Origin of the sequence: Legionella londiniensis (assembly GCF_001467825.1) — a bacterium.
Taxonomy (GTDB): Bacteria; Pseudomonadota; Gammaproteobacteria; order Legionellales; family Legionellaceae; genus Legionella_A; species Legionella_A londiniensis.
In genome coordinates, this window is the sequence record NZ_LNYK01000016.1 from 32,315 (window position 1) to 74,883 (window position 42,569).

The following is a 42,569-nucleotide window of genomic DNA, read 5'->3' on the forward strand; positions in this document are numbered from 1 at the left end:
GGCTTGATTTGAGCATTGGATTATTTTGATGGATGGTTGCCCGCCTGCGCGGGCATGACTGGTTTTTTGTCATGCACAGAGAGTGTTTTTGCGAAAAATGCCCATCATTTCTTATCTTAACTGGAAAAATAAATCAGCAGGCCACATTAAATCCTGGATGACATCTTTGTCTAATCCAGGCTACGGCTGAGACAGGCTTTTAACGTCTATGCGGAGGCAAAGCTTTGCTGTTTGGATCGCGAGAATACGTTTCCAGAATATCTCTAATCAGTTCACTGATAACACTTTCTTTTCCTTCTTCCTCTATTAACACACCCTCGGATTTCAAGCTCTCAAGCCTTGATGCTATTTCTTTAGTGACAGTGCCGCCAGGAAATAAACTTGCCAAAAAACGTCTGGCTTCTTTGGGGCCTATGGTTCGATACAACTGGTTACGCACAACCGCATCTTCAGCAGTTGTACTGAATGCCCACAGTTCAATAGGGCCCAATGTCAAAGTCAAAAGCTGCACGTTAACACCACTTTTAGTTGCAAATTGGGCAAGGAAAGTAGCGCCTCCTTCTCTTGGGCCATGTACGCGGGTACGCAGAGCTGTTTTTGCCGTATCAGATAATCCAAAAATTTTAGTTGTTTTTTCAATGGCCTGTGAAGGGCCTGCGTCCATGATATAAATTGAGGTTGCAAATTCAATCATAACCGGATCAAAGTCATCTACTGATTGCGAAAGCAGAGAAATCTGGACTTTCCATTTTCGACCTTCACGCATATCAATGATGACTTGATCGCGAACGGCAGAAGATTTTGCAGTACGGTGAAACTCGTCATACACAATGCGTTTCGGATCTTCACGAATCTCTGAGATTCGCTCTTTGTGATAATTCTGGTACTGCTCAGGAACATTGTTTAAGCTTTCTTCAGTGAGATAATAGTGGCGGGCAAGCACATAACGAGCGAGCATATACATGACTGACGTTTGCCTGTCTGCGGCATCTCCGCCGCTTTTTGCCACTTCATCCAAATCCAGTGAAACAATGCGCGCATCACCGATATCAAATGCAGTAACCCTGGATAATATAGGATACTCGCGCACAGCCCCTGATATCATCCGGGAAAATGCGCTGATGAGTGTTTCGCCCGTAGGTGCGGTCACTTTTCCATACAAGTCTTCTATTGAAGGAGTTCGGCAGATGGATGCAGCATCCGCCAGTAGCGGCATGGCATAGCGTTGAGCAAGCATGGCTTCGTGGACAAAACCTGCAGAATATAAAGCATCCGTCACTTCCCACCAGGTAGATTTGGAGTCGCGTACAAAGTTGATCTCTTCCAGTATGCTGTCAATAAGCTCTTCAACCCCGGGAGCATAGGGGGTAGGATTATATTCGTCAGAAAAACTTTTATAAAGCTCGTCCACCACCATCCCGTTTAAATCAGCCATGCCGTCATAAGTTTTAGTCGCGCCAAGGGGTGTGGTTAATAAAGTTAAAAAATTGACTAAAAAGGAGCGCTCTAATGCTGTGGGAAAACGACAACCGAGTTGAGTATCAAAAGGATTGATAGAATACTCGGGGGTCATGCGCAGGCGGTGATAGGCCACAAAATGCCGCCGATCTGCAGGCAAGGCTTCTTTTAATAATGAAATTAAACCGCTGCTTGATGGGCCGATATCAATGATTGCAATTCTTGGCAGCCTATTGATGCCTCCAGAGAGGCAAAGGGCTAAATTCTGAGCGTTGGAAAGCACTGACTTACCAGAGCCGGGGCGCGCATAGACCAGATCAATCCAGGTTGTTTGGGCACTTGAGCCAGGCTGAAACGGCCAAGGCTTGCCGTCAGGTGAACGGTATAACAAGGCGCCGGTTCTCCATGGGGATGCAGGACGTGTAATCGGCAGCATGGATACGACATCGGAAAGGGGTGCAACCGCTGGTACTGCAGCACTTTGCGTGGTTGCCGCAAGCACAGTTGATACAAATCCCGCAAAAGGATCGCCGCAAATTTCGGAAACGTCTGTTGATCCCCACCCTTCTATTGCCTTTACAAGCTCTGAACTTCTTCTACGCAATAGCGGCGTGTTGTTTTCCGGCGCCCAGGTTGTTGCTACCACGCGTAAACGGACAATTGCTTCATCCGTATTAATTTGCAAATATTTTAACAAATTCACTGAATCGCTAATCAAACGGTTTTGTGCCGATGAAAAACTCAAAATTGATGCCAGCATGCCTTTAAGTTTTATTGTTTCCAGGCCTTCGCTTTCAATAAAAAAAGCAATCCGCCAAGGCACATGCGTTGGTAAAATGCGGGAAAACAAAACCTGAAAGGCCCTTAAATCCTTGGGAAACAAATCGATATATACCGAAGAATAGATTTTATTGCCAACAAGAACGGTTCGGCGGTCAATTATTTCTGCGTCCCTGGGAATCACCTGTTTAGCCAGAGGCGGCCAAAGCAAATCAGATGGGTCTCCTTCAAAACTATTAATTTCCCGCACTGGAATCTTATCTCCGGGTAAACTTGCGCGCCAATCGTCAGCAGTAAAATCCGGATCGGCAGTCATGCGTATGGCATGCACAGCTTCATGCACATCCATTAATTTGGACATCACATTCAGTGATTCAAGATCATTTTGTATCGAACGTACATATGCGCTATGGGTATCGCGCAATTCAGGGATTGCAGCGTATATGGTCTGGGTATTTTTGAAAGGCGGCGCTTTTGTTTCCTGGATCATTTTCATTTTTGCCTTATTGGCCACTTTCAGCTGATCCTTCGGCAAGTTAAAAGGCCTTGTCATTAAGACAAAATACACATTTTCTTCAGAGCAGTATTGCGAAAGGAATTTGACGCGCTCATTGAATAGATCACTTAAATCCAAATCAAGCCGCTTGGCAGTTGCTTCTGCTGGAGCATAAATATCGCGAATCAGTTTCTGGATGTTTTGCTTATCATGGCTGAAATAAACCTGCAAGGCATGGCCTGGCCTGCCCATGGCCGCTTGGAAGCTGTTGGTTAATCCCTCTACCAATCTTAGATATTCTTCAGCGCCTGCAAGCGCTGTGATACCTTCAACTCTCAATATGGAAACCAATGTGCCATCGTGATTAACCAAAACAGTTGGGCTATCTGCCGTTTCTAATTCAATGTAAGACTCAGTAGTCTGCTTTAATGATGTGCTTAACCAGGCAAAAAAGGTATCGACGCTTTCAAAAAATGACTCTGCCCAATTACCCATTCCGAATTCCTCTTATTGTTGTTAGTCCATCATTTCGACTGTGAAAAGATCCAATTTTTAAATTTTATTTATGTTAACATTCAGGAATAGATTACGCTTTTATTTTTCTATTTCTTCCAGTGCACTGGCAGCCCAATGTTCTATTTGCTGGCGGAATTTGGCTCTGGAAGGCAACAAACGAACATTTTTAAGAATATTTGCCGATATTTCATCATCAATATGACCAGAATCAATGAGTAAATGACCAAAGATTGCCGGGTCACTGGTTCCTTCGCCAAATTTATTTTCGATTGCCTGGGAACGAAATTTGAAACTGCGGTAGATTGATTGCGCAGTATTTTTATACCCTGTGTCATTAGTAATGGCACAAAAAAGTACATGGCATAGGCTGTTGAGCTCAGCTTGTGATAATTCGGGAAGATAGATCAGCGTTCCACCACCATAGCCCCCTACGCCTACTGATTCAATAAAAAAACATTGAGCACAAAAACAACAGGATGTAGCCAAATTGCTTAGCTGATTATTATTGTAATTACCATCAAGATTAATGACTTCCTGGTAAAGTCGAGCTTGGAAGCCACAAAACTGACAGGTATATCGATCACGTTGAAATACTTTCTGTTCAAATGTCTTAAAACGAGGGTCAGCTTTTCTTGCAGAATATAAACGCCAAGAACCAGGGCTGGCAATTAGCCTTAATTCCTTGTGTCCAGATTTGCTGACCATCAACGATCTCTTTAAAAAAATTTATTAAACAAAAATCCAGAGAACAAAACTGTCCTCTGGATTTTGTATGGCTCTAAAAATCAAGATGATTTACCGGTAAATATTACTCCAGTAGGCCCAGCCACTTCACCGCCGCCAAATATAGTTCCGCCTGCAACACCAAGAACAGTTGGCAGGAACAACAATGCTGCGGCTATGAAAAGTAAGGCAATAGGGGTACCAATTGGAATCTGGGTTGGGTTATCTTTATGCTGCTTGAATTTCATAATGGCGCCAATGGAAAAACCAAGGCCTGCCAAATAGGAACCAGCAGTAATGAGTTTTGCCAAATTTGTGAAGGACTTGACAATCGTTGAAGCCATCCCACCCACTGTTTTTACTGCGGCTGCTGCATCTCCAGCCAGTAGAAACAGAACAATAAAAGCAAGGCAGGTTATGCTCCACCCTAGACTATTTTTGATGCCTGAACTATTCACGTTTATCTCCCCCATCTATAAAAAAATTTTAAGAAGTACCATAAAGCGTATTATTGATTATTTCCAATGTACCGACAATATTCATGGCAAGTATGCCGCCAAAAACATGCATCAATCCCTTCCCTGTCCCTCCTGGAGGCTGTCCTTGTGCTGCAGAGCGGGCAATTAAAACCCATCCTCTGATAAATGCGATTAAACCAATAACCTGGATAATTAAGGCCAGTGACCGGCCAACCATACTGTTGGGACCAAACAACGCATTCAAAGTACTGTTGCCGCTGCTAATGGGCGCGTATGCCAACACGCTGGTATAACCAAAAGTAGAATTTAATAAAATTTGAAATGCTGTTGGGAAATAAATAAATATCGCTGCAACAAGCATATAAGTCAACGGCTCTTTAATACTGGCATTTGACGACATCATCGTGCGCGCCTCGCCGTATACTTTAAGACTGTATAGAGCCTTAAAAGCAAAAGAAAGACCAATCAAATAAGCAGCTCCTGTCAGTAATTTTTCAACAGGCTCCAATGATTTTGCGATATTGTTTAAAATATCCGCTTGCTTTGTTACCCAATCTATAATATCAGCCATAAAACTGCCTCAACTGTCGTCTTGACTGAACCTTATTATCTGGCCTGAGCTGGTCGTTATTCTTCCTTGCAGCGGGTCAATCACCTTGACTGTTCCATATCCCGGGATTACAGTACCTTCTCTTACAGTAAGTGTAGTCCCATTTTGCGAAATTAACCAAGCTCTTCCTGGAATTACTGCTTGAATGTAATATTTTTTTACCGGTACAGGTTTTTTAATGACAACTGGAGTTTTTTTGGGTTTTGTTCTGATCATTAATCGCTCAATTTCTCGGCTCTGTTCTTCGAGCCTATCATTTAGCGCCATGAGGGCATTGTTTAATTTTGCTATTTGTGCCGTTAATTCATTCACATTAGAGCTGATGCCACCCAGTTGATTACCGACAGATAAGACTTCAGATCGTAAACTTTGTTGGCTAAGCTCGAGTGCAGACAATTTTTGCTCGACATTTGCTGGAATCGTTGGCTGTACGACAGGTGCCGGTACGACAGGAGTAACAGCCTTAACCTGCGGCGGTGGGGATGGTTGAGCAACTGTTGTCTTCTCAGGCAAAGCTTTCTGTGCAGGAATTTTTGGGGCAGCAAAAAAAGAGCCTAAAAATTTATAAATAATCATGGCAAGAATGACTAAAACCACCACTATCAACGCGTTACGTTTAATATTGGTTGAACTTTCAGCCGTTCTCCGCTGGCTGGCCTCATATCCCCTTTCTGCCTGATCGATTGTATCTGTACCAATCGCATCCAAATCGGAAAATTGATATTCTTCATTCAATTGATCATTATCAGCCATAGTTACCTGCCACAGTTTAAAGTGATGTCACATCTTGAGTGAACAAGATTCCCATCCCGGTTCCAGAACAAACTTCTACGGTTGTGGGTCGATTAAATTGCTGTTGAGCAACTTGAGCCCAACTTTTACCTAAAGTTGCCAAACCAATCACAGCATTTTCCAGTATTGAACGGCCAATCCCACTCTGCACAGTTGTGGTCTGAACACCGCCTGTACCTCCAATGGTTATCGTTGTGCCGGCTGACTGGAAGGCGTTACCGAATCCTTGCAGGAAAGTTGATGCAAACAAAGACCCGTAACGCATCAGATAATGATGGTTGGTTCTGCTCGATAAGGCAGTTCGTGCGGTATTGGGGTCAATGGCATAGGCGTTAATAGATGTCGTTTTGGCGGCTCCTGGTACAGACATGGTATTAAAACTAATCACCATCTTATCAGCGTTAGGGGGCAGTGTGAAACTGCCGATTAGCTTACTTCCTTTTAGTTTGCCGGAAACGATTGTTGCCAGTATAGGTCCAGGTTCATCACTGTTCACTGAGGTATCCAGTACTGCGAACAAGACATCGCCGGTTTTAATAATTGCTTCCTGAGCGGCTCCTCCACCATCGCCTGCTGCACCGCCGCTGCCGCCGGGCTGATACAGCTTGCCGCCCACCAATTGCGGACCAGCAGCCCCAGCTTCAGCTTCCTCTTTCGCAGACCCTTCAACATATACCTGCGTTGAAACTGTTTTCCATTCTTGCAAGGACTCGCTGGCAGCAGCCTGCATGACGCTGATGCGTTGTTGTAATTCTTGTTGATGCTCTTGCGCTGCCATTTGTTTTTGTTGGCGCTCTAAAATTTCCTGTAACTGTGCGGCATTATCCGCAGGTTGGGCGGCAGGGGCTGCGCCTGGTCCTGCAAAGCCAGGTGGCACAGCTACAGCGGATGGTCGAGGCGCTGCTGGCGGCCGCTCGGGAAGCCCTGCAACCACTGTCTCGTCCGGTGCAAAACCTGCATTTTTCAACTCTTCATCAGAATAACCCGCATTTTTAAGCTGATTGGCATTAAAACCTGCGTCTTTTAGTTCTTTGGCTGAAAATCCCGCGTTACGGAGCGCGCTGGCACTAAAACCCGCATCTTTTAATTCTTTTGCTGAAAATCCTGCAGCTTTAAGCTCAGAAACTGTAAAACCAGCATTTTTTAACTCAGAAGCGCTAAACCCTGCTTCTTTTAATTGTGCCGCAGTAAAGCCGGCATTTTTTAATTCCTGAGCACTAAATCCTGCTGCACGAAGTTCCTGGGCGCTAAATCCTGCTTGTTTGAGTTGCTCTGGCGTAAATCCGGCATCTCTAAGTTCTGCGGCTGTAAATCCAGCGCGTCTAAGTTCAGCAGCAGTATATCCTGCTTGCTTTAATGCCTCCGCACTGCATCCCAGCGTTTCTTTAATTGTCTCGGCAGATACGCCCATAGCCCTTGCCGCTCTTAGTGATTCGACGCTGCAATCTGCAGTTCGGCCCGCTGCTATCACGCCTTCCGGATTCAAGCCTGCCTGGTTCAATTGTTGCGGCGTAAACCCTGCTGCAAGCAACTCCTGGGGGGTAAAGCCAGCATCAGCCAATGACTTGGCGTCAAACCCTGCAGCCTTTAAAGCTGCAGCATCGCAACCGTTCAAATCACGGATCCTCTTTGCAGATACTCCCTGCTGATACAGTGTTCTTAACTTTGCCGGATCACAGCCTGCCGCCTTGATATCCGCTTCACTCATAGGGAATGCATTCTGAACCTCTTGTGGCGTGAAGCCCGCATTTCTTAATTGATTTGGAGTGAATCCAGCCTCGGCTAAGGATTTGGCATCAAACCCTGCTGCTTTTAAAGCTGCGGCATCACACCCATTCAATTCACGGATGCGTTTTGCAGTGACGCCTTGCTGGCGTAATGAATTTAATTTTTGTGGATCACAGCCCGCAGCACGCACTCCTTCATCGCTGACGGCTTGAGCATCCTGAATTTCACGCTCGGTAAAGCCGGCATTACGCAGTTCATCCGGGGTGAAACCGGCTTCGGCCAACGATTTAGCATCAAATCCTGCTGCTTTTAAGGTTGCGGCATCACACCCATTCAAATCCCTGATTCTCTTGGCTGATACCCCTTGTTGAAGCAAGGCTCCAAGTCTTTGAGGGTCACAGCCTGCGCTTCTTATCGCATCGTCGCCAACTCGATCCGCTGCACGAATTTCAGCAGGAGAAAACCCGGCATTTGCCAAGTCATTGTCAGTAAACCCAGCCGCCTTTAAGGCACTTGCGCTACATCCTGCCTGCTGGCGAATGATTTTTGCACTCACGCCTGCCAAGCGCTCCCTTCGCAGTGTTTCAGGATCACAACCCGCTTCTTTTACCTTTTGCAGAGTCACGCCGGGCGGCAAATTGGCTTCAGCCGCCTTGATTTCATCAGAGGTAAAACCTGCTTGGGCCAGTTCTTCAGGACTGTATCCGGCATTCAGGAGATCTCTGCCGCTAAATCCGCCGGCTCGAAGTTCTGCAGGAGTGAATCCTGCATTCTTGAGATCGGCAGCACTGAACCCGGCATTTCTAAGCTCCTCAGCAGTAAAACCCGCCGCTTTTAATTGTGCGGGGCTACAACCATTAATGCGCCGTATAGCTGCGGCAGATACCCCCGCAGTTCTTAATCTTCTTAAGGAAGCTGCATCGCAGCCGGCATTACGTACATCCTGCTCTGTAATTCCTTCCGGCAGCCCACCTGCCCTTGCTATTTCTTCTGGCGAATATCCTGCGCCTTTTAATTCCCCGTCCGTAAAGCCACCATCTTTCATTTCCTGTGCCGTAAAGCCTGCGGCATGCAGTTCACAGGCATTAAAGCCACAAAGGCGCAAGCGGCGCGCAGTGTAGCCGATATTTTTCAATTGCCTGGCATTAAAACCTGCAGCCTTCAATTCCTTACAAGAACAAACTTGCTGCAGCTCTGATAAACCATACCCGTTATCCTTAAGCTGGGCGCAGCTGCACTCTGTCTTTAAATCAGTTAAGGCCGCTCCTTGTGAAACGACCTTTTCTACTGCGGCCTTGCTGCAATTTTCCTCTTTTAAGGTTTGCAGCCATAAACTTTTTTGAGTTCCAGCAACATCTTCAAGCGCCAGTGTGGTAAAACCAACCGCACCCTTACCCTGCTGAGGCCCAATTGCCTGGACGCCCTTGCCAAAGGCCTGAGTACGTATAATGGTAGGAATGGCGCTGCCGCCTGTCTTGGCCGCTTCTTCAGCCTGTTGAATATTTCTCGTTTCTACGAGAGCTGCATATTCTGCTGTCGGGTCAGCTGAACCTGGAATAGAGGCAATACCGCCAGGCGCTTCAGCAATCCGGGCTTTTGTTACTACAGGAGCCGTAGAAGCTGTAAAGCGGATTGCTCCAATGATAACGGCAATAACCAGGACAACCCCGGTAAAAATAATAATTACCCTGGATCGGGTATTGGTGAATAATGCCTTGAGATTTTCTCTTCTTCCTGCCATTTATTATAACCCTTCTACCTTGAGTTGCATGACTTTACCGTGCCAGGATACCAGTAACACAGGAGATTTTTGCATTTCATAAGCATGCATCCCATCTGCACTGGTCATACTTGCAATCCAGCCTGGAGATAATATGGTCAGGTTGGTTCTGACATACATTTTCTCGTTTAGCAACCAGGCTCTCGCATCTCCCCCGCTTACGGTGAGCCGTTTACTGGCTGGCGGGGGGACACCATCCAAAACATTCAGCAACACATCATTCGCAGAAGGCGGTAAGCCTACTTCCATAGGCAAACTTTTAGCGTTTGGCCCAAACCCTTGAATACGCAAATCCACCCGATAATCAACTGCCTTTTGACCGGGTATTAAAGTTAGCATGACAGGCGTATTTAACCCCTGTAGCCGTACAGCAAGGTTGCCGTATGTATAGAGCTTAAGCGCCTGGATCATGAGCGTATTGCTGGTTTTATCCCACTGGATACTGAATGCGGATGGATTGCCCAAGTCATATGCACTGATTGGCCAGGGAGAACCCGTGGAGTCAAGGAAAACAAGCGAAGATACAAACCCTTGGGCCAAGCGTATAACTGGCGGCGTGGAACCTGGGGAAAGATTGACTATTTGCGAAGTAGCCGTAGGCTTTGGCGGAGTTCCAGCCGGAGAAGCTTCCGCATATTCTTTAGTCTGGTACATTTGCTTGAGTTTGATGATTTGCTCTGGGGATAAAGGAAATAATTGCCCAGTCACTTCTTCAAATGCCAATTCGTCGATCGTTTCTTTTTCTACAGCCGGCGGCACCATGGCTTCCGGAGGCTGCTGAGCAGGTTGTGCCGGAGGCCTCGTCTGTGCAGCAGTTGGCTGAGGTGGAGCCTGGGGAGGAAGGGGGCGAACCTGTGCTGGTGCGGCTTGGGCTGGCGCCGCGGCGGCTGGAGCCTGCTGGGTATCTCTTTCCGCTGCCAGACGCTGCTGCAACATCCTGAGTTGTTCCAAGGCTTGTTGAGCCGGATCAACCTGCTGGGCCACTGCAATTTTTGTAAAAAAAACAATCAAAAGAGTAACATAAAAAAATTTAAAGATGGAGAAACCAGCTTTTTGTAATAATTTTATCGCCCTGCTTATTGATTGTAATTTACTCATATCATTACTCCTCACCAGTTGCAGGGCCAACTACAAACTGAGCTATGCCTATGCCTCTTGGCGAGTTAAGTGTAGACACACGTGTTATTAACATGGTTACAACATTATTTTGCTGTGAAAACTCACTGGCACTTTGATATGTAACAAGAATTGGCATTTGCACACGCCAGGAATAACGATTGTTTAATATTCCTTTTTGTAAAATGATAGGCGCTCTTGTTGCGACCGCTGAAACAACCAGTTTTTTTGCCCTGACAGCATCAAGGTTGTTTGATTCCTCGAGCGCAGCTAGAAATTGCGACCAGCCTTCTGCGGTAAAAAATCCTGATGCAGCCTGCAGCTCGCTTCGGTAATTGACAAAATTATAAGTAAATGCCGCTATCGCAGCCTGATTTGCCCACTGCAAGACTGCAGAATCCGACTGGTTTGGTTCGTTCAGCGGGAAAAGAGGGGTAATCCGTCCATTGATACTGGTTGCAAAATACTTGGGCGCAGGCGGGTGAGTAACAATATAACCCAAAATGAACGCCAGCACTAAATTGGCAATCAATGAAACCAAAAGCACTAAAACGATTTTCCGTTGTCCATCACGATAAAATTTATTTCGCAATGTAACTGCTGTCAAAGCATCTTCAGCCATAATATCCTCTGTTATTGGGGTATGACTTTGTTGTCAGTTTCAGTTTCTACTTCATCTGGAAGCAAGGGCTCTGAAGTATAATTCGGTTGATCAAGCGGTGTAAGCTGCACTGGTGGAGTAACACCATTAGTCGCATAAAAATCCGGCTCAGGTCTTGAAAAATAAGTATAATAAATTAAAACACCCAAAATTAAATTTAAAAAAATTGAAATCACAAGAACACGGATAGAACTACGATAAGTCCGAACATAAAACCCTTTTGAATTTTTAATGATTTGCCAAGCTCTCCGGCTCATAGCAATATCCCGTCACGCAACTGCATTTCGAAAAGTGATTTCAATTCTCGCATTTGCTGAAGAATCCCCACCTTCCCTCAAACATAATATAGGTTTATCACTGCCATGCCCATGTGTAAAGATAAATCGGCTGTCTATATTTTGAGTGCGCAAATAGTTTCCAACAGCCCGGGCCCTGGCTAAAGTCAATGCCCGCTCACGCTGAGGAGATACACATTTGCTGCTATAGGCAGACACAGTGACGCTTATTTTTCGAAACTGCCGCAAATAACAGGCAACGTTGTTTAACAACCCATAAGAGTCCCATCTGAGCCGAGGAGATTGTGTAGCAAAAAGCCTATCAGCAGGTATACTGATTAAATAGTCCTGCCCCAGGGTAATCACACGTATGCCCTGCTTGTTGAATTGGTCCTGCATTTCCATAATAGCCTCATCATAAGCACCGGCTACTTTATAAGGCAATGCAGCCTTATCGTTTGCGGCAGGCAACGAGGCTGACCGACACCCTGAAAGCACGACAAATATCATCAGCATCATTATTTTTCTTATCAAGCTGATGCAGAATTCCTTCAATCTAGATCCCCAATCAGAAAGAGTCAGGCTATTCAGCAGATAGAGACAATATCTCTTATATCTGCTTCCATCGGAATATAATGAAATAAAAACATACTAATCATTGGCTTGCAAGCAGTATATCAAATTTTCATCATTCCTGACTGAAAAGAAATGAGTCAAAGCCTGGAGCCGGCAATAAGCCGCATAGTGTTATGACAATAAAATATCCTCATCCTAACCTCTATCAGGGAAATAGATCTTCATCATATTGGGACACCGAAAATGTTGGCAATGCAGGAGGATAAAGAAAGAAAACAGTTTAAAAAAGCGTGTAGCCAGCGCAAATAGCCTTGCTAATAACATGGATATCCAATAAAAGCATATGAATCGAATGCTGGAAACTTTATGGTTTGTTACAGATCAGCGTTTTTCTCTTTTGCCTTTTCCCGTTCTCGGCTTATCTTGTCTGACAAGCCCTCAACCAGCTGGGCTAACTCATCTGCACTAATCTCATCGCGCTCCTCTGGCGGATAGGTGGTTGCTGATTGAAAATCCCTGATTAACTCGTTGGCAATACTGCCCGCCAGTTTATCTTTTTCTCCGCTTAAGCGTTCTATTGCCATTAAATAATCGCGAGATTCATTAATAGCCAAAAGCGGTTCAGAAAACTTATCTTTATTCTCAACCAATAAGGGCGGTGCGTCCTCTGGATGGCGCAGAGACGTAAAAATGGTTATCGTGCCTTCTGGTTCTTCCACCAAAAGCTCTTCTACTTTTTCAGGCTCATTGTGGCTGTGAAATGCAAGCAGGGCAGCAACACCTCTTTCGATAGGATCTTTTGCGTCTGATTCCCTTAATACCTTTGTGATTAAAGTAATTTCTTCATTGGCATCAGGAGCAATTGTGATATCGCCACTTTTTAATACCTGCTGGAAGCCCGAGAGCTGATTTTGCAATTTTGCCAAATAATCATCCGGCGGTGATTCTACTTTTAAAAATTGATTTAATTTCAATTTCTTAACAGGTTTTGGATTGGCATAAAACATTCTTGCGCGAACAATTTTTGAACGGAAGAAAATGTGCGCTTCACCTTCCGTCTGCTCTTTTAAATCCAATAAATCAATGCGTGCCCTTTTCTCAAATGAAGAGCTTTTGGTATCCATATAGCTGCTGACCACAGCACTGTCCTTGCTTTGAAATGAGTCAACTTTTGTAACATAGGCTTCACCAGCTGTTTTGGTGAAAAAATCCCAAGTTTCGGTTGGATCTTCCAGTTTCATACAAATTTTAATGTTCGTATTTGCACCAATAGATGCGGCTTCTTCCTTGGAGGCTTTTTGAAACGCCGGTAAATCCTGGCCGGCGAAAATTGCTGAGAAACCAAGTGATCGCGCCTGCGCAGGTACAACAGCAAACCCTTGAACGGCGTAATAACCATATTCATCAAGCACGCAAATGTAGGGAGTCGGCGAATTGGTTGGCTTTCTTTCAATCACGTCCCGATAATCCCCTTCAACCTCTTCTCCAAGACCTGCGGCCATCATTGCTTTTAAAGATGAAACAATAATTTTGCCAAGGTTTGAAAGCTCATCGGGAGATTTTTCCAGTGCCGGCAAGAGCACGACCAAAATGCGGCGATTTAATACAACATCTTTAAAATCAACTTCAGCTAAATTGGTCCGGACAATATGGCCATAGGTATCAGCCAAAGATGAAAAAGCGCGCACCAGCTGCATGGTGATGAATCCATGCTGCTCAAACACTTGCGATACTTGCTTGCCTTTCTTTTCCTTGTTATAGCCCGGCAAGGTGCTGAGATAGTTTCTTAAAGGATCAGTGACGACTTTGGGGACTGATTCTATATTAATGCTTTCCTGATCATCGCGAGGGAATATTTTATCAATCACGATGGTTTCCAGACGCTGCAAATCAAAGTAGTTACGGATGGTATCTGCGTCCAGCAAGATAGCCCCTTCATCGCGCATATATACCAATAACCTCATTAAGGCTTCAACGAAAGCAATAGCCCTGCCCTTCCACATGTCGCCGTCTGAAGACTGGCTTGCCCCTCCCATCAGGCTTACGACAAGCTGGGTTAGCATGCTTGAAGAACCCTGGCAGAAAGGATTTAATGTATTTGATAAGCGTCTTTCCTGCGGCCCAATAATATCACGCGCGCCTGTCATGAAGTTAATAAGCAATAAATCATCTTCACGCCCCATGCTGCGTACCATGGAAAAAACTTTGGCATATAACGAGTTATCGCCTTTGCCATCCACATAAATAAATCCGCTTCCCTGAACCAGGGCATTAAAAGCGATGGACACCAAAGTTTCCGTTTTACCGCTACCGGTGGAACCAAAAATAAGCGCATGTGTACGCATATCGTCATTGGCAAACCACAGTTCCTCATTGGTTTTGCGATCGTTGCCAAAAAAAGCGATACCCCGTGCCATATTAGGCGTTTTTATGCCCGGTTTTAAATCGTTATAATCTTTAACACCTGCAATTTTTGGCAGGCGAAAAGGCAAGGTTTGTTTTCGGGTGAACGCATAAAGGAAAGATATCGTACCGATTATGAGCGTAAATAATCCAATTTCTGATACATAGTAGGCAATCGCTGCCAAAGAAACCAAAACGATAGATACATTGGTGGGATCAGAAAAGAAATCCCGCATACGCTGGCCAATCGTTCGCGTATCCCTTAAAAGCTGGGTCGGATCGATTTCATGACGTGAATCTATACCTCGCATCATGGTTGTAACTCCTGAAGCTCCTGCGAAGATAACTTCACTTCTTTAACCGCTATCTCCAAAGCTTTAATCGCCTCATCTATCATCGGCACCAGTGAACGCCGCCCCATGGCTATTTCTGCTTTCCAGTGGGCAAAAGGGCCTGCAACCTCCGCAAAGGGCGTTTGTCGGCCAACACAATTCAGCATGTACCATAAACGCCGGTCAACCGGCTTTAACCATAAAAATTCGGCACTGGGTACAACGCCGTCATCCCGAGCTGCCTGCAATAATGAAGCCAAAACAGTCAATTGATAAGCATGTCTTGCAATGATGTTTTGCACATTCGCCTCGTTTTGGTATTTCTTAAGAGTTGCCGTGGCTATGTTATAATCAGGTTTTCCCTGTGCATAGCTTTTGTCGATCGATTCCAATATCATGGTGGCGGCATTGCGGTCTCGGTTTAAACGAGCAATAAATACAGCAGCCAAGGCACGGGCATGCGGCGGGCAGCGCTCAAACCCATCCCAATAAGGTCCTAATTGCAAGGTAAATACTCGCTTGGCATCTCCTCGGCGGATGGAAGCAGTCATCTCCATGCCCGGCAAGGGCTTCTCAAGGAGAGAGTCATTTTTTTTCAACAGTTGATATTTGCGGGCGAATTCCATAGGTGTTAGCGCCATTGCCCAGGGGCCTTGATTGATATCCTGAGAAACCAAATCTTCCTTAACCACGGGCATAATGGCCGGCCAGTTGTATTGCTCCTGAGCACGCAGGCTTTTCATATCATAGGTTTTGCGGAATTTTAATGTGATGTTTGATTTATATAGTATCACCGCAAAAACAATTAAGACCCCAACAAAGGGATAACGCATATAATTGCCTACAATGCGAGTGTGCTCAATTAATTGATTCCAGGTTACGCTTGCTGGATCAATTGTTTGCATTAAATAAATTTCTTGATTGAGCTGCGTACCGCCTGTAAAAAAACTAACGAGTTTGGCTTGCAGAATATTTAGATAAAAAATGAAACTTACAACATAGGCATGGGCAACATACCATATCACATAAGCGGTTAACAAAAGCAGGATTGTAATCCAAACCGGTGCCAGTGAATTATCGCCTGAATGTTGCTGTGCTTGTTGAGCCATTGGAAAATAATTGGTAAAGATAATCTAAATTAAAGTATATACTTATTATAGACTGTTTTTCTATTTTGACCGACAAAAGTCAGCGAGGCTAACTGATTCAAGAATAAAATTCAGTTGTTGCAGATAGAACATCAAGCCGGCCGTCTTACTCATTCTCTTGAGGATTTTTCTTGGTAAGCCGTCCCCCTTCATATTTATAAGTGCCTGATTGGTGTACAAATCGATTAATATTTTTTATATTAATCGCCTTATCTTTCAATGTCATAAGCGGTTTGCCTAATTTATCCAAAGGCATTTTATCAGCAGGAAGTGAGAGGATGTCGTTTTGGCTGACATAAATGGATACATATGCTTCATTTACTTTTTTCTCTTTTGTGCGAATTATTTCCTTCACATCTTGCTCATTGGCATAAATTGGCCGAGCAATGATCTGCGTGGGTAAATTGGCAATAATTCGCTCCCAGGAAGCAAGATTTGACCCATCAGTTGAATAAAGCCCAATAAATATCTCCTGCTGGCCGCTGCGAAGCGCGACACGATTGGCAAGATTGGATGCATGCATGGCATTATCACTGTTGGCATCATTTAAGTAATTGGCTAATTTATCGCGAATTGACTGTAAATTTTTGCCTATGACCCGCAAAAAATTGGATTCATCCCAGGGGCCCTCTTCAATTGCCTCATCCAGAGCCTTTAAAATTTCTCGAGATTGTTGTTCGGTTAATTTATCTTTCATAGAAAACAGCACTAAATTGTACAACCAGTCAAAAAAATGTTTATAAAATTTCCAGTGACCATTTTACGAATTGGAAATTGCCAATTGTTCGTTAAATCTCGGATAATCATTTATATGGACAATTATAACACCTAAGCAGGATATCTGCCGGTGCTATAATTTATTATTTATTAAAGGAGGGAACAGTTGGGCTTTTTGGCTCTGGCGCAGAGTCTTCTCTCTGTACGGGTTCTGCAACAGGTGCTTTTTTTCCATAAATTACATTATTCACCCGGGTTTGCAAACGATGCAAGACATCCCGGGCATTAAGGTTGACTTCGGTTGAGCGTACTGCAGCCATTTGATCTACTTTTTGTTTATTGTAATCAATTTCTTTTAGGATATTCCCAGGAACATTGGTTGAAAAATCAGATCCCGGCTGCCCTCGCAAGAAAGTATAGCGGCTACCCCAAACAGTTTTATCCTCATAACTGTTAGCCATTCTTGACTCCTGAAAAATGGGTTTATCTTATTGATATAGGTTACCAGAACCAATCTTAATAAAAGCTTAACCAAACAAAAATTTGCGTTTTTTTTACATTCAGTCAGCCTATATTTTAATCATACATCAATTCATCTAAAGGTGTATAATCTCTGCTTGGTCCGCCCTGGATTAATTCATTCACCACATCTGTCATACATAACAGCCTAAGTGAATTGGGCGTAACGTCATCAAATACAACCCTTGTTCCAAGCAAGGCGCTTTCAGCTTCGTCAAAAGAGAGTCCGAGGCCATAGCCCAGGCATAGCGAACATAACTGATCAGCACGACGGGCAATTGCCGGCAATAAACCTGTGGGAGAAAATACTTCTTCAAAACTAACAAACCGATCATTTAAATAGAATTTGGCATTCATACTGGCAGCAATTTTTGCCATATACTTACTGATATCCGCGCTCATTGCCGCCACCATGGTTGAGATGATTTAACAGGCCCTGCCAAAAAAGTACGCAACCAACGCAGAAATACCGGTACAGTAAACCCATAATGCTCAAGGATGCCAAAAAAAACGGCAGAGACCAGCACAAGAATTGCAGTCCAGATACGAATATGCATGAGGAATAAAAAAATGGGAAATGCAGCGCGGGCATCAACCACAAAAAATCGCGCGCTTCTTGCAGAATCACGCCAATGGGCCGAAGTAGAAAAGCCACCAGCCATTTATACCTCACAATTTAATCATTAAACTTTCATGCACTTCTTGATTCAAACGCCCAAAAAATGCTATTTACTTCCAAGTTTTTATTTTCATGCAATTCATAAATGAAAAAAATCATCATGAATAAAAACTCGAATAAAAAACAAATCAGTTATTTAAAGTATATCGAAGGTGCGCGGTAATGCAAACAGAGAAATGAATCCTGATGATATTCAAGATGGGTGATGTTTGAAAAGTTACATAAAAAGCGCAGTTGCAGAAAATCGGGTTGAGTCAGTTATTTAGGTATGCCGGGGTCATTCTTTTTACCGGGTTTCAGACAGCTGGTTAATATATCCCCCATTGATGGAGAAGGACACAATTGCTTGGCAGGAGAGCACCCTTTGGTGCGCTGCTCTGACAATTCGTTAGCCGGTTTTTGATTTTCAGTTTCTGTTGATGAAGATTCAGCCTGGTTGCTGGCAGTTGCAGGAGGCATGATTTTAAACATACGTTCTGTGCTGCTGGGCATCATGATTCTCTGGTATCAAGTCATGTATACCAGTATATCGCCAAAACATTAAGGTTTTATTAAGTAAAGTAATCTTGCTTGATTCGCGAACCTGTAATAAAGTACTTCACATGTTGCACATTAATTCACATATATGAAAGGAATCTGTACCGCATTAGCGATCTTGTTGATTGCTATGTGTGTCTTTTTTTTTCAGCAAAAAGCTTTCTTGATTATTCATTGGATCAATAACTTAGGTATTGTTGCTCCGATTTTCTTTTTGTTTCTCTATTGCTTTGCGACTTTGTTTTTTCTTCCTACCATGGTTTTGACCTTGGCAGGCGGTGCTATATTTGGCCCGGTATTGGGCACTTTTTTTAATCTGTTGGGAGCTACAATTGGCGCCGGATGCGCATTTTGCATTAGCCGCTATCTCATTTTTGACTGGCTTAAAACCAAAGAAAATGCCCGCATAAGCAAATTGATTAAAGGTGTTGAAAATAGAGGGTGGCAATTTGTTGCCCTACTGCGTATTGTACCAATCATCCCCTTTAATATTGTGAACTATGGTTTAGGTTTAACCGGTATCAAGTTTAGTCATTATATGCTGACTACTGTGATTTTTTTAATTCCCACAGAGATTATTTCAACTTACTGCGGTTATGCCGGGATGGATATGCTTATCAATACGGGTTTGCTTTATAAGCGTTTCAGCCTGTTAGCTTTTTTGATTTTATCGTTTATCTTGATAGTCATTCAATTTTGGAAAAAAAAATAATTTCGGTTTTTTGGAACTCCATTTCGCTCCACAGTTTTTATAATACATCACCGTTAGGACTTGTCATCATTTTTGATTAATAATTGCACATAAGAGAACAGTGCGTTTCTATTTGCAAACGGTACGGCCTCGAAAGAAGCGACAGGCCGGATTCCTTGCAGCGCATTGGTTACAAACACCGCTTCCGCATTCATTATCATTTTATAATCAATATATGTTTCCTGGCAGTCAATGCCTGCCAAAGGACATATGTCTAGAATCCGCCGTCTCAGGATCCCAGGTAATAACCCGCATGAAAGAGAAGGGGTCAACACCTGGTTCTCTTTGATAATAAATAAATTGGCCACAGTGGTTTCGGTAGCAAAGGAATCTGTATTAAAAAATAAGGCATCATCAGCGCCTTGAGCAAGCGCCTTTTTTCGAGCGAGGATTGCTTCAAGATAATTGGTGGTTTTTAATCGATAAACAGGATTTTTGGGATCGCGACGCCACTCGGCACTTATCAAATTGAGTGCGTTTAATGCAGGTTTCAGTGGAAAGGCAGAAAATATAAAATAAGGGTTTTTGCCAATAGCTTCCAGTCCTCTTGGGGCTTCTCCCGCGGATAAAATAATTTTTACTCCACCGCTATCCAAGTTAGTTTCTTGAATACACTGGGCAATTTTTGCATGCCATTCCTGATAAGTCAGCTTAATTGAAATATTCAGTGAGGTTGCTGATTTTTGCAAACGCTGCCAATGAAGTTTCGGATAACAAGGCGCTCGATTTTCAAAACGAATGGTTTCAAACAGACCTTCACCCAATAAAATCCTGTCATTGGCAGCGATTGACATCAACCACGCATCCTGCAAAAAAATTGCTTATAAATTTAATAATCAAAAAAATCTTCAATTTCATCCTTCAGGCGTTTTTCTTCCAGTAAATTTTCCAGACGCCGACGAGCGTCAGAAAAGGAGCTTTGCGTATTCTCGATAAGAATTTCCTCCGGATCTACAAACTCATCTTCAGCAATCAGATCTTTTTCTTCTTCATCGTCAAATAATTCGCTCATGTTATCCTCAGAAAATTTAATAAAAGTTTACCTACCGTCATTTGCCAAGCCATACATCAATATAATGATGTCTTGAACTTAAACAAGTTTCCGGACCCATAAATTTTTGCCTATATACCTTATTTTTTTTTCTTTGCCTATAGGCTTTACATAAAGAATGTTATAAATTCAAGAAAACCACTCCAATACAGAATAAATAAAAACCATTTTGGTTTTTATTTGAGAAAAAATTTTAAAAATAAACCAAAAAATTCTGCAATGAATCCCGCCTGACAAAAAACCATAATCAAACAAGTGAGGCTCGTAAACTATGCGTTTAGGCTGGATAGGCCTTGAATGGATTTATGCATATGTGATAATGGGTTATCTTAAAATGAATGACTGACAACATGCCTGATAGACTTAAAGAGGCTTTAAGGTTAACCCACAGACTGATACGCGAAAATTTACCCCTAAGCTATCAGCAAAAAATATCCAACCTGGTATGTGCCCGTATTCGTAAACTAGACCAGTACCGCTATGCTTCGCGCATCGCTTTATATCAAGCGGTTAAAGGCGAAATCAAACTTGACTCCTTGTGGAATTCGGCCCCTCTTCAGGGGAAATATTGTTTTTTTCCTGCACTCAATGAAAATAAAACCCTCTCTTTTTTACCGGCCACCCCAAAAACACCGTTTAAACCGAATCAGTTTAATATTCCAGAACCGGATGTTAGTCGCGACCTGGCGCTGGAACCAAGCAAGATAGATATCATCTTCATGCCGCTTATCGCATTTGACAGGCACGGAACCCGGTTAGGCATGGGGGCTGGTTATTATGACCGAACTATGGCTAACAAAAAATTACCCTTGCTCATCGGGGTGGCATATGAATTTCAACGTGTTTCCTATATCGCGCCGCAACCCTGGGATATACCTCTGGCAGGCATCGTCACCGAAAAATCCGTTTACTGGAGCAATTCATGACAAAACAATACTGGCTTATGAAATCCGAACCCGAATGTTTCAGCATTGATGATTTGAAAAAGTCCCCAAAGCAAACCACACCCTGGGATGGCGTCCGCAATTATCAGGCGCGGAATTTTATACGCAATGAGATGCGGCCTGGTGATTTGGTTTTCTTTTATCATTCAAACTGCAACCCGCCAGGCATCGCGGGAATAGCAGAAATTGTCAGCGAACCTTACCCTGATTACACAGCATTTGATCCAGAAAGCGAACATCCTGACCCCAAAAGCACCCTTGAAAATCCCCGCTGGTACATGGTCGATGTACGTTTCAAAGAAAAATTCTCACATCTCATACCGCTTGAAGAGCTTAAAAAATATCCTGAATTGGAAAAAATGCCCCTGGTACGCAAGGGCAACCGGTTATCCGTAATGCCAGTCAGCGAAAAAGAATGGAATTTTATAAAAAAACTTGCTGAAAAAAATACCTCTTAATTGATAGCATCCTCCCCCACTTCCCCTGTCCGAACTCGTACCACTTGCTGCAAATCGTAGACAAAAATTTTGCCGTCTCCAATTTTTCCAGTATAAGCAGCCTTACAAATTGCATCTATCGCTACTTCTACCATATTGTCCGGCAAGGCCAGTTCAATTTTGATTTTTGGCAGAAAGTCAACCACATACTCTGCGCCACGGTAGAGTTCAGTATGACCTTTTTGCCTGCCGAATCCTCTAACTTCAGAAATGGTGATGCCAGGAATACCTATTTCCAGCAAAGCTTCATGAACATCATCCAGTTTAAAAGGCTTAATCACCGCCGTAATCATTTTCATCGTAAACCTTAATTAAGATTTTAATTACTCTAAAATAGCTATAATATGAGGCATATTGATTCTGCTAAACTTTAAGAAATAGCGTCTATAATCAGGAGTTTAATATGTTTGATCCCAAACAGTTCGAAGAGATCGCGAGAAAACTATATGCATCACTGCCTGCAAGTGTACAGAATTTTGAAAATGAGATTCAACAAAAATTCAAGGAAATTCTCCAGTCCGCATTTACCCATCTTGACTTGGTAACGCGGGAAGAATTTGATGTACAGGTCAAAGTTCTCGCCCGCACGCGAGAAAAAGTCGAAGCCCTGCAACTGCAACTTAATGTGCTTCTCGCTGAAAAGCAAAAAAATGAAAATAAAAAAAAACAATCTCCAGTTTAGGCAGCTTACTTGCCACATAACACATGAAGCTTCTCATTTCCGGATTAGGCCTCATCTAATCCGGATTAGCCGACAAACATCCTGATTCATCAAAATAAGGCCTTGTTTAATCCAGCCATCCATATCGACTAAGCCGAATCATTCCTATAAAATGCATGCGTCCAACCAAAAAAATGAGATTTATCATGAGCCTTGCAATATCCAAAACCCGAAGCTCCGTTGGTATTCAAGCCCAGTCCGTATCAGTTGAAGTGCATCTTTCTAACGGCTTACCTTCCTTCACTATTGTGGGGCTTGCTGAAACTGCGGTCAAGGAAAGTAAAGACCGAGTCCGCAGCGCGATCATCACCAGCCAATTTGAGTTTCCCTGCCGAAAAATTACAGTTAACCTGGCGCCCGCAGACTTACCCAAAACAGGCAGTGGGTTTGATTTGCCCATTGCAATCGGGATTCTTGCCGCATCAGGGCAAATACCTGCTGACAAGCTATTGCAGCACGAATTTATCGGCGAGTTGGCGCTAAACGGCAACTTGCGCGGTGTATCGGGGATTATTCCCGTCATACTGGGTTCCTATCATGAAAACCAACGATTGATTATTGCAAGCGCCAATGCAGAAGAAGCGGCGCTGGTGCGCAAAGATCATGTGCTTGCCGCTGACTGCCTAAGATCGGTATGCAGTTATCTATGCCAGGATACCCCGTTACAGCCATTGCCGCAGCTAACAGCGACCATGCGCGAAGACAAGCAGCTTGACTGGTCGGACATAAAAGGCCAGAAGCACGCCAAGCATGCCATGGAAATTGCAGCTTGCGGAGGGCATAGCATTTTATTAAGCGGACCGCCCGGCAGCGGTAAAACCATGCTTGCAAGCCGATTCACAACACTGTTGCCTGATCTTACTGAGTCTGAGGCATTGGAATGTGCTGCCATCCGCTCCATTCGCGGCCGCTTAAACAACCAGATGAAATGGCACCAACCCCCGTTTCGCGCCCCTCACCACACAGCTTCACCTGTGGCGCTGGTGGGCGGTGGAAATCCTCCCAAACCCGGTGAAATTTCTCTGGCTCACCATGGCGTATTGTTTCTGGATGAACTGCCGGAATTTAATCGGGTCGTACTAGAAACGCTCCGCGAACCTTTGGAATCTGGAGCGATCTGCATTTCCCGCGCAGGCAATCAAACTGAATTTCCTGCGCAGTTTCAATTACTGGCGGCAATGAACCCTTGCCCTTGCGGCCAATGGGGAAACCCCAGGGCAAATTGCCTATGTACCCCTGAGCGAATCAACCGCTACCTTGCCAAACTATCTGCTCCCTTGCTAGATCGCATTGATATGCATGTCCAGATTCCGGCTCTGGATGAGGAAGAGTTGGTCAAGTTTAATGCCAATGAAAAAAATAAAAGTGAAGCAATAAGGCAAATGGTGGCAGAAATCCGCTGCCGCCAGTTTGCGCGGCAAGGGTGCCTCAATGCCAAACTGGGCGTTAAAGCGTGTGAATCAATCTGTTTCCTGGGGGAAAAGGAACAAACATTCTTAAAGAAAGCCATGTCCCATCTTAAATTATCGGCGAGGGCTTACCACCGGTTATTGAAAGTAGCCAGGACGATTGCAGACATGCGGGAGGCAGAACATTTGGAACTGGAGGATATACAAAAGGCCTTGTCTTTTAAGCAAATTTTACGATCTATAAACTGACCGCCCAATTGCTTCAAGGATAGCCATGCGCATAAAAACACCGTTTTTCACCTGCTGCAAAATGCAGGATTGGGAACCATCAGCAACTTCATTATCAAGTTCAACTCCGCGGTTTATCGGGCCTGGGTGCATGAGCAAGGCATCTTTCTTGGCATAGGCTAAAGTCTTCGGAGTAATGGCAAAGTTTTGCCGATAGCTTTCCAGCTCAAGGTGTTCGTTGCTTAAAAGACGTTCTTTTTGTACCCGAAGACATATTACGACATCAGCGCCAGCTAAACCCTCGCATAAAGAATCCGTAATCTGGCCATAATGAACAGTTTCAGGTTGCCATAGAGCTGGCGCTACCAGTGCGAGCTCAGCAACTTGAAACAGGGAAAAAATCTGCTGGAGGGAGTTTGCAACGCGCGAATGCTTAATATCACCAACAATAGCAATCTTCAGTTTTTGAAGCTCTCGTTTTTTCTCAATGATGGTCATTGCATCCAGCATGGCCTGACTGGGATGAGCATGCTGGCCGTCTCCAGCATTGATAATATGCGCGCCATCCTGTAAAACATTGGCTAAATACTTTGGCAACCCATCCTGGCGGTGGCGAATCACAAAGAGAGAAATGCCCATGGCGTTTAGTGTTTTGACGGTATCTTCGATCCTCTCCCCTTTATTTTCAGAAGAGCTTTGTAAATCGAGATTAATCACTTTCATCTGCAATTGTTTAGCAGCCAGTTCAAAACTAACTCTGGTGCGGGTACTGTTTTCATAAAAAAGATTTGCAACAGTTAGAAAAGAATAGTCAGGATAAACGGCATGATGTTTAAAATATAAAGCGCGCTGAACCAGCGTTTCTGCTTCTTCTCGTGTTAACTGATTAATTTCTAAAAAATGATTCATTAAAATTCACTGGGGATACTGCAACCATTGCTCCAAAATGATACAGGCAGCAATGCTGTCAACCTGGGTTTGCTGAATTTTACGATATCCGCCTTGTGAAAACAAACGCCGGCGTGCTTCAATGGTTGAAAGGCGCTCATCGACCAAATGCACCGGCAGCGCAAAACGATCTTGTAACTGGCGGGCAAATTCCCGGCTGGCTGAAGTAGTATATAATTCCCGATCATCAATACTGGTTGGCAAGCCGACTATTAATGCAGAGGGATGCCACTCTTCGATCATTTTTTGGACTCTCTCCCAACTTGGGACGCCTTGTTTCGCTTCCAGCGTAGCCAATGGGGTAGCGCTACCGGTTAACCTCTGTCCTACCGCGGCACCAATGCGTTTCATCCCAAAATCAAAACCAATAAATACTTCTTCACGCATGCCCTATGCCCGTGATTAATTGATTCATATCCACCCCTATGCTGAGACCCGCATATTCCCAGCGTTTTTCAAAAGGAACTTCATAGAGCACTTCTGAACTGTAAGGCGCAATTAGCCAGGCATTCTCGGCCACTTCCTGCTCTAATTGATTTTCACCCCAGCCAACATAGCCTAAAGTGATTAAGGCATCGTCAGGGCCGTGATCTTCTGCAATCGCGCGGATAATATCATTTGAAGTGGTGACTGTCACGTCATCCCGGAGTGACAGGCTTGAGCGCCATGTACCTATGGGACGATGAATGACAAATCCCCTGTCTGGCTGTAAAGGGCCGCCGTACAATAAAGGCCTGTTGTTTTGTTCGCTGCGAACAGGCTGAATATTCAACTGATCAAATACCACTGCCAGCGGGAATCTCATGGGACGATTGATGATTAAACCAACCGTTCCCTGGGCATGGTGCTCGCATATATAAATCACTGATTTCCTAAAATTCGGATCAGTCAATGAGGGCATTGCAATCAATAAATGATTCGCGAGCGATATGGTCTGTATCATGAGGCTGCCCTCCATAGTTTCACTTGCTTACTTTAAGTATATACCATGGCAGCTTAAGGAATTTTTAAATCAGTTATCATTCCCTTTATACTTGCCTTGCACAGAACAAAAATTATTTTTCATCTTCATATCCTGATGGGGAATGCCTGCGTCAAGATAAGTTTCGCTGCATACCGAAAAACCCAGTTTTTCATAAAAAGAAAGTGCGTGAGTTTGCGCGCTGAGTTTTATCATAGGCACTGATGGATTTGAAGCAAGATAAGCCAGGACTGCCTCCATGAGATGTTTGCCCAATCCTTTGCCCTGGTATGATTTAAGGACAGCAACCCGCTCAATTTTGGCATATTCCCCAACAAAACGTACCCTGGCAGCCCCTGCAGGAATATCGTCCACAATCAAAAGAAAATGCTCGCTTATAGGGTCTTGACCATCAACCTCAAGATGCAAAGGCACTTTTTGCCCATCCACAAAAATCTCTCGGCGGATGGCAAGGCATTGTTCAATATCAAGACTTGAGGAAACTTTTTTAACCAACACTTTCATTTGCAAAGACCCAATTTTTTAAAACATGCTGTATGTTAGCAACTCTGGCATTTCGTTCAAAGCACAGGGTATTATAACGGCATGTATAAGCTATACAGGGATGTCAATGGAAATTTCATTACCCAGAAACCGCAGCATGCTGCTTTTTCACGCCTGGGAAGTTGAGCAGCTGCTTTGGTTATTCATTCTCTTTGTGACCATTATTGGCTTGGCAGCATTATATTTCTATGACAGGGTGCAAAAAAAACACACCATTTTAAGAAATTTCCCTATTATTGGTCATTTCCGTTATCTTGGAGAATTTCTGGGTGGATTTTTCCGTCAATATTTCTTTGCCCGGGAACGTGAGGAACTGCCTTTTAATCGCGCTGAACGAAGCTGGGTATACCGTGCGGCAAAAAATGTAGATACCACGCTCGGATTTGGTTCAACACGCCCCCTACATCAAACAGGCACAGTATATTTTGTCAATGCGCCATTCCCCCCTTTAATCAAAAGCCAGGCGGCGATCCAACCAGTCACCATTGGCCCTTTCTGTAAAAAACCATATACATCAAGCCATATTTTCAATATTTCAGCCATGAGCTATGGCGCGATCTCCAAACCAGCAATCCTTGCCTTGAGCAAAGGCGCAAAAATGGCAGGATGCTGGCTTAATACCGGCGAAGGAGGCATCTCCCCTTATCATTTGCAGTATGGATGCGACATCGTGGCGCAAATTGGTACCGCAAAGTATGGATTTCGTGATGCGGCGGGAAATCTTTCTGATACCCGCTTGCTGGAGCTTGCCCAAGTAGAATGCATTAAAATGTTTGAAATTAAGTTGAGCCAGGGCGCAAAACCAGGCAAAGGAGGCATCCTGCCGGCAATCAAAGTTACAGAAGAAATTGCAGCAATTCGAGGTATCCCACCCTATACAGATTCGATTAGCCCTAACCGCCATCCTGATATCGGTAATATAGGTGAGCTTCTTGATGCCATCGAGCATATCCGTCGGATAACTGGAAAACCTGTGGGCTTAAAGTTTGTGCTTGGCAGTTATAACTGGCTGCACGATTTATGTCTTGGCATTCATAGGCGGGGCATCCTGTCAGCTCCTGATTTTATAACGCTTGATAGCGCAGATGGCGGCACAGGCGCATCGCCGCAGGGATTAATGGATTACATGGGTATCCCCATTCAGGAGTCGCTGCCCAGGCTTGTCGACATTTTGGTACTGTATAACTTACGCAACCGCATCAAAATCATTGCGAGCGGCAAACTCATCACCCCTGCTGATGTCACCTGGGCGCTTTGTGCCGGGGCAGATTTTGTCAATTCAGCGCGGGGCTTTATGTTCGCGCTGGGGTGTATCCAGGCCATGCGGTGTCATAAAAATACCTGCCCTACTGGCATTGCAACTCATAATGAACGTCTGCAGCGCGGCCTTGTTATCGAGGATAAAGCCATGCGCGTCTATCATTATGCAAATAATATGGCGCGTGAAGTGGCAATTCTTTGTCATTCATGCGGGGTTGATGAACCAAGGCAGCTCCAACGAAAACACGCAAGAATTGTTCGCGAAGATGGTTATTCCGTTTCGATTGCAGAACTATTTCCCGATCAAGAACCCTTACCGGAATATAAATCAAGGATTATGTTATGAAGCCTTTAAACAGGCTTTTGCAGGCCGAATTGCAACGGCCATCCTTCTCATTGCGACTCCAAAGGCATTTTTATCGGCTAAAATTACCATATACAGAGAATAAAAAGCACAAGGAAACACCAATGAGCATAGTAGAAGATAAAATTGCCAATCCGCTAAAATTTTACAATCGGCCAATTGAAGTTGAATATGATAGTGACCTTTCCCTGGAAGATAAGATAAAGCTTCTGACCAATTGGTTAGATGACATCCGTTTGCGCCAAATTGCTGAAGCAGAAAATATGGTGGATGGTGAACAGCCTCCAACTTATATCGCTGAGGTAGAACACTTGTTACATAAATATCAAGTAGAAGAACTAGGTCAACGAAAACAACAGCCTTGATAAATATTGAAAATGAAAGCGTATGATGTGAAAAGTATGAAAGGCAGAAACATTCTGCCTTATATTCCGGAATTAGCAAGACTTAGGATTAAGATTTTTGATGTCCGGCTGATTCAGAAAATACTTCATTCGACAGTTCGTTCCTAGTAACGGTAAATGGCTGCGATACCGTTTTCGGTCGGCATTTTATCGCTCGGAATAACCAGGACATGTCCTTGGGTTTTTAAAACCATTTCACCCAGATCATCCAATAAATCATCAATTTCCGGGTCAAGCATGTTATCTTGTTTAACTTCTCCAGTTTGATGGTCCACTTCTCCCGGAATGTGTTTATCCGCATCGATAAATAATGTTTCAACCCGCCCTGCAAGAGCGGCTTTTGCGATCTCCTCTATTTTATCCGAGCCCATTTTTTTGGTGCGAAGCTCAGCAAATTTATCGATTAATTCTTCAAGTTTCGTCTGTAATACAGGTTTTATGATTTTCCAGGCTTCTTTTCTAAGTTCATCCAGTGATAAATCATCAGGATGGTATTTGATGCTTTCTGCAACTAAATACGGATTGTGGCTAATGCGGTGAAACAAATGATGATATTCAGGCAATGACGCGAGAATCAACGGTAATTTGGAATGTCTTGAATGATATTCCAGAATACCCTCATCCACCTTACGGAAAAAACGCTCTGCATCTAAATCAATTTGATCCTTGCGCCCGCCTTGGCCATGAAACATAGGGGGACCTTGTGTGCCCTTGCCATAGGATGAGACGGTCAGATGCGGCTCTGTCAATTCCTCGCCCAAAGCATCTGTCAAGGTATGCGGCACTTCCGGTGCAATTAAGATTTCTTCTATGGTGTCCCTTGTTCCTTCAAACAATTTAGCTTCATGAAGGTTAAGCCCAAGTATTTGGTAACGTTCATTCAACTGCAACATGCGTATCAGCGGTTTAATATGAAAACTGTCAGCAACAACTGCAAGTTCCTTGACGGTATGCGGGAGTTTAATTATTTTAAAGTGTTTATGCGTTGCAAGAATTGCCAATCCTTGTTGATTATGATTCCAGAATTCTTCATCATCAATTAAGGCATAGAATGGCGCCAGTATTTTTTGCGCCTCCCGGCCAGAATAGTGCTCCCTTAAGGATTTATCCAATATTTTTAATAAATTCTTGTAACGGATGACATCCTGCTCATTTTCCGGATGAGTTTTATGGGTAGGCTGATATAGTGAAATACAAAGCGATTCATTGCTTTTAAGAAAGGGTTCTATATATTCCTGGATAGCTAGGTTCATAATCTTTGCTCCTTTCCTTGGAAATTGTTCCTGTTGCTTTTAAAGTATAGGACATGCGGGGAGGATATTTTTTTCTGCCGCGCTTATACTTTGTGTGATAAGGGGGTAATAAACTGCAACATGCTGAATAATCAAAAAGATAATCTCTCAAAGGAATGTCATGCTTGAGTTGATACAGCCTTTTTTGCTTTCTTTTTTGATTGGCCTTTTAATAGGGATAGAACGCGAGCGCAGCCAAGCAGACGGCATCAAGGCCATAGGGATGAGAACCTTCATTCTGTTTGCCCTCCTTGGCACCCTTTCTGCAAAAATCAAGATTCCCCTCTTAACCCTTTCCGTAAGTTTATTTATTTTTGCTGCCATACTATTGAGTTATTTCAGAGCCACGCAAAACTCTCAAAAGACACGTGATATTGGCATTACAACCGAGATGGCTGCAGCAACCGTATTTTTATTGGGGTATTTGATTTTGGAGCATCGGGCGCTGTCAATGTCTATCGCGATTGCGATATTACTTATTTTATATGGCAGACCCAGCCTGCATCGTTTTGCCAGAGAAAAAATTACAGCCAAGGAAATTGAGGCCTCAATTACCATTATCATCATATCACTGGCCATAATTTCATTTTTACCTGATCAAACCATTGATCCCTGGGGTTTATTTAATCCGCAAAATTTCGGGATTATTTTTTTAATCCTGGCAAGTTTGCAGTTTGGCGGCTATATCGTCATTCGTTTATTCGGTAAGCGCCTTGGGATTATTTTAATAGGTTTTTTTGGCGGTTTTGTTTCCTCAACTGCCGTATTCGCCTCTTTATCGCAAGAAACCCGAACAAAAACGCAAACCGTTTATTCAGGGGTACTGGGAGGCGTTTTTGCAACAATTGCGACTATGCTGGCTTTTTTGATGGTCATTTTAGCCGTAAGCCCCAATCTATTTAAGTTTGTTATTTTGCCAATCATTGCAGCAATTGCCTCAGGTGGACTGTCAACCTGGTTTTTCCTGCATAATGGAGAAGCGAAAATTCAAATAAGCTACCCCAATCCGCTGGATTACAAGGCTTTAATAAAATTAGGGCTTCTCATTATGGGGATATTGCTTTTAGTGGCAATTACCCAAAAATATCTGGGAACCCGCGCATTGGGTATTACAGCGTTTATTACAGGATTATTTGAATTACAAGCCATGGCTTATGCGATTGCTTTATTTTATCAAAAAAACGTATTATCCCTTCCACAAACCCTGGAACTGCTATCCATAACCATCCTCGCAAGCTTCATTTCCAAATTTGCCCTAGTTTGGCTTATCGCCCGCAATCGTTTTGCGGCTATCATCAGCCTGTACCTTGCCGGAATGCTGGCGGTAGCAGCGGTTGTTTATTTTTTAATGCTCACAATGATGATTAAGGGATGATTGCCGGCGGCGCTGATTGAGTATCCAGGGATTGCGGATTATTTTTCTGGTTAGCTGACGAAGTAGCTACTGCGAAAAAACCAGCGTTTGCCAGCGGAATAGCATGGCCTTGCTGCGCCTTGGGTTTATTTTGATTGTCTTTAATAAAAGCTTTCACTGCCTCCGGAACATCCATATCCTCGCTAAAATCAATAAGCTCTGCAATCATGGTTTCTTTGCTGTCCTTATAAACGCTTTTAAACTCGCTATACATGCGCTCTGCGACTTTATCTTTGATATTGTTCCATACAGGCTTCACTGTTTTATCTCTTTGCAGTGCCTCAACTGTTTCTTGCAAGTCTTTCAATTCTTTCAGGCCTTTAAGATAGTTGATGGTTTCCTCAGCAATCACAATCTTAAGCTTATGATTTGCCTGCTCTTTTGTGACATAAATAATATCGCAATCTGGATGAATCCCAGCAAGTTTTTCAACCAGTTTGTTGAATGTACCAGGCATACAGGTGGGCTTATCCTCCTGCCTGTCATCCTCATTCTCCTCTGACAAATTATAGCCGCGCTGAATTTCATACAAGCCTTCAATGAAAAGATTGCATGCATCCTTGAAACTTCCCTCACGGTTTTCATTATCATGAATGGCGCACCATGACCAGGCTAACAATTGCCTGATGGAAACCTGAGAGGCGGGGTCTTCGTAGGTGAAATCAAGCTTTGTAATACGCTCGATGCAACGCTTTGCTGCTTCGGTTTTTATATCATTGCCGGAAAGAGCGCTAAAATACTGTTTAATCTCGTTGATTGCTGCTTCCAGGTTGCGCGCCCCATATCGGTTCTTTAGCTTTCCCGCTGACTCGGATACAGATTGGTGGACACTTGCGGTATGCGTCGTTTGCCGATGGTTAAAAATATTGGCCTGAATGGCCTCTTCAGTCAGCCCTAATAACTCGCGGATAATATCGTGGATAATATACTGAACAATATTGTTTTGACGGGTTGTTAAATCAAGCTCATGATTCCTGCAGATGGCAATGATGGCATTGAATTGTTCATCTGTTATGTGAAAGTTCGGGCGGAAATCCAAAATAAAATTCGGGGGGAAATTAAGCATATTAAACCAAGTTTGCCTAAAAGCCTCAGTAGCGCCCACCAGCACTTGCTGATGTTGTATCAAGGCATTGAAATTATCCTGGGTCAGTATGCCGTTACTGCCTAAAACAGCTACCCAATGATCCGCTCCGCTCTGCATTGTCATCAAGGCATCAAAATTTGCTTGCGCCAACTCACCCGCAAGCAATCCTGCCTGGGCAAGTTTTTGAAGAACACCGGCAATCTTATCAGGATTGGCATGCTGAATTGCAGCATTGCGGTTTTTAAGTGCTGATTCGCCCTTGAGTAATTCGCCTCTTGAGAGTATTTTAAGTAACTTTGCAATATAGCGGGGCTCGGGATGATTGGCTATGACAGCCCAGTAACTATCTAATGGCTCCCCCTTGAGTAATCCAGGAAACCCATTCCTCGTGAGTCTTACAAAGGCTTTAGCAAGGCCATACGGCTTGGCATGGCGGGCAATCGCATCCCGAAATGCCTGCGCTGATTCATTGTCAAGCATCCCACATACTGAAAGTTCATGGAGTGCCAAGGGAACATCAAAAGGATCGGGACACCGAACTACGACATCCCAATTTGCCTGCGCCGATTTACCCTTTAGCAGCCCATATATAGTGAGGTATTGAAGGGCGATTTCAACCGAATGGGCATCGGGATGCCGGGCGAGGGCATCCCAGTTTGCCTGTGCTGAGTCGCCTTTGAGCAGTCCGGCCGCTGTTAAAATTTTAAGGGCTTTGGCTGCACGTCCAGGGTCAGCGTGCGCTGAGGCTAATTTAAAGTTATTGTTTGCCGGCTGCTCATTAAAGTTAATCAGGCTTGCTTTTTTTAATACACTGCATAAGGAAATGAAAGGGGAACTCCCAAGTCCGGCAAGGCATGAAAAAATCCAGCGCTGAAAGAACCAGGTGTGCTTGAAATAGGCTGCTGTTACCTTCCAGAAGGTCTCGATACTCGCCGGATTAAAGCTCTCCTCAAGCGCCTTAGTCATGGCTGAAGGAAAAAACAAGCGTTTATACCATTTGTCTTTTATTAAGTCATAACCTGCTTTTAATTTTCCAAGTATTGCTTGGTTGCATTCTGATACAGCTGACATATTGGGCATGGAATTCATATCGTTAAAATATTTTGTCTAATTATAACACCATATGAATTTAATTGGTACATATGCCAATCTTTAATCTATCAACCAGAGCCACTTATAAAGAACGTGGTCTTTGCTTTTTTTAATGTTAATGCGAATCGCAATCAGGCCATCATGGAAAAAATATTGAATATCAGAGGGCAGCATTGATAAAAGCGCTGTACCAAATGCCAGAGGACAAAATTTTTCTAGAAAAAAAAACCTGGAAGGTCTACCCTTGCAGGTAAGATAAAAAAATAAAAAAACCAAGGAAATACACCCGAAATTCAATGGGTTTTTCAAATAATGGATATTCATCAAAAAAATCTTCCTGAACGGGAGTTAAAGCGGCTTCTAGTAGAGCAGGATGCATCTACCATTGCCGATGAACTTGATCATGCTTCTGAAGAAAGGCGCTCAGAGCTTTTTAATCTCTTGCCTTCTGAAAAAGCAGAACGGGTTTTCAGCTTTCTGGAGCCAGTCAACCAGGCACAGCTTCTTCAGGAAATGGAGAGTAAAAAAGCAATTAATTTACTTGAAAAAATGGAGCCTGATGACCGGGCACGTTTGTTTGAAGAACTGTCGGCGGAAACGGCGCAGCATTTTTTGCGAAGATTAAGCGCTAAAGAACGAAGAGCGACCTCCCTATTGTTAAAGTATCCGCCGGAAACAGCAGGGCGCATCATGAGCCCTTTCTTTATTGCCCTAAGCCCCGAGCAAACCGTAGAAGAGGCTCTGGAAAAAATTAAGGAAACCGGTAAAGAAGCAGAAACCATTAATGTTTTACCCGTAGTCGATGAAAATATGCTGCTGCAAGGGGTGGTGGGGCTTGATAAATTGGTATTAGCCAACCGCAGGCAGTCTATTAAAGATTTAATGTACAAAAAAATAAAAAGCTTTTCTGTGTATGACGATCAGGAAAAAGTTGCACGCTTTATCCAGTCCACTGACTGGCTTGCTGTGCCCATTGTTGAGGAGGATAAACACCTGGTCGGCATTGTTACCATTGATGATGCGATGGATATCATGCAGCAAGAAGAAACAGAAGATATTTTTCGCGGCAGCGCATCAGGCCCCTTAGGCAAGCCTTATTTATCCGTTCCTGTATTTCGGTTAATGCAAATACGCATCATCTGGCTTTCTTTATTAGCCGTTGCGGGTACCTTGACCGTTAATGTATTAAGTACGTTTGAGTCAACGTTAAATGAAGTGGTTGTATTGGCGCTTTTTATACCGTTGCTCATCGGCATAGGCGGAAACACAGGATCCCAGTCTGCGACGACTATTGTCAGGGCTTTAGCAGTGGATGATATCCGGGTTGGGGATTTCATGCAGGTGGCAATGCGCGAAACTGCAGTCGGCATCCAGCTTGGGCTGCTTTTGGGCCTGGCAAGCTATATTATTGTGAGCTTAATTTTTCAACATAACATTGCTTTAATTGTCGGGTTAAGCTTGCTTTCTATTTGCACCATGGCCGCATTGGCCGGTTCTTTAATGCCGATTTTGGCGCGGGTCATGCATCTTGACCCTGCCGTTGTCAGCGCTCCATTTGTTTCGACGGTGATTGATGCATCAGGATTGTTGGTTTACTTCCTGATTGCGAAAGCCATATTAGGCAATATTTAACGCTCCCCTTCAGAACATTGAATCAGTATTTTTAATGTATCAAGATTCAAGAGGCCAACAATGCCAGATTTGCAATCCGGCCTTCGATAGTTTTGTACAAAACTTAAGCTGAATTAAAAAATAAACTTATTCCAGCTGCCATAGGAAGAATAAATTTTTCCTCTGGGTATACTCAGTATAAACAGCAATATGCCGCAAATAATACTTGCCAACGCAGCCAGTGTGCCGGCGCCATATACAAAAGGGGTGATGAATAAGGCTTGTGCAAAAATGAGATTAATGAGCCGCACGGCACGCACGGGTTCTGCCAGAGCGGTGACTGTCACGGTCACCACCAAAGAACCAATCAAATGATCAGCATTTGCCATGCCTCCGCTAGCCTCAAGCGTTACACGAGTAAACATCAGCCATATGCCGATTACAAGACAAAACATGAGATTCCAGGGTAAGGTGATGCCGCCTTTGAGCATTTCACGGATGATGGCTTTTGGCGATTGTTCAAAATTATCTTCTTCTTTGGCACTCCTGCTTTGATCATCCGTGTCTCCCACAAACAAAATCCGCCAAAAAGGCCGGCCTGCCCGCCATCGCCGCCATAAAAAAACACTGGTAGCAATTAGCTCATCAAATGAATAAGGCACTTGAATCAACATGGCTGCAGCCGCAATGAGGCAGAGCGTGCACCAGGTGTTTAGAAGAATGGGTTGAATCACAATAAAAGTAATAGATACGACCCCCAGAGGAACAATCATAATGCCAAAGAGCAAAACCAGCCAAGGCATGGTTCGCCAGCGGTTGGAGCTGCCTATGATGCCTGTTAAAATTTCAAGGACATACACCGTAGCTCCCAAACCTGCATCAGGAACCGGCCAGGCTTCTGACACATAGGAGGTAATGATTTCTTCAGTGCCGTTTTTGGGATCTGTCGCAACTCCCATAAAAAAAGGCTCCCAGACCCCGTCAATATGGCCGAGCTGATAAGCTGCCATGTAGCGAGAAATAAATAACCCTATAAAGGCAAGAATAATAATCGGCAGCCGTTGAAACCAGCTTGAAGGCGAATAATCCCACCCCGGTGGAATTGTTGGCCCTTCTATGGCGGCATTGACCGCCACCCCTACATCAGGCCGTACAAGTACCGAGAAACCGATGATTAATGAACCAACCAGCGTATCGTTCAAATAAGCTGCAGCCGTTGGCGCCCAAAATACCAATGGCGCAAAGATCAACCATAAGCCAATAGCTGCACACATCCACCGCATCCATACAAAGCGCCAGGATAAACAAAAAAAGGCTGCGATCACAACAAAAATGCCGCTCACAATATCGCTTGTAATCAGCGCCTGAGATTCATAACCCAGGGTGGCAGGTGAGGTGATTAACCAAAAACCCATGCCAATGTTTAAAAAATGAGCCCAAAGATTTTGCTGGTGTTGTTTACGAAATTGTGTTTCATATTGAAGGCGCTTCTTGTCAATGGATTTGTCCTTTAGAGTTTGCATCCAGTCTGGCATTGTAACGCCATTTCGCTCATACCAAGCTTTTGGATCCGCTTTTAACGATTCAATGAGGTCAGGCAAACTCTCGAGAATATGGTGCTTTGGTTCCCAGTGAAGTTGTTTTCGTGCCTTGCTGATGTCCAATGCGTAATGATCAAATGCCCTCTCGATCATAAAGGGGCGAATAAACGGTTTTTCACCCTGATCAAAGTCATCCGGTATTAAAGGCTCAGCTTGCTCTTCAAGCCATGCCCCCGCTTTAGCTACAGTCGCAGGCAGCTGATATACGCTTGCCTCTTCTTGATGAATCAAATCTGTTATCGTTTCTTGCAATCGCTCATAGCTTACGGCTTCGGGCTCGCCTGCAAGAATAACCTCTTCTTCAGGCAATTCATTACGAAACTTTAAAGCATTTTTAAATAAATTGATTAAATCGTTTTGATGAATGAAGGATTGACCGGCTTTAGGATTGCCGGCAAATAAATGGCTTTTGAAATCGCGCTCATACACTCTCGCAATTTGGTGTGCCAATGTCGGAACGCAGGAAGAATCATCATAAAGCCCTGCAAGCCTTAAAATTAAATAGGGAATCTTTCCGTGATGTTTGCGTATGATTTCCTCTGTCTCGATCTTTGACTTGGGATATGCCCATGTCGGCGATAATGGGCACTCTTCATTGATTCTTTCACCAGGTTCGCATGGTTCGTGTACCAGCATCGTGCTTGAAAAAATAAACCGCTCAACATCAAAATCCTGCAAAGCCTCAAGAATGCGTCTTGTTCCCCTTACATTCACTTCACGGTAAAGTGGCGATTCTTCGCCGGTAAAATCAAAATACGCTGCCAAGTGAATAAACCCTGCTATTTTAGTCCCAAATTGTTCTTTGAAATTTTTAAAAGCAAGTTTTACCGAGGCATCCTGCGCGACATCTATCGCGATATCACACTCTGCAATATCCCTGTCAAAACCAACAACCTGATACTCATCTTGCAATTTGGCAGCTAATGCTGAACCAATGCGGCCTGCAGAGCCTGTGATCGCCACTATTGGTTTTTTCAGAGATTTGGCCATACAATGTCCCTATTTCAGGCAGTTTTTTTCTCAGTCTCTTTTTACGCTTAAAAAATCACGCAATGCTTTTTTGGCTTCTTCTTTGGTATAGCCGTAGTGCTTTTGCAATTTACCAATGAGTTGTTCATGGTTTCCTTTAATTTCCTGTAAATCATCATTGGTAAGCTTACCCCAGAACTCCCGGAGTTGTCCTTTAATTTCTTCCCATTCACCCTCGAAAATGTCCTTATTCATTTGAATTCCTCATGGTTAGCACATATTTAAATTTTAGCAATAAATGATCAGACTTCACCCTCCGTTATTCAATTTCGATTGATTCAAGGGCGATGCTTTTACGCACAAATTGAGACCATGGATTTTCTTTTTGCCCCAGCCTGCGAAAAATGTTTTTCAAATGGTAGGTGTGCGGCATAAGCGATGTGTCTTTTAACTCATCCCATTCTATGGGTGTTGCCAGAGGCGCGCCATTTCTTGCACGTAAAGAATAAGGCGCGATAGCGGTCATTGCATATTCATTGCGTAAATAATCGATAAACACCTTGTTGCCACGCTTTTTTTTGCGTTGTTCAAGAGTTGTAAGCCCAGGGCATGCATGATGCAAAACCTCAGCAATTTTTTTTGCTTTTTCCTTAACCGCAGTGAATTCCTTATCAACCCGAATAGGAATATGAACATGTACGCCCCGAGAGCCCGATGTTTTTACAAATGAAGGAATATCTTTTTGATCGAGGATTTGTTTTAACTGAAGCGCTGCGGTTCTTACTTTTTCAAAATCATCATCGGATGGGTCAAAATCAAAAATGATTTGATCAGGTTTTTTAATATTCTCCATTTTAGATAAAGCCATGTGAAATTCAATGGTGTTTTGCCCCGCAAGATAAATAAGATCAGAGGCATTTTCAGCGCCAACCATTTGCATTTCTGATTGGTTTTGTTCCATAGGTACGGTGAATCGTTCAATGAAATCAGGGAAATAGTCCGGCGCATGCTTGTTAAAAAAACCTGATTCCTGAATGCCCTCAGGATACCGCTTTAGGGTGAGGGGTCTGTTTTTTATCCAGGGCAGCATGTAATCGGCGATTCGACGATAGTAATCTGCCACCTCTATTTTAGTGATATCGTCCTTGGGAAATAACATTTTATCTGGATGAGTGATTGTAATATGGTCTATTTTCATGATTGACCCACCACCTTGTCTATCAGACGAATCGCATCTTTTGGAGCCGCGCCTTTTTTATCGTTATCAAAATAGCAGTAAACTGTTTTACCTTCATCAAGCCAATGCAGGAATTTTTGCGCGAGTCCTGCCAGGATCCGACCATCATATGAACCTTCATAAGGTTTTTCTTTGGGACCATGCAAACGGACATAGATCAAATCGCTGGTTATGACCTCTGGCGATTGAAATCCCTTAAAATCATAAAAGCATAATGTAAGATTCGCGCCGCGCAACAGCTCGTAAACATCCTCACGGTGCCAACTCTTATCCCTAAATTCAAACACATAGCGATAATCATTGGAAAGCGTATGGATAAAAGACCTGAGCCTGCCTATATTCACCCGCCAGTTTGGCGGAAGCTGAAATACAATGGGACCAAGCTTTTCCTCAAAATGACTGAGCGATGCAAACAGCTTGCTGATTCCTTCCTCCGGATCTAAAAGTTTTTTCATATGGGTAATATAGCGGCTTGCCTTACAGGAAAAAATAAATCCCTGAGGCGTCATCTTTCGCCAGATTTTAATGTGCCCTTTATCCGGCAGCTGATAAAAGCTGTTGTTTAATTCAACCGTGTTAAATCTTTCAGCGTAATAAGGCAGCAATTCGCTGTCATTGATGCCTTCCGGATAAAATTCACCCTGCCAGCTTTTATAGTTCCAGCCGGATGTGCCGATGCGTAAATTATCAGGAAATTTCTTTATCTTCCCGGTGCACATCTTTGGGTTCCTTGTCTTTGCGCAATCCCAAAAACCTGGGATGGCGAAGCTTTCCTTTGTCCGTCCATTCCGTAAAGCGCACTTCTACCACAAGCTCAGGTTTAACCCAGTTGATATCATCGCCTGATTCCTCACAATCAGTAAAATGTGAAGATTCTGTTTTTATCTTTCTCATGCGGTTATGCAAGAATTCTAAAAAATCATCATCAAAGCCTGTGCCCACCCGTCCGCAATAAATCAGCTCTTCATCCTCATAATACCCAAGCAGCAGGGCTCCAAAACCAATTCTTTCCCCTTTTGGATCTGTATAACCGCCAACCACAAATTCCTGGCCGTGCTCGCATTTGAATTTCAGCCATTTTTTTGAACGATCATGCAGGTATTTGCTTTCTGCGTCTTTAGCAATAACACCTTCCCATCCATTTTCGCAAGCTTGCTGAAAATAAGCTTCACCTTTCTCATTACGATGAGGCAGATAGCGAATTGGGTCTTTATACTCAAACGCCGCCCTCAATATGGATTTGCGCTTTCTAAGCGGTAATTCCTCTAGTCCATAACCATCCAGATAAATAATATCGAAGACATAAGCATAAACGGGGTATTTTTTTATTAGCTTGCCGCCTGGGTTTTTCACGTGCATGCGGTTTTGCAGCATGGCGAAGCTCGTTCTTTTACCATCAAAAGCCACCAGTTCACTGTCGAGGATAAAATTGCCCGAAAACTTTTCAAGGGCCTTGCAAATTTCCGGATAAAATTCATTTTGTTTTTTATGGTTGCGAGACATCAGCGTTATCGCATTGCCTTTTTTGTGCAAAATGCAGCGCTCCCCATCCAGTTTACGTTCATAAATCCATTGGGCATCAGAAAAATACTCATGCGTCAGTGTAGCAAGCATGGGAGATATTGTCTTATCCTGTTCTTTTTTAATTAATTTTTCCTGTAAATCCTTATCGAGTTTTTTAAATAAGTTATTCATCACCTTCATCTTTTGCGATCTCATCTAGTGATCTGCCTGTGAGCACTGAATCAGGCTCAGTACTTACAGGATTTCGTCTTGCATCAGCATATTCATCATCAAGTTTAAAAATGACCCAATGCTCCTGCCCATTTGTTGTGCGCATACGCGCCATGGCATATCCTCCTTTCAATTTCTTGCCGTTTAATTTAAATTTCAGCGCGCCTTTTTCTACACCTTTCTCAACTGTTGCTTCTTTATCACCATCATGAATTAATTCATATTCGCCTTTATCCCAAACCAATACAGTGCCTGCACCGTACTCCCCTTCAGGAATAACCCCTTCAAAATCTGCATAATCCAGAGGATGATTTTCCGTACGTACTGCAAGCCGCTTTTCATTTGCGGCAGTGGACAATCCCTTGGGTACTGCCCAGGACACCAATATATTGTTTGATTGAAGACGAAAATCATAATGCAGAGAGCTGGCATCATGTTTTTGAATCACGAAAATATTTTTACGCCTATCACCTGAACTGCCGCCTTTAGGTTCACCTGATTTGTCAAGATTACGCTTCTTCTTATAGCTTTCTAAATGATTCGCCGACATGGTTTCCTTCCCATTGATTGCGTTCTGTATCGCCAAGAGGCTCAACAGCGGTTGTCTTATCCAAATGAATCACCGCGTCAAACTGATAAGGCAGGCGGGTAAAAAAATAGTGGCTTGCGCGCTCGGTTTCCGGGCGGTAAATAACCCCAATGGCTCTTTGCAGGCGAGGAATCTTCAATAAATGATCCAATTCTTCATGTGCGGCCAGATCAAGGATAAAATCAGGATGCTTAACATCATGAAATAAAGCTTCAAAACTGCCTTTCAAGCCTGGAACCACGGATTTTCGTTCAATGGGGGCATCCCAATCGGATGCAGCCATTACTTCTCCTTCATAGGTTGAAAAACCGATGGTATAAGTATGCGGGGAATGTGTTTCCCTAATCAGCTGGCCAATATTGATTTCACCTCGCTCGCCCATTTCTGTGGCGCGAGCATCGCCGACATGAGAATTATGTGCCCAAATAATGATTTTTGCGGGCTTTTGAAAGCGGTTTGTCAGATGATCCGCCAAGGCATTCACTGTTTCAGTCATGTGCATGTCGCGCACATTCCAGGAAGAAACCTGTCCATTAAACATCGAACGATAATAGGTTTCAGCATCTTTAACCAAACGGGCATTTTGCGTCGCAAAAAAGTATTCATCTTCAGCAGCCATGCCATTTTGCCTGAGGTAATGATATGCCTTGTGCTGCATTTCAATTAATTGTTCTACTGCTTCCTGAATGCAGTTTTTTTTGATTCCAACATTGGCAAGATAGCCATAAGTCTGTGGATCGATATTCATATGATCAAAACAGGCATAGCGCTTTCTGGCACGCTCTGCAGCGTCTGGATCAACTTGTTTCAGATAATCAATTACAGCTTGCATGGAGGCGTTTAAACTATACAAGTCAAGTCCATAAAAACCTACTTTTTGGGCAGAAGGCAAGTTGTCATTATATTGACGAAGCCAGGAGAGGAAAGGAGGCATGGTCTTATTGCGCCACATCCAGGTCGGAAATCTCGTGAACCCGCTTAACGCTTCTACAGGGTTTTTTCCTGCTTGTTCCTCACCGCGAATGTATCGATGAATGCGCTCAGCATCCGGCCAGTCGCCTTCGATAGCAATTGCCATAAACCCTTTTTTTTGGATAAGCTGCCGGCTTATTTCGATGCGGGTTTGATAAAATTCATGTGTTCCATGAGAGGCTTCCCCCATTAATACAAAACGGGCTTCACCAATCTTATCCAAGATAAAATCATAGCTGGTTTCATTTTTTGCCAGGGGCTCTACAGTATCATCTAACAAATGAATTAATTTTTGATAGGCATCCTGATTCATAATCTTTCCCTGATAACATTTGCACTCATGGTTTTTTGTTCACTCTAAGGATTAAGAATAGTATTGCCGATCTCTTATTTCCATTTTTCTCCACGCTTCGAAAAAATCAGTTTATTTTCATCATTTTTTATCTCTGTACATGACAAAAAAAAACCAGTCATGCCCGCGCAGGCGGGCAACCATCCATCAAAATAATCCAATGCTCAAATCAAGCCACTGAGGGTTGTTTTG

General features: G+C 43.6%; 42 protein-coding genes. 9 read left to right on the forward strand and 33 right to left on the reverse strand.

Annotation, left to right across the window (positions count from 1 at the left end; all coding sequences use genetic code 11):
- Positions 1 to 199: 199 nt before the first annotated feature.
- From Llon_RS05970 to Llon_RS06050, 17 genes are all read right to left on the reverse strand, one after another.
- Complete coding sequence (locus tag Llon_RS05970; RefSeq protein WP_058529163.1) at positions 200 to 3,229, reverse strand: type IV secretion protein IcmB; 3,030 nt, start codon at positions 3,227 to 3,229, stop codon at positions 200 to 202.
- A gap of 99 nt (positions 3,230 to 3,328) precedes the next feature.
- Positions 3,329 to 3,955, reverse strand: coding sequence for a type IVB secretion system protein IcmJDotN (icmJ, locus tag Llon_RS05975; RefSeq protein ID WP_115336879.1), 627 nt, complete (start codon positions 3,953 to 3,955; stop codon positions 3,329 to 3,331).
- An 80-nt stretch (positions 3,956 to 4,035) separates the two neighbouring features.
- Positions 4,036 to 4,446 (reverse strand): hypothetical protein, encoded by a 411-nt coding sequence (locus tag Llon_RS05980; protein WP_058529165.1) that lies wholly within the window; start codon positions 4,444 to 4,446, stop codon positions 4,036 to 4,038.
- A 13-nt stretch (positions 4,447 to 4,459) separates the two neighbouring features.
- Complete coding sequence (locus Llon_RS05985) at positions 4,460 to 5,023, reverse strand: hypothetical protein (protein ID WP_058529166.1); 564 nt, start codon at positions 5,021 to 5,023, stop codon at positions 4,460 to 4,462.
- Between the two features lie 9 nt (positions 5,024 to 5,032).
- On the reverse strand, positions 5,033 to 5,815 hold the full coding sequence (icmG, locus tag Llon_RS05990) for a type IVB secretion system protein IcmG/DotF (RefSeq protein ID WP_058529167.1): 783 nt from the start codon (positions 5,813 to 5,815) through the stop codon (positions 5,033 to 5,035).
- Between the two features lie 16 nt (positions 5,816 to 5,831).
- Complete coding sequence (gene dotG, locus Llon_RS05995) at positions 5,832 to 9,323, reverse strand: type IVB secretion system protein DotG/IcmE (RefSeq protein WP_058529168.1); 3,492 nt, start codon at positions 9,321 to 9,323, stop codon at positions 5,832 to 5,834.
- Between the two features lie 3 nt (positions 9,324 to 9,326).
- A complete protein-coding gene (locus Llon_RS06000) occupies positions 9,327 to 10,460 on the reverse strand; it encodes a DotH/IcmK family type IV secretion protein (RefSeq protein ID WP_058529169.1) in 1,134 nt (377 codons plus the stop codon).
- A gap of 4 nt (positions 10,461 to 10,464) precedes the next feature.
- A complete protein-coding gene (locus Llon_RS06005; RefSeq protein WP_058529170.1) occupies positions 10,465 to 11,100 on the reverse strand; it encodes a type IVB secretion system apparatus protein IcmL/DotI in 636 nt (211 codons plus the stop codon).
- 11 nt (positions 11,101 to 11,111) lie between these two features.
- The gene (gene icmM, locus Llon_RS06010) at positions 11,112 to 11,396 is read right to left on the reverse strand and encodes a type IVB secretion system protein IcmM/DotJ (protein WP_058529171.1); all 285 of its coding nucleotides are present in this window, start codon (positions 11,394 to 11,396) and stop codon (positions 11,112 to 11,114) included.
- A gap of 12 nt (positions 11,397 to 11,408) precedes the next feature.
- Entirely contained in the window at positions 11,409 to 11,933 is a 525-nt protein-coding gene (icmN, locus tag Llon_RS06015) for a type IVB secretion system protein IcmN/DotK (protein WP_115336880.1), read from the reverse strand.
- Positions 11,934 to 12,364: 431 nt separating this feature from the next.
- Entirely contained in the window at positions 12,365 to 14,707 is a 2,343-nt protein-coding gene (locus Llon_RS06020) for a TraM recognition domain-containing protein (RefSeq protein WP_058529173.1), read from the reverse strand.
- Positions 14,704 to 15,834: a type IVB secretion system coupling complex protein DotM/IcmP gene (gene icmP / locus Llon_RS06025; RefSeq protein WP_058529174.1), complete on the reverse strand. Its 1,131-nt coding sequence runs from the start codon at positions 15,832 to 15,834 to the stop codon at positions 14,704 to 14,706. The genes Llon_RS06020 and icmP overlap by 4 nt, the downstream gene beginning before the upstream one ends.
- Positions 15,835 to 15,979: 145 nt before the next feature.
- Positions 15,980 to 16,570 carry a Dot/Icm secretion system protein IcmQ gene (icmQ, locus tag Llon_RS06030; protein ID WP_058529175.1) on the reverse strand — a complete coding sequence of 197 codons (591 nt, stop codon included), beginning with the start codon at positions 16,568 to 16,570 and terminating at the stop codon, positions 15,980 to 15,982.
- Positions 16,571 to 16,733: 163 nt separating this feature from the next.
- Positions 16,734 to 17,051 carry a hypothetical protein gene (locus Llon_RS06035; protein ID WP_058529176.1) on the reverse strand — a complete coding sequence of 106 codons (318 nt, stop codon included), beginning with the start codon at positions 17,049 to 17,051 and terminating at the stop codon, positions 16,734 to 16,736.
- A 115-nt stretch (positions 17,052 to 17,166) separates the two neighbouring features.
- Positions 17,167 to 17,511, reverse strand: a complete 345-nt coding sequence (locus Llon_RS06040) for a type IV secretion IcmS family protein (protein ID WP_058529177.1) — start codon at positions 17,509 to 17,511, stop codon at positions 17,167 to 17,169.
- Positions 17,508 to 17,771: an IcmT/TraK family protein gene (gene icmT, locus Llon_RS06045; protein ID WP_058529178.1), complete on the reverse strand. Its 264-nt coding sequence runs from the start codon at positions 17,769 to 17,771 to the stop codon at positions 17,508 to 17,510. Before icmT ends, Llon_RS06040 begins: the two co-directional genes overlap by 4 nt.
- Positions 17,772 to 18,046: 275 nt before the next feature.
- Positions 18,047 to 18,280 carry a hypothetical protein gene (locus Llon_RS06050; RefSeq protein WP_211197497.1) on the reverse strand — a complete coding sequence of 78 codons (234 nt, stop codon included), beginning with the start codon at positions 18,278 to 18,280 and terminating at the stop codon, positions 18,047 to 18,049.
- A 175-nt stretch (positions 18,281 to 18,455) separates the two neighbouring features.
- Here Llon_RS06050 and Llon_RS06055 point away from each other — a divergent pair, with 175 nt between their 5' ends.
- Positions 18,456 to 19,037, forward strand: a complete 582-nt coding sequence (locus Llon_RS06055; protein WP_237758276.1) for a TVP38/TMEM64 family protein — start codon at positions 18,456 to 18,458, stop codon at positions 19,035 to 19,037.
- A gap of 53 nt (positions 19,038 to 19,090) precedes the next feature.
- Here the strand turns inward: Llon_RS06055 and Llon_RS06060 are convergent, their stop codons facing one another.
- Positions 19,091 to 19,870, reverse strand: a complete 780-nt coding sequence (locus tag Llon_RS06060; protein ID WP_065238285.1) for an aminotransferase class IV — start codon at positions 19,868 to 19,870, stop codon at positions 19,091 to 19,093.
- A gap of 35 nt (positions 19,871 to 19,905) precedes the next feature.
- Entirely contained in the window at positions 19,906 to 20,088 is a 183-nt protein-coding gene (locus Llon_RS06065; protein ID WP_058529181.1) for a PA3496 family putative envelope integrity protein, read from the reverse strand.
- A 389-nt stretch (positions 20,089 to 20,477) separates the two neighbouring features.
- Here Llon_RS06065 and Llon_RS06070 point away from each other — a divergent pair, with 389 nt between their 5' ends.
- Entirely contained in the window at positions 20,478 to 21,053 is a 576-nt protein-coding gene (locus tag Llon_RS06070) for a 5-formyltetrahydrofolate cyclo-ligase (protein WP_058529182.1), read from the forward strand.
- Complete coding sequence (locus Llon_RS06075; RefSeq protein WP_058529183.1) at positions 21,050 to 21,529, forward strand: EVE domain-containing protein; 480 nt, start codon at positions 21,050 to 21,052, stop codon at positions 21,527 to 21,529. Before Llon_RS06070 ends, Llon_RS06075 begins: the two co-directional genes overlap by 4 nt.
- Here the strand turns inward: Llon_RS06075 and Llon_RS06080 are convergent.
- On the reverse strand, positions 21,526 to 21,867 hold the full coding sequence (locus Llon_RS06080; RefSeq protein ID WP_058529184.1) for a P-II family nitrogen regulator: 342 nt from the start codon (positions 21,865 to 21,867) through the stop codon (positions 21,526 to 21,528). The genes Llon_RS06075 and Llon_RS06080 overlap by 4 nt on opposite strands.
- A 104-nt stretch (positions 21,868 to 21,971) precedes the next feature.
- Here Llon_RS06080 and ubiK point away from each other — a divergent pair, with 104 nt between their 5' ends.
- Together ubiK and Llon_RS06090 are read left to right on the forward strand one after the other, a co-directional pair.
- The gene (ubiK, locus tag Llon_RS06085; protein WP_058529185.1) at positions 21,972 to 22,250 is read left to right on the forward strand and encodes a ubiquinone biosynthesis accessory factor UbiK; all 279 of its coding nucleotides are present in this window, start codon (positions 21,972 to 21,974) and stop codon (positions 22,248 to 22,250) included.
- Between the two features lie 185 nt (positions 22,251 to 22,435).
- Entirely contained in the window at positions 22,436 to 23,947 is a 1,512-nt protein-coding gene (locus Llon_RS06090) for a YifB family Mg chelatase-like AAA ATPase (protein ID WP_058529186.1), read from the forward strand.
- Here Llon_RS06090 and Llon_RS06095 read toward each other — a convergent pair.
- The 4 genes from Llon_RS06095 to Llon_RS06110 all read right to left on the reverse strand — a co-directional run bounded on the left by Llon_RS06095 (position 23,930) and on the right by Llon_RS06110 (position 26,360).
- On the reverse strand, positions 23,930 to 24,835 hold the full coding sequence (locus tag Llon_RS06095; protein ID WP_058529187.1) for an aspartate carbamoyltransferase catalytic subunit: 906 nt from the start codon (positions 24,833 to 24,835) through the stop codon (positions 23,930 to 23,932). The genes Llon_RS06090 and Llon_RS06095 overlap by 18 nt on opposite strands.
- A 6-nt stretch (positions 24,836 to 24,841) precedes the next feature.
- The gene (ruvX, locus tag Llon_RS06100; RefSeq protein WP_058529188.1) at positions 24,842 to 25,261 is read right to left on the reverse strand and encodes a Holliday junction resolvase RuvX; all 420 of its coding nucleotides are present in this window, start codon (positions 25,259 to 25,261) and stop codon (positions 24,842 to 24,844) included.
- Positions 25,254 to 25,817, reverse strand: a complete 564-nt coding sequence (locus Llon_RS06105) for a YqgE/AlgH family protein (RefSeq protein ID WP_058529469.1) — start codon at positions 25,815 to 25,817, stop codon at positions 25,254 to 25,256. The genes ruvX and Llon_RS06105 overlap by 8 nt, the downstream gene beginning before the upstream one ends.
- A 69-nt stretch (positions 25,818 to 25,886) precedes the next feature.
- Positions 25,887 to 26,360 (reverse strand): GNAT family N-acetyltransferase, encoded by a 474-nt coding sequence (locus Llon_RS06110; protein WP_058529189.1) that lies wholly within the window; start codon positions 26,358 to 26,360, stop codon positions 25,887 to 25,889.
- 106 nt (positions 26,361 to 26,466) lie between these two features.
- Here Llon_RS06110 and Llon_RS06115 point away from each other — a divergent pair, with 106 nt between their 5' ends.
- Positions 26,467 to 28,005 carry an FMN-binding glutamate synthase family protein gene (locus Llon_RS06115; protein WP_237758277.1) on the forward strand — a complete coding sequence of 513 codons (1,539 nt, stop codon included), beginning with the start codon at positions 26,467 to 26,469 and terminating at the stop codon, positions 28,003 to 28,005.
- Complete coding sequence (locus Llon_RS06120; protein ID WP_058529190.1) at positions 28,002 to 28,388, forward strand: hypothetical protein; 387 nt, start codon at positions 28,002 to 28,004, stop codon at positions 28,386 to 28,388. Before Llon_RS06115 ends, Llon_RS06120 begins: the two co-directional genes overlap by 4 nt.
- 143 nt (positions 28,389 to 28,531) lie before the next feature.
- On the opposite strand, the gene Llon_RS06125 is transcribed toward Llon_RS06120, so the two are convergent.
- Positions 28,532 to 29,680 (reverse strand): baeRF3 domain-containing protein, encoded by a 1,149-nt coding sequence (locus tag Llon_RS06125; RefSeq protein ID WP_058529191.1) that lies wholly within the window; start codon positions 29,678 to 29,680, stop codon positions 28,532 to 28,534.
- A 160-nt stretch (positions 29,681 to 29,840) separates the two neighbouring features.
- On the opposite strand from Llon_RS06125, the gene Llon_RS06130 reads away from it, so the two are divergent.
- Entirely contained in the window at positions 29,841 to 31,094 is a 1,254-nt protein-coding gene (locus Llon_RS06130; RefSeq protein ID WP_058529192.1) for an MgtC/SapB family protein, read from the forward strand.
- Here Llon_RS06130 and Llon_RS06135 read toward each other — a convergent pair.
- On the reverse strand, positions 31,084 to 33,300 hold the full coding sequence (locus tag Llon_RS06135; protein WP_131754671.1) for a hypothetical protein: 2,217 nt from the start codon (positions 33,298 to 33,300) through the stop codon (positions 31,084 to 31,086). The genes Llon_RS06130 and Llon_RS06135 overlap by 11 nt on opposite strands.
- A 324-nt stretch (positions 33,301 to 33,624) precedes the next feature.
- Here Llon_RS06135 and mgtE point away from each other — a divergent pair, with 324 nt between their 5' ends.
- The gene (mgtE, locus tag Llon_RS06145) at positions 33,625 to 34,944 is read left to right on the forward strand and encodes a magnesium transporter (RefSeq protein ID WP_058529195.1); all 1,320 of its coding nucleotides are present in this window, start codon (positions 33,625 to 33,627) and stop codon (positions 34,942 to 34,944) included.
- Between the two features lie 113 nt (positions 34,945 to 35,057).
- On the opposite strand, the gene Llon_RS06150 is transcribed toward mgtE, so the two are convergent.
- The 7 genes from Llon_RS06150 to Llon_RS06180 form a co-directional block, all read right to left on the reverse strand.
- Complete coding sequence (locus Llon_RS06150) at positions 35,058 to 37,514, reverse strand: vitamin K epoxide reductase family protein (protein WP_058529196.1); 2,457 nt, start codon at positions 37,512 to 37,514, stop codon at positions 35,058 to 35,060.
- Positions 37,515 to 37,544: 30 nt separating this feature from the next.
- A complete protein-coding gene (locus Llon_RS06155; protein ID WP_058529197.1) occupies positions 37,545 to 37,748 on the reverse strand; it encodes a CsbD family protein in 204 nt (67 codons plus the stop codon).
- A 64-nt stretch (positions 37,749 to 37,812) separates the two neighbouring features.
- The gene (gene ligD / locus Llon_RS06160) at positions 37,813 to 38,691 is read right to left on the reverse strand and encodes a non-homologous end-joining DNA ligase (protein WP_058529198.1); all 879 of its coding nucleotides are present in this window, start codon (positions 38,689 to 38,691) and stop codon (positions 37,813 to 37,815) included.
- On the reverse strand, positions 38,688 to 39,449 hold the full coding sequence (locus Llon_RS06165; protein ID WP_058529199.1) for a DUF72 domain-containing protein: 762 nt from the start codon (positions 39,447 to 39,449) through the stop codon (positions 38,688 to 38,690). Before Llon_RS06165 ends, ligD (Llon_RS06160) begins: the two co-directional genes overlap by 4 nt.
- Positions 39,418 to 40,425 carry a non-homologous end-joining DNA ligase gene (ligD, locus tag Llon_RS06170; protein ID WP_083503274.1) on the reverse strand — a complete coding sequence of 336 codons (1,008 nt, stop codon included), beginning with the start codon at positions 40,423 to 40,425 and terminating at the stop codon, positions 39,418 to 39,420. The genes Llon_RS06165 and ligD (Llon_RS06170) overlap by 32 nt, the downstream gene beginning before the upstream one ends.
- Complete coding sequence (locus Llon_RS06175; RefSeq protein WP_058529200.1) at positions 40,418 to 41,014, reverse strand: DNA polymerase ligase N-terminal domain-containing protein; 597 nt, start codon at positions 41,012 to 41,014, stop codon at positions 40,418 to 40,420. The genes ligD (Llon_RS06170) and Llon_RS06175 overlap by 8 nt, the downstream gene beginning before the upstream one ends.
- The gene (locus tag Llon_RS06180) at positions 40,986 to 42,338 is read right to left on the reverse strand and encodes an erythromycin esterase family protein (RefSeq protein WP_058529201.1); all 1,353 of its coding nucleotides are present in this window, start codon (positions 42,336 to 42,338) and stop codon (positions 40,986 to 40,988) included. Before Llon_RS06180 ends, Llon_RS06175 begins: the two co-directional genes overlap by 29 nt.
- Between the last annotated feature and the right edge of the window lie 231 nt (positions 42,339 to 42,569).

What these genes read in the sequence shown, in the direction of transcription:
- Llon_RS05970 (WP_058529163.1), bottom strand. Translation starts at nt 3,229, where the DNA reads ATGGGTAATTGGGCAGAGTCATTTTTTGAAAGCGTCGATACCTTTTTT.
- icmJ (WP_115336879.1), bottom strand. Translation starts at nt 3,955, where the DNA reads ATGGTCAGCAAATCTGGACACAAGGAATTAAGGCTAATTGCCAGCCCT.
- Llon_RS05980 (WP_058529165.1), bottom strand. Translation starts at nt 4,446, where the DNA reads ATGGGGGAGATAAACGTGAATAGTTCAGGCATCAAAAATAGTCTAGGG.
- Llon_RS05985 (WP_058529166.1), bottom strand. Translation starts at nt 5,023, where the DNA reads ATGGCTGATATTATAGATTGGGTAACAAAGCAAGCGGATATTTTAAAC.
- icmG (WP_058529167.1), bottom strand. Translation starts at nt 5,815, where the DNA reads ATGGCTGATAATGATCAATTGAATGAAGAATATCAATTTTCCGATTTG.
- dotG (WP_058529168.1), bottom strand. Translation starts at nt 9,323, where the DNA reads ATGGCAGGAAGAAGAGAAAATCTCAAGGCATTATTCACCAATACCCGA.
- Llon_RS06000 (WP_058529169.1), bottom strand. Translation starts at nt 10,460, where the DNA reads ATGAGTAAATTACAATCAATAAGCAGGGCGATAAAATTATTACAAAAA.
- Llon_RS06005 (WP_058529170.1), bottom strand. Translation starts at nt 11,100, where the DNA reads ATGGCTGAAGATGCTTTGACAGCAGTTACATTGCGAAATAAATTTTAT.
- icmM (WP_058529171.1), bottom strand. Translation starts at nt 11,396, where the DNA reads ATGAGCCGGAGAGCTTGGCAAATCATTAAAAATTCAAAAGGGTTTTAT.
- icmN (WP_115336880.1), bottom strand. Translation starts at nt 11,933, where the DNA reads ATGATGCTGATGATATTTGTCGTGCTTTCAGGGTGTCGGTCAGCCTCG.
- Llon_RS06020 (WP_058529173.1), bottom strand. Translation starts at nt 14,707, where the DNA reads ATGATGCGAGGTATAGATTCACGTCATGAAATCGATCCGACCCAGCTT.
- icmP (WP_058529174.1), bottom strand. Translation starts at nt 15,834, where the DNA reads ATGGCTCAACAAGCACAGCAACATTCAGGCGATAATTCACTGGCACCG.
- icmQ (WP_058529175.1), bottom strand. Translation starts at nt 16,570, where the DNA reads ATGAAAGATAAATTAACCGAACAACAATCTCGAGAAATTTTAAAGGCT.
- Llon_RS06035 (WP_058529176.1), bottom strand. Translation starts at nt 17,051, where the DNA reads ATGGCTAACAGTTATGAGGATAAAACTGTTTGGGGTAGCCGCTATACT.
- Llon_RS06040 (WP_058529177.1), bottom strand. Translation starts at nt 17,511, where the DNA reads ATGAGCGCGGATATCAGTAAGTATATGGCAAAAATTGCTGCCAGTATG.
- icmT (WP_058529178.1), bottom strand. Translation starts at nt 17,771, where the DNA reads ATGGCTGGTGGCTTTTCTACTTCGGCCCATTGGCGTGATTCTGCAAGA.
- Llon_RS06050 (WP_211197497.1), bottom strand. Translation starts at nt 18,280, where the DNA reads ATGCCCAGCAGCACAGAACGTATGTTTAAAATCATGCCTCCTGCAACT.
- Llon_RS06055 (WP_237758276.1), top strand. Translation starts at nt 18,456, where the DNA reads ATGTGTGTCTTTTTTTTTCAGCAAAAAGCTTTCTTGATTATTCATTGG.
- Llon_RS06060 (WP_065238285.1), bottom strand. Translation starts at nt 19,870, where the DNA reads ATGTCAATCGCTGCCAATGACAGGATTTTATTGGGTGAAGGTCTGTTT.
- Llon_RS06065 (WP_058529181.1), bottom strand. Translation starts at nt 20,088, where the DNA reads ATGAGCGAATTATTTGACGATGAAGAAGAAAAAGATCTGATTGCTGAA.
- Llon_RS06070 (WP_058529182.1), top strand. Translation starts at nt 20,478, where the DNA reads ATGCCTGATAGACTTAAAGAGGCTTTAAGGTTAACCCACAGACTGATA.
- Llon_RS06075 (WP_058529183.1), top strand. Translation starts at nt 21,050, where the DNA reads ATGACAAAACAATACTGGCTTATGAAATCCGAACCCGAATGTTTCAGC.
- Llon_RS06080 (WP_058529184.1), bottom strand. Translation starts at nt 21,867, where the DNA reads ATGAAAATGATTACGGCGGTGATTAAGCCTTTTAAACTGGATGATGTT.
- ubiK (WP_058529185.1), top strand. Translation starts at nt 21,972, where the DNA reads ATGTTTGATCCCAAACAGTTCGAAGAGATCGCGAGAAAACTATATGCA.
- Llon_RS06090 (WP_058529186.1), top strand. Translation starts at nt 22,436, where the DNA reads ATGAGCCTTGCAATATCCAAAACCCGAAGCTCCGTTGGTATTCAAGCC.
- Llon_RS06095 (WP_058529187.1), bottom strand. Translation starts at nt 24,835, where the DNA reads ATGAATCATTTTTTAGAAATTAATCAGTTAACACGAGAAGAAGCAGAA.
- ruvX (WP_058529188.1), bottom strand. Translation starts at nt 25,261, where the DNA reads ATGCGTGAAGAAGTATTTATTGGTTTTGATTTTGGGATGAAACGCATT.
- Llon_RS06105 (WP_058529469.1), bottom strand. Translation starts at nt 25,817, where the DNA reads ATGATACAGACCATATCGCTCGCGAATCATTTATTGATTGCAATGCCC.
- Llon_RS06110 (WP_058529189.1), bottom strand. Translation starts at nt 26,360, where the DNA reads ATGAAAGTGTTGGTTAAAAAAGTTTCCTCAAGTCTTGATATTGAACAA.
- Llon_RS06115 (WP_237758277.1), top strand. Translation starts at nt 26,467, where the DNA reads ATGGAAATTTCATTACCCAGAAACCGCAGCATGCTGCTTTTTCACGCC.
- Llon_RS06120 (WP_058529190.1), top strand. Translation starts at nt 28,002, where the DNA reads ATGAAGCCTTTAAACAGGCTTTTGCAGGCCGAATTGCAACGGCCATCC.
- Llon_RS06125 (WP_058529191.1), bottom strand. Translation starts at nt 29,680, where the DNA reads ATGAACCTAGCTATCCAGGAATATATAGAACCCTTTCTTAAAAGCAAT.
- Llon_RS06130 (WP_058529192.1), top strand. Translation starts at nt 29,841, where the DNA reads ATGCTTGAGTTGATACAGCCTTTTTTGCTTTCTTTTTTGATTGGCCTT.
- Llon_RS06135 (WP_131754671.1), bottom strand. Translation starts at nt 33,300, where the DNA reads ATGCCCAATATGTCAGCTGTATCAGAATGCAACCAAGCAATACTTGGA.
- mgtE (WP_058529195.1), top strand. Translation starts at nt 33,625, where the DNA reads ATGGATATTCATCAAAAAAATCTTCCTGAACGGGAGTTAAAGCGGCTT.
- Llon_RS06150 (WP_058529196.1), bottom strand. Translation starts at nt 37,514, where the DNA reads ATGGCCAAATCTCTGAAAAAACCAATAGTGGCGATCACAGGCTCTGCA.
- Llon_RS06155 (WP_058529197.1), bottom strand. Translation starts at nt 37,748, where the DNA reads ATGAATAAGGACATTTTCGAGGGTGAATGGGAAGAAATTAAAGGACAA.
- ligD (WP_058529198.1), bottom strand. Translation starts at nt 38,691, where the DNA reads ATGAAAATAGACCATATTACAATCACTCATCCAGATAAAATGTTATTT.
- Llon_RS06165 (WP_058529199.1), bottom strand. Translation starts at nt 39,449, where the DNA reads ATGTGCACCGGGAAGATAAAGAAATTTCCTGATAATTTACGCATCGGC.
- ligD (WP_083503274.1), bottom strand. Translation starts at nt 40,425, where the DNA reads ATGAATAACTTATTTAAAAAACTCGATAAGGATTTACAGGAAAAATTA.
- Llon_RS06175 (WP_058529200.1), bottom strand. Translation starts at nt 41,014, where the DNA reads ATGTCGGCGAATCATTTAGAAAGCTATAAGAAGAAGCGTAATCTTGAC.
- Llon_RS06180 (WP_058529201.1), bottom strand. Translation starts at nt 42,338, where the DNA reads ATGAATCAGGATGCCTATCAAAAATTAATTCATTTGTTAGATGATACT.